We start from the raw sequence: 56,885 nt of genomic DNA on the forward strand, positions 1-56,885 counted from the left end.
GGGCAGGGGGTGGACGGCGGCCAGCGCACGCATCAGCGTGTCGTGTGTGATGCCTTCGGGGCACTCGTCGGCCTGGAGCGCGGTCATGACCTGGTCGGCCGCCATCCGCAGGGGGATGTGGGCCTGGCGGGCGGCGTCGAACAGGATCTGGCCGGCCTCGTCCTCGTCGACGCGCCGTGCCACGACGACGACGCTCTTGGCGCGTTCGATCATCGCCTCGCCGGCGACGGCCGAGGACGCCGTCCCGTCGTCCACGCGGGCGTCCTGGGGCTGATCAACCAATGACATAGGAACCTCCCAGATCCGGTGTGGACCGGGAGCCGCTTCATGACTCCGAACCTCTCAGTGTAGAGCAGTTCGGATGATTCAGACAGACCCGGCACCATGCCTGGCCGGTCCGTCGGACGAGCTCAGGCGTTCCACGCCTCGGTGAACTCGGCGAGGTCGATGCGGCCGTCCTGGTCGTGGTCGGCCTTGCCGAAGATCTGCTCGAGGTCCAGATCCGTGGTCTCCTCGCCGCGGGTGGCCATGGCCTGACGGAACTCGTCGGCGGTGATGCGGCCGTCGCCGTCACCGTCGAACTCGGCGAAGGTGCGGGTGAGCTCGTCGTTGGCAGTCATGGGCAGTACCTCCGCTATGTCGGAAACAAGTCGGGGAGTATGCAACCACAGATCGGTCTCGTGGCGGCGTCCCGCGCGCCGGCTCTTGTCCGATACCGTGCGGCGTGCCACTCGCCGACATCCGGCCACTCGCCGACACCCGGAGGACCAGACCATGAGGTTGTACGCGGCAGCACCCGCCCGGTGCGCCCGCCAGGTGCTCGGCGACCTGATCCTGCTCGCCTGGATCGCGGGCTGGGCGTGGGCCGGGCGCGAGGTGCACGACGCGACCCTGACGCTGGGGCAGCCGGGCCGGGCGACGGCGTCCGCGGCCGACGAGATGGCGGGCCGCTTCCATGACGTCGAGGGGCGGATCGGCGGCATCCCGGGCGTCGGCGACGACCTGGCCGCACCGTTCCGCGGCGCGGCGGACGCCGCGGAGAGCCTGGCCGCAGCCGGCCGGTCCCAGGCCGAGACGGTGGCGGACATCGCGCTGCTCGTCGGGATCGCCGTGTTCCTGATCCCGGTGCTGCTGGTGGCCGTGGTGTACGTGCCGCTGCGGATCCGGTTCGTGCGGAAGGCGAGCGCGGGACGCCGTCTGCTGAACGCCGATCCCGCACTGCTGGCGCTGCGCGCCCTGGCGAACCAGCCGCTCCGCACCCTCACCAAGATCTCGGACGACCCGGTCAGGGCCTGGCGGAACAACGACCCGGTGGTGGTCCGGAGCCTGGCCGACCTGGAGCTCCGCGCGTTGGGCCTCAAACGCTGAGCGTCCGATCTTGGTTGTGGGCGTGATCGTTGCTACTACCTGCCCGTTTTAGGCGCAACGATCACGCCCACAACCAAGATCACGCACTCAACGGGTTGCGGCGGCCAGCAGGCGGGCCAGGCCGGCCGGTGCCGTGAACATCGGCCAGTGCCCCGAGTCCAGGTCGACCAGGTCGACGTGTTTGGCGCGCGCGAGATCGGGCACGTCGCCGGCGTCGATCCACTGCTGCGCCTGGGCCGCCGTGAACTCCGGGCACACGACCGTGACGGGTACGTCGAACCGGCGCTCGTCGGTCAGGTGCACCACGCCCCGGGCGACACCCTCGGGCACGGGGACGGCTCGGGCCGCCAGAGCATCCTTCGTGGCCTCGGAGAGGTCGGCGGAGTCCGGTCCCTCGAACGGCCCCCACCCGGGGAACGGCATGACGCCCTCGGTGATCTCGAACAGGTCGGCGTAGAGCTTGCCCTCGTCCCACGGGAAGCCGCCGACCAGCACGACTCCCGCCACCCGCTCCGGACGGGCGTCGGCAGCGAGCCAGGCCAGCGTGCAGGCGGCCGAGTGCCCCACGACCAGCGGCCTGCCGGACGCCGCGTCGACCGCGGCGAGCACCGCCGCAACCTGGTCGTCGAGGGTCGCCGACGTCGACCCGTCGCCCTGGCCGGGGAGGAGGATCGGCACCGGGTGGTGGCCGAGCGCTTCAAGCTCGGGCACGACGTCGTCCCAGGCGGACCCGTCGAGCCAGAGGCCTCCGATGAGCAGGATGTCCATGATTTCTCTCCCGTGGTGAGTGCGGCCGGATGCCGGTGACACCCACGCTAGGACCAGTTCCGGACGTTCTACTTCCGGATCCGTTTTGCAGGACGCTTCCGATGAGTTTTCCGGGACACTCTCGTCTGTTCCCGTAGAGCGCCGCACGGCGCGGCCCACCGCCCAACGAACCAAGGAGACCCGCATGAGCACCATCGTCGCCACGCACTTCGTCTCGCTCGACGGCAAGGTCGACCCGACCGGCGGCGACCCCAAGCTGCACGAGACGGCGTGGACCTTCAAGACCGTCGAACCCGCGCCCGAGATGTACGAGCTCAAGGCGCGCGAGCAGGAGGAGGCGGGCGCCCTGCTGCTCGGCCGGACCAGCTACCAGATGTTCGCGCCTGTCTGGCCCGACATGGACGAGTTCACGCGGTACAACACGCTGCCCAAGTACGTCGTCTCGACAACTCTCACCGAGGGCGACCTGGCCGACAACTGGGGCGAGACCACGATCCTGCGCTCGCTGGACGACGTCGCCAAGCTCAAGGACTCCGACGTCGGCGAGATCCAGGTGCACGGCAGCGTGTCCCTCACCCGGGCGCTGGAGGAAGCGGGCCTCATCGACGCCTACCACCTGCTCGTGTTCCCGGTGCTCCTGGGCCAGGGCAAGCCGCTGTTCAGCAACGCCGACAAGGCCGCGCAGAAGCTCAAGCTGGTCGAGCACACGGCGTACAAGAACGGCGTCCAGAAGCAGCTCTTCGAGGTGCTGCGCTGAACTGGCCGCACCGCGGGACTTCCGGCGACGTCGCGCGGCGCGCGGCCCGCGCGACATCGCCGGGGACGTCAGCTCACGTCGCCGCGCCAGGCACCGGTCTCGGTGCCGCGTGACTCGATGAACTCCTTGAACCGGTCGAGGTCGCCCTGGACGCGGCGGTCGTCGAAGTTCAGGGCGCTGCCCACCTTCTCGGCGGCGTCGCTGGGCGTCCACTCCAGCTGCACCGTGACCCTCGTCTGATCGTCCTGGAGCCGGTGGAACGTGACGACGCCGGCCTGCTCCGGCCCGGTCCTGCTCGCCCACGCCACGCGCTCGTCCGGGTGCTGCTCGGTGATCTCGGCGTCGAACTCGCGCTCGACCCCGCCCACCTTCGTCTTCCAGTGCGTGTGCGTCGGGTCGAGCTGGCGGATCTCCTCGACGCCCTCCATGAACCTGGGGAACTCCTCGAACTGCGTCCACTGGTTGTAGGCGGTGCGGATGGGGACTTCCACGTCGATGGACTTCGTGATGCTGGCCATGATCTCTCCTTTCTCCGGGTCACCTCACCGTGACCTGGGGCCCGCCCACTCGCACCCCCGTCGGGCATCGGCCGTAACCTGCTCGTGTGCCGTCCGAGATCAGCCCCACCGCCCGCGCCCTGCGCACCTTGGAGGTCCTGCAGACCCGCCCCGGCACGACGGCGAACGAGCTCGCCGACCGCCTCGGCGTCACGGAGCGGGCGGCTCGGCGGTACGTCGAGATCCTGCGCGAGGCCGGCATCCCCGTCTCGTCGGCCCGCGGCCCGCACGGCGGCTACCGGCTCGGCCGCGGGACGCGGCTGCCCCCGGTCAGCTTCACGCAGACCGAGGCGCTCGGCCTGGTCATGGCGGTGCTCGACGGCCACCCCGACGCCGAAGGTGACGACCTCGTCGACACCGCGCTCGGCAAGGTGATCCGGGCGCTGCCCGAGGACGTCGGCCGGCAGGCGGCGGCGCTGCGCGAGCACGCGTCCGCCGCGCCGGACCGGTTCGCGGCCCGCCCGGACACCGCCATCACCAGTGACCTGGTCGCGGCGATCGCCGCCCGACGGCGTGTGCTGGTCACCTACCGGGGCGAGTCCGGCAGCGAGTGGGTCGCCGAGGTGGACCCCTGGGCAGTCGTGGTGCGGTACGGGCGCTGGTACCTCCTGTGCCACTCGCACCGTGCCGGCGCGGTCCGGACCTACCGCGTCGACCGGATGCTCGCGGTCGAGCAGAGCGACCGCAGGTTCGAGCCGCCCGACGGCCTCGACCCGGTGACGGCGCTCGAGGAGCACCTGGGTACCGGCTGGCAGTTCACCACCCGCGTCGTCTTCGACGCCCCGCTGGCCGACGTCGCCCCCTGGGTCGGCGCGCAGATGGGGCGCCTCGAGGAGGCGGGCGACCGGTGCGTGCTCGTCGGCAGCACCCGGAACCCGCAGATGTACGCGCAGGAGTGGCTGGCGAGCGTGCCGTTCGGGTTCCGGGTCGAGGGCGGGCCCGAGCTCCGGGCGGCGGTCGGGGTTCTCGCCGAGCGGCTGGCGGCTGCGGTGGCCGAGCCCTGACCAGCGGGCCCGCCGTCCCGAGCGGCCTCCGGTCGAGTGCTTTCCGCCGTTGTGGAAGCCTGATGTCATGACGGCACGCGTCGGTATCATTTGGAACCCGTCCAAGACGACCAGGCAGGACCTCGAGTCCGGGCTGGACGAGGCGACCGCCTCCGCGGCGGCGCCGGAGGTCCACTGGTTCGAGACGAGCGAGGACGACGCCGGCCAGGGCGCAGCCGCGCGGGCGATCGAGGCCGGCGCCGACGTGCTGGTCGTGGCGGGCGGTGACGGGACCGTCCGGGCGGTCGTCGAGCATCTCGCGGGCACGGAAGGCGGCGTCGAGCTGGGGATCGTCCCGCTCGGCACCGGGAATCTTCTGGCCCGGAACCTCGGCGTGCCGCTGGACGACGTTCCTGCCGCTCTGACCCGGGCGCTCACCGGGGAGGCACAGGCCATCGACGTGGGGTGGCTGGAGATCGACCTCGGCGGCGCGACCGAACGCCATGCGTTCGCGGTCATGGCCGGGTTCGGGCTCGACGCGCACATGATCACGGAGACCGACGACGACCTCAAGGACAAGGTCGGCTGGCTCGCCTACGTGGAGTCCATGGGCCGCGCCCTGACCGCCAGCGACACCCTCGAGGTCCGGATCACCGCCGACGACCAGCCGCTGAACCAGTCGAGCGTGCACACGCTCCTGGTCGGCAACTGCGGCACCCTCCAGGGCGGCTTCGACCTCCTGCCCGACGCGGACCCCGGCGACGGCGAGCTGGACCTGCTCGTCCTGAGCGCGAACGACGCGGCCGGCTGGGCCGACACGCTGCGGAACATGGTCTGGGACAACGGCATCAAGCGCCTCGCCACTGGCGGCGACGCCGCCGAGAGCAGCGAGAGCGCGACGCACCTGCGCCTGCGCGGCTTGCGGGTCGAGCTGCTGGAGCCGCGCGTGTTCGAGATCGACGGCGAGGACCTGGGGGAGACGACGAGGGTCGAGATCGCCGTCCAGCCTGGCGCGCTACGGGTCCGCTGAGCGGTGGACGACGGTTGCCCGGGCCACGAGGCGGCGGATGGCCCAAGATGGTCGCAGGGGGCTGACACCGAGAGCGCTGGAGGCGCCGAGATGACACGCAAGAAGCACACCGCCCACGCCGGGAAGTCGAAGCACGGCAGCTCGAAGCACGAGGGTTCGAAGCGCGGCGGCGGTGGCCTGAAGAAGCTGATCACGCTCGTCACGCTCGCCCTGACGGCCGCGGCGGTCGTGAAGGAGCTGCGCACGCCCGAGGCAGAGCGCACGTGGCACGGCAAGATCGCCTCGGTCGTCCCGTACGAGTTCCGCATCCCGACCCTGCAGCGCGTCCGCGAACGGCTGTGGGACCCCGAGGCGGAGCACGTCGTCGGGCCGCGAGTGTTCGGCGTGGGGTGGACCGTGAACATGGGCAAGGTCGTGGCGATGGTGCGCGAGAAGGCCGGCGTCTGACCCGTCAGGCCGTTCAGCGCGGCTGAGCTACCCGCTCCTGGTCGTCGTGCGCGCCGACCAGGAACGGCCGCAGCAGGCCGGGGACGGCGGCGTCGGCCAGGGCGAGGCCGTCCGCCTCGGCCGCGTCGCGGACGGCGTAGGCGCCCGGGCCCGCGGCCGTCGTCGCCATGACCGTGACCAGCCCGGCCCGGCGCTGCAGCAGCGACTGTCGCACCGTCCAGCCGACGATGCCGCGCCGCTGGAGCGCCACCGTCGCGCGCCGGACCGTGCCGCTGCGCGCGACGAGGTAGGCGCCGGCGATCGTGTGCCCGAGCGCACGGTAGGCGTCCAGCGCCAGCAGCACGGCGACCGGGACGAGGACCAGCATGCTGATCCAGGCCGCGTGCAGCAGCACGGGCGTGAGCAGCGCGCCGAGCAGCACCAGGACCGCCTCGCCGCCGAGCACCGTGCCGAGCGCCCAGCGCAACCGGCGTCCACGTGCTGCCGGAGGATGCGGGGTGAGCGGAGCCGCCGTCGGCGGGGCGCCGGGCTCGCGGAGCACGTCTGCGGCGACCCGGTCGGCCAGCTCCTTGGGTGCGGTGGGCAGGAGGGTCCGGCTCTCGGTCTTGTCCTCCTCACCCGTGGCGAGCCCGGTGGCGACGGCGTCCACGCGGGCTCCGCCCGCGAGCCGGGCGCCGAGCGGCTCGACGACCTCCACCCCGCGGAGCCGGGACTCCTCGAGGGAGATGGACCGGGTGGTGAGCAGGCCGCGGCGCACGTGCAGCGTGCCGTCCGCCTGGCGGTCCAGGGTGTGGTTCCACCAGGACTCGACCCAGAGCGCGAGCGTCGCAACGCCGCCGACCATTAACAGCCCCACGACCAGCGCGAGGCCTACGAGCAGCGCCGGCGCGAGGCCGAACCATGACCCGACGGTGTTGATCACGCGCTCCTGCATGCCGAACCATTCGGCCACCTGGAGCGTGCCGCCGCCCGCCGCGGCGGCGAGCGTCGGGGTGAGGAAGGACAGCGGGGCGAACCGGATCCACCGGCGGTCGAACCGGGCCAGCGCGCCGTCGTCCGCGTCGGGGTCGTCGACGCCGTCGGGCCGCGCGGCGTGTGCGAGCAGGGTGGCGCGGAGCGCGTCCGCGGACGCGCGGGGCACCGGCCAGAGGGTGACGGTGCCCTCGGCCCCGGCATGCTCGCCGGTGCCCACCCGCACCGTCGCCGTGCCGAGCACGCGCAGCACCGGGTCGGCGGTGAGGTCCACCGAACGGATGCGCTCCCGGCGCAGGGCGAGGCGCTTGCGGAACACGACGCCGGTGTGCACGTGGAGCCGTTCCGCGTCGACGCGGTAGCGGGTGACGCGCCACATCCACTCGCCGGACGCGCCACCTGCGACGACGGCGACCACGAACGCCGGCAGCACCCAGGCCAGCGCCGTCCCGAGCGAGCTGCCCACGGCCAGCCAGTAGCCGGTGATGACCGCCGCACCCGCGGCGGGGATCGCGGTGTAGGTCGCGCCGGCCAGGAAGGCCTTGCGGTCCAGCCGCTCCCACGCCGGGCCGTCGGCGCTTACGTCGCTGGTGCTCACGTCGTCGGTGCTCAGGTCGCGTCCTCGGGGGTGGCCTGTGTGGCGAGGGTCAGGTCGGCGGCGAGGTCCGCGGCCGTCTCGGCGTCGAGCCCCTCGATCTTCACGGCCCCCTTGGCGGACGCCGTCGTCACCGTGAGCGTCGCCAGCCCGAAGCGCTGCTCCAGCGGTCCCCGGACCGTGTCGACGGTCTGGATCCGGGACAGTGGCGCGACCCGCCACTCCTGGAAGAACCATCCGGTGCGCGTGTAGACGGCCTCGTCGGTGACCTCCCAGCGGTGGTGACGGAACCACAGCCGCGGCAGGGCGACGGCGGCGAGCGCCCCGAGGGCCGCCAGGATCCCGGCGGGCGCGAACAGCCACAGGCGGGCGGGTGCGATGAGCAGGCCCAGCACACCCAGGATCACCACGGGAACCGCGGCCAGGAGCACGAGCTGGAGCGACCACCAGCCGACGGCGCGCGGGTCCACGGCATGCCGTGGCGGGCGCAGGCGCAGGGGAGGGCTCGGACTGTCGTCGATCGTCGGCGCGGTCACCGCACCATGGTCCCAAGTGGCGAGGCGGGCAGCAACGCGTTTCGGGCCGTGCGAAAGTACCCCCATGTTGTGAGCGCGATCGTTGCGACGAGGCGCCCGATCTAGGCGCAACGATCGCGCCCACAACAAAGAGATGAGTTTGCGGGTGGCGGGTGGTCTGTTCTGCATGGACATGATCGAAGGCTCAGCGGTGTCAGGGCTCGACGTGCGGCACCCGGGCGACGCCGGGTTCGACGAGGCACGCACGGTATGGAACGCGATGGTGGACCACCGCCCGGCCGTGGTGGTGCGCTGCCGGACGGCGGCCGACGTCGTTGCGGCGCTGGCGCTCGCCCGGCGCGACGGCCTGGAGGTCGGCGTCCGGTGCGGCGGCCACAGTGTGGTCGGGCACGGCGTCCCCGAGGGCGGCCTGATGATCGACCTGACGCCGATGGGCGCTGTCCGCGTCGATCCCGAGCGGAAGCGGGCGTGGGTGCAGGGTGGCGCCCTGCTCGGCGCGCTCGACGCGGCCACGCAGCCCCACGGCCTGGCCACGACGGCGGGCAACGTCTCGCACACCGGCGTCGGCGGCCTCACCCTGGGCGGCGGCATGGGCTGGCTGGCCCGCCAGTACGGCCTGGCCTGCGACAACGTCGTCTCCTACGAGGTGGTGACCGCGGCCGGCGACGTGATCCGTGCGTCGGCCGACGAGCGGCCCGAGCTGTACTGGGCGCTGCGGGGCGGGGGCGGGAACTTCGGTGTGGTGACCGAGTTCGAGCTCCGGCTGCACGACGCCGGTACCCGCGCGCTCAGCGTCGAGCTCGACTTCCCCGTCGGTGTCGCCACGCAGGCCCTCGTCCGGTGGCGGGACCTCAGCGCCCGGGCGCCCAGGGCGGCGACCTACACCGCTGGTGTGCACGACGGCGTCGCGACCCTGGGCTTCGTGTGGGTCGGCGACCCGGGGGAGGGGCGGGCGCACGCGCGGGAGCTGGAGGCGCTGGGCACACCGGCCGACCGCCGGATCGAGGAGCTGTCCTACCTGGATCTCCAGACCCGCGAGGACACCGAGCGCGGCCACGCCGTGCGCCGCTACTGGAAGGGGCACTACTTCCGCGAGCTGTCGCTCGCCGCGATCGAGGCGCTGCTCGCCACCGAGCCCGGCACCAGGGCCGGCCTCCAGGCCTACGGCGGCGCCATCGCGGACGTGCCGGACGAGGACGCGGCGTTCAGCCAGCGCGACACGCGCTTCGAGTACGTGGTGGCCACCGGCTGGACGGACCCGGACGAGGACGTCGACCGGATGGTGGCGGCGCGCACGAGTGCGGCCCTGCTGGAGCCCTTCGCGAGCGGCGTCTACGTCAACGTGCTGGGCGACGACGGCGCGGCCGGGGTGCGGCGGGCCTACCCGCCCGACAAGCTGGCCCGGCTGGCCGCGGTCAAGGCCGCCTACGACCCGGACAACGTCTTCCACCTGAACCAGAACATCCGGCCCGCGGCGGCGCCTGCGCCGTGACGCCCGCCGCGACGTGTCAGACGCTCACGTCACCCGAGTGACCTGAGCGTCTGACACGTCGTCCCGCCGTTTGCGAGCTCCGGGGACCCTGGTCATGGTGAGGAGCATGGCCGCTTCCCCGTCGCCCGCCACCCGCGCCGTCCGGCACCGGACGATCGAGCTGGACGGCTTGCGAGTCTTCTACCGCGAGGCCGGGCCCCGGGACGGGCCGGTCGTGCTCCTCCCGCACGGGTACCCGTGCTCGTCGTACGAGTTCCGGAACCTGATGCCCGCGCTGGCCGACCGCTGGCGCACGGTCGCGCCGGACTTCCCGGGATTCGGATACAGCGACACCCCCGGTCCGGACCGCTTCGAGTACACCTTCGACGGGTACGCGCGCTTCCTGGACCGGTTCACCAGCGAGCTGGGCCTGGACCGGTACGCGCTCTACCTGCACGACTACGGCTCCCAGATCGGCCTACGTCTGGCCATCACCGCGCCCGAGCGGGTGACCGCGCTGATCATCCAGAACGGCGACATCTACGAGGACGAGCTCGGGCCGAAGTACGCGGGCCTCCAGGAGTACTGGGGCGAGCCCACGCCGGAGGGGCGTGCCGCGCTGGAGAACGCGGTGACCGAGGAGGGGTTCCGCGAGGAGTTCCTCAACGACGTGCGTGGCGACGTCGCCGAGCGGATCTCGCCCGAGCTGTGGACCCTGGCGTGGGCGCAGCTCGGGACCCCCGAGCGCCGCCGCGTCATGGTGGGCCTGATGGAAGGGCTGCGCGAGAACCTCGAGTGGTTCCCCCGGTACCAGGCCTACCTCCGGGAGCACAGTCCGCCCACGCTCATCGTCTGGGGGCCGCAGGACGGCTACATGCCCGAGGGGTCGGCGGGGGCCTACCTGCGCGACCTGCCGGGCGCCGAGCTCCACCTGCTGGACGGCGGCCACTGGGCGCTGGAGACCAACCTCGAGGAGGTGGCCGTGCTGTCGCGGCAGTTCCTCGCGCGGGTGCTCCCCACCTTCTGACGGCGCGTGCGGGCGCGAGAAGCGCTTCTCGTGCGAGTGCGTCGGCCCGGGCACACCATGACCTCAGACCGGCCCGTCGCGTGACGCCGGTGGCTCGCACCCAGGAGGACCGCCATGCTCGTGCCGCGCCAGCACCCCTCGTACTCGTCCCGCGTGACCGGCAGGTTCGCTGCCGGACTGCTGCTCGTGGCGCTCGGGACGACCGGCTGCGCCACCGGGATCGGCGCGGAGGACGGGGCCGGGGCGGACGTCGACTTCGGAGCGTCCCCGTCGCCCGGCGGCACGCTCGACGTGATGGGCTTCGGCACGGGTGACGAGATCGGCGAGGTGCGGCACGAGCGGGCGGCCGAGGCGCTCGGGATCGACGTCAAGCTGTCCGAGGGCGCGCTCGACCCGCAGGCGTTCCTGTCCGCCGCGGCGGCGGGCAACCCGCCCGACCTCGTCTACGCCGAGCGCGACCAGATCGGCACGTTCGCGTCGCGCGGCGCCGTCCTGCCGCTGTCGGCCTGCGTCGAGGAGCAGGGGATCGACACCGACGCGTTCGTCGACACGGCTCTCGACGAGGTGACCTTCGGCGATGAGCTGTACGGCATCCCGGAGTTCAACATGGTGCAGGTCACCATGGCCAACGCGGACCTGCTCGCCGAGGCCGGCCTGACCCTCGCCGACGTCGACGGGTCCGACCCGGAGGCGATCCTGGCCGCGACCGAGGCCATGACCCGTCGTGAGGGCGGCAAGCTGTCCGTCATCGGCGTCGACTCCAAGCTGCCGGAGTTCCTGCCGCTGTGGGCCAAGGGCCGGGGCGCCGACCTCCTGTCCGACGACGGCCGCACCGCGCAGCTCGACGACCCCGCGGTGGTGGAGGCGCTCGAGCAGGCCGTCGCCGTCTACGACGCGCAGGGCGGCTTCCCCGCGGTGAAGACGTACCGCGACTCGGCTGACTTCTTCGGCGCCGGCAACCAGTTCGCCACCGGCCAGCTCGGCGCCATGGCGATGGAGCAGTGGTACGTCAACGTCCTGAACGAGAGCTCCCCGGACGCGCCGCTGGTGTTCGGCCCGGTCAAGGGGCCCGACGGCGAGGTGCACGCCTTCGCGACCGGGTCGGCCTGGGCGATCCCCGTCGGAGCCGGCGACCCGGCCGCCGCCTGCGCGTACGCCGCCCGCATGACCGAGACGGACGCCTGGACGGATGCCGCGCAGGCCCGGGCCGACGCCCGCGAGGCCGACGGCCTGGTCTTCACCGGCGTCCTGACCGGCAACGAGGAGGCGGACGCCGCGATCCGCGACACGCTCGTGCCCACCGACGCGCCCGAGCCGTGGGGCGGTGCCATCGACGCCATGTACGAGGGCAACGACCACACCTTCGCGATGCCCGCCAACCCCGCCGGCGCCGAGTTCGAGACCGCGTGGCAGGACGCCGTCAACCGGGTGCTCAACGGCCAGCAGGAGCCGGCCGAGGCGATGGCGCAGGCGCAGGAGGAGGCGCAGTCCGCCCTCGACGAGGCGTGGGCGACATGGGACGAGAAGCAGTGACCACGGTACGTCCCAGCGCCCGCGCCCGGCGCGAGCGCACTGCCGGCCTGGCCTTCATCAGCCCGTGGATCGTCGGTTTCCTGGTCTTCACGGCCTGGCCGATCTTCTACAGCGGATACCTCTCCCTGACCGACTACGACGTGCTCACCGACCCGTCGTTCGTCGGCCTGGAGAACTACGAGCGCATGGCCGCCGACCCGCAAGTGCGCCTCGCGCTCTGGAACACGCTGCAGTACACGGTGCTCCAGGTGCCGCTGTACGTGGTGGTCGCGCTCGCGCTCGCCCTGCTGCTGCACCAGGCGGGCCGGGCCTCCGGCTTCTTCCGCACCGCGTTCTTCGTGCCCAAGATGACGCCGCCGGTCGCCGTCGGCGTGCTGCTGCTCCTGCTGTTCAACGGCGAGTACGGCCTGGTGAACGAGGCGCTCGGGGCCATTGGCATCAACGGGCCGAGCTGGACCACCGACCCGGACTGGGTCAAGCCCGGCCTCGCGCTGGTGAGTCTCTGGTCGGTGGGCGCCGCCGTCGTGATCCTCCTGGCTGCGCTGCAGGACGTGCCCGTCGAGCTGTACGACGCCGCTCGCGTCGACGGCGCCGGCTGGTGGCGCCGCACGCGCACCGTGACGCTGCCGATGATCAGCGGCGCCCTGTTCTTCGTCACCGTCGTCAACACCATCGCCGCGTTCCAGATGTTCACCGAGGCCTACTCGGCCTACTTCGGCGCGGGCAACTCGACCTACGCGAACGACGCGGCCCTGTTCTACGTGATCTACCTGTTCCGTGAGGGCTTCGCCGAGCTGCACATGGGGTACGCCTCCGCGCTGGCGTGGCTCCTGTTCGTCGTGATCATGCTGGTCACCGCGGTGCAGCTGCTCGTCTCACGGCGACTGGTCTACTACGAGGGGGAGCAGCGATGACAGCGGTGGACGCGGTCCCCGCGGACGCCGCCCCGGCCGGCGGGACCGGTGGGGCGGGCGAGCCACGGCCGCCCGCCGACCGCCGCCAGGCGTACCGGCGGCGGCGCTGGGTACGCGTGCTCGTGGTGACGGCGCTGACCGTTCTCGCCCTCGTGTTCGTCTACCCGCTGATCTGGCTGGTGTCCGCGTCGTTCAAGCCCCGGGCCGAGATCTTCGACAACCGTCTCGTGCCCCAGCACCCGACGCTCGAGAACTACCTCACCGTGTGGGACTCCGCGCCGCTCGCGCTGTGGCTGGGCAACACGCTCGTCGTCACGGCGCTCGCGGCCACCACCGTGACGGTGTCCAGTGCGCTGGTCGCGTGGGGCTTCGCCCACTACCGGTTCCGTGGCCGCGGACCGCTGTTCGGGGTGGTGCTCGCGACGATGATGCTGCCGGGCGCCGTCACGCTCATCCCGACCTACCTGATCTGGCACCGACTCGGGTTCGTGGGCACGAACGTGCCGCTGTGGGCGGGCAACCTGTTCGCGAGCGCGTTCTACGTGTTCCTGCTGCGGCAGTTCTTCCTGAGCCTGCCCCGCGAGCCGTTCGAGGCGGCCCGGCTCGACGGCGCGAGCGAGTGGACGCTGTTCTGGCGCATCGCCGTGCCCCTGTGCCGGCCGGCGCTGGTGATCACGTTCCTCTTCGAGGCGCAGGCCTCCTGGACGGACCTGATGCGCCCGCTGGTCTACCTCCAGGACACCGCGACGTTCACCGTGCCGCGCGGTCTCAAGGCGGTGATCGACCAGTTCGGTCCGGGTGGCGAGTCGCAGTGGGAGGTCGTGGTGACGGCGTCGGTCATCACCACCGTGCCGATGATCCTGCTGTTCTTCGCCGGGCAGCGGTACTTCGTGCAGGGCATCGCGACCACGGGCTCGAAGGGCTGAGTGCCTCTTGCGCAAGACTTGACACGTTTGCACAACTTGCCGCAAGGTGTGGTTCGTCGTCGTCGCCAACCGAAGGACGGACCACCGTGGCTCCCACCCTCACCGAGGTCGCGCAGCGCGCCGGAGTGTCGCTGTCGACAGCGTCGCGCGCGTTCAGCGAACCCGACCGCATCGCGCAGGACACCCTGGACCGGGTGGTGCGCGCCGCGGCCGAGATCGGCTACGTGGCGTCGTCGCCCCGCCGCCAGCGCTCCGGTGCCCGGCCCACCCGGGCGACGACCGTCGCGATGGTCGTCCCCGACCTCGCCAACCCGGTCATCGCCAGCTTCGTCAAGGCGGCCCAGGCGCACGGCTGGTACCGGCGGCAGATCCTCGTCCTGACCGACGCCGACAACAGCCCCGACCGGGAGCGGGAGATCCTCGGTGAGCTGCACGGCCGCGTCGACGGCTTCATCGCCTGCTCCCCGCGGCTGCCCGCCCACGACATCGTCGAGCTGTGCGGCGACGCGCCCCTCGTGCTCGTCAACCGCGACTCCGACGAGGTGCCCAGCGTGCTCGCCGACGCGGAGCACGGCCTGAGCCAGGCGGTGGAGTACCTGCGCGTGCTGGGCCACGAGCGCATCGCGTACGTGCAGGGCAACCGCCTGTCCTGGTCGAACGAGCACCGAGTGGCCGCCGTGCGCCGGCTGGCGCAGGAGAACGACGTCGACCTGGAGGTGCTCGGCTGGCACGCCGAGACGATCGCCGGCGGGAACGCCGCCGCGGCGAGCGTCGTCGCGACCGGGGCCACCGCCGTGATCGCGCACAACGACCTGGTCGCCATGGGGATCATCGAGGGCGCCGCCCAGCTCGGGCTCGCCGTGCCCGACGACCTCAGCGTCGTCGGCATCGACGACACCACGATGGCGCAGGTCGCCAAGCCGCAGCTCACCAGCATCCAGGTGCCGATGTCCCGGGCCGGCGTGATCAGCGTCGACCTGCTGCACGGCCTGCTCGCCGCGGAGCCCGCCGACGCCGAGGCGCCGCGCACCGTGCACCTGCCCACCCAGCTCGTCGTCCGGCAGTCGACGGCGCCCGCCTCCGGCTGGAACCCGCGCGAGGCACGGCGATGACCGGCCCGCTGAACGTCGTCGTCACCGACGCGAACCTGCTCCCGCTGCGCTCCGAGCTCGCGGCCCGGCTGCCGCACGGCACCCGCCTGTCGTGGGCGGTCGGCGCGTCCGGCGCCGGGCTCGACGCCGCGCTGGCCGACGCGCACGTGCTCGTCGGCTCCGTGCTGACGCCCGCGATGGCCCAGGCGGCGCCGCACCTGCGGCTCGTCCAGGTCGCCGGGGCCGGCACCGACCGGGTCGACCTCGACGCGTTGCGCCCCGGCGCCGTTGTCGCCAACACCTTCCACCACGAGCGCTCCATCGCCGAGTACGTGGTCTGGGCCGCCATCGACCTGCGCCGCGAGCTGCACCGGGCCGACGCCGCCCTCCGGGACGGGCGTTGGCGGTCCTCCGTGCACGACCGCACCCTGCCGCAGACCGAGACCCTCGAGGCGGCCCGGATCGGGTTCGTCGGGTTCGGCCACATCGGCCTCGCGGCCTGGCGGATGCTGTCCGCCTTCGGCGCGACCGGGTGCGCCGTCACCGGCAGCGGCCGCCTCGACGCCGACTCCGCGGGACTCGCCTGGGCTGGGGGCAGCGCCGACCTGCCTCGGCTCCTGGCGGAGTCCGACGTCGTCGTGGTGTGCGTACCGCTGAGCGAGGCGACGCGCGGCCTCATCGGTGCGCCCGAGCTCGCGCTGCTCGGCGCCGACGGCGTGCTGGTCAACGTCGCCCGCGGACCCGTGGTCCAGGAGCAGGCCCTGTACGAGGCGCTCGCGGAGGGCCGGATCCGCGGCGCCGCGCTGGACGTCTGGTACTCCTACCCGGGCCCGGACGGCACCGCCCGTCCCTCCGCCCACCCGTTCGAGACGCTCGACAACGTGCTCATGACGCCGCACCTGTCCGGCGTCACCCGGCAGACGTTCCTGGGCCGGCTGGCCGACGTCGCCGACAACGTCACCGCGCTGGCCGAGGGGCGCCCGCTGGAGCGGGTCGTCGCTCCCCGCGGCGCGGAGACCGCCGGATGAGCGACCGCATAGTCGCCGCCGACGTCGTCATCACCAGCCCGGGCCGCAACTACGTCACCCTCAAGGTCACCACCGCGGACGGCGTCGTGGGCTACGGCGACGCGACCCTCAACGGCCGCGAGCTCGCCGTCGCGTCCTACCTGCGCGACCACCTCGCCCCGCTGCTCGTGGGCCGCGACCCCGCGCGGATCGAGGACACGTGGCAGCTCCTGTACCGCGGGGCCTACTGGCGCCGCGGCCCGGTCACCATGGCCGCGATCGGCGCCGTCGACGTCGCCCTGTGGGACGTCAAGGGCAAGACGCTCGGCCAGCCCGTCTACCAGCTGCTCGGCGGGGCGGTGCGCGCCCGGGTCCTGACCTACACCCACGCCTCGGCGTGGGAGGTCCCGGCGCTGCTCGACGCCGTCGACGCGCGCCTCGCGCAGGGCTTCCGCGCCGTGCGGGCGCAGTCCGGCGTGCCCGGCCTGGCGACCGTGTACGGCTTGCACCGCGACGTCGCGTCCTACGAGCCCGCGGCGCGCGGCTCCGGGCTGGTCGAGGAGAGGTGGGACACGAGCGCCTACCTGCGGCACGCGCCGGACGTGCTCGCCGCCGTCCGCGAGCACGTCGGCCCAGGCGTCCACCTGCTGCACGACGCCCACCACCGGCTCACGCCGCAGCAGGCCGCGCGGCTCGGCAAGGCGCTCGAACCCGTCGACCTGTTCTGGCTCGAGGACGTCACCCCCGCTGAGAACCAGGACGTGCTGCGGCTCGTGCGGCAGCACACGACGACGCCGCTGGCCATCGGCGAGGTGTTCACCACCGTCTTCGACGTGCACCACCTGATCACCGAGCAGCTCGTCGACTTCGTGCGCTGCGCCGTCGTGCACGCCGGGGGGATCAGCCACCTGCGCAAGATCCTCGCCCTGGCCGAGGTCTACCAGGTGCGCGGGGCGCCGCACGGGCCGTCGGACGTCTCGCCCGTGTCGTTCGGCGCGAGCGTCCACGTCGGCCTCGCGACCCACAACTTCGCGATCCAGGAGTACATGGGCTACCCCGAGCCGGTGCACGACGTCTTCCCGCACTCGTGGAGCTACGCCGACGGGTACCTGCACCCCGGCGACGCGCCCGGCATCGGGGTCGAGCTCGACGAGAAGCTCGCCGCGAAGTTCCCCTACGAGCCCGCCTACCTCCCCGTCGCGCGCACGCTCGACGGCACCCTCACGGACTGGTGACGCCCATGACCCCTGTGCCGACCTCCGTTCCTGCCCCTACGCCCATCTCCGGTACGGGCGTCCCCGCGGGGACCACGCTCAGCCGCAGCGCGCCTGTCGCAGGCCTCCTGGTCACCCCCGAGGCACCCGGCGGCACCGGCATCGTGCACCTCGGGCTCGGCAACTTCCACCGCGCGCACCAGGCCGTCTACACGGCGCTCGCGCAGAGCGCGGAGCCGGGGGACTGGGGAATCCTGGGCGTCGCGAGCCGCTCGCGCCGCGTCGTCGACGCGCTCCGGGCGCAGGACCACCTGTACTCGGTCCTGCGGATCGCGCCCGAGGGCAGCGGCGTCTCCGTGCCGGGCGTGCACACCGGCACCCTCGTCGCGGGCGAGGACCCGGCCGCCGTCGTCGCGGCGCTCGCCGAGCCTGCCACCAGGGTCGTCACCCTCACGGTCACCGAGCACGGGTACCGCATCTCCCGGCGCACGGGGCGCCTGGACCTCGACGCCGACGACATCGCGCACGACCTGAGCGCTCGCGGCGCGCGGGCCCCGGTCACCACGATCGGCCAGGTCGCCCGGGCGCTCGAACGGCGCGCGCTCGGGCACGGCGCCCCGGTGACGGTCCTGTCCTGCGACAACCTGCAGTCCAACGGCACGACGACGCGCGACCTGGTGCTCGAGTTCCTCGCCGCCTCGGGGGCGGGGCAGGACGTGCTCGACTGGGCCTCGACGTCGGTGACGTTCCCGAACTCGATGGTGGACCGCATAGTGCCGGCCACCACCGGCCGGTACGCCGACGAGGTGCGCCGGACGACCGGCCTGGTCGACGCCGCACCCGTGGCCGCGGAGCCGTTCAGCATGTGGGTGCTGGAGGACCGGTTCGCGGCCGGCCGGCCCGCCTGGCAGCACGGGGGAGCGGTGTTCTCCGCCGAGGTCGAGGCGTACGAGCTGGTCAAGCTGCGCCTGCTCAACGGCACGCACTCGCTCATCGCGTACCTGGGCGCCCTCGACGGCCGGGCAACGATTCCCGAGGCCCGCGCGCAGGGGTTCGTCGAGCGGGCCGCCCGTTCCGTGATCGCCGACGAGTACCTGCCGAGCATCGCGCTCCCGCGCGGGTTCGACGCCGAGGCGTACGTCGAGCAGCTCTTCGGACGCTGGTCGAACTCGGCGCTCGGGCACCGGACCAGCCAGGTCGGGTCCGACGGCTCGATGAAGCTGCCCCAGCGGGTCCCCGCGCCCGCGCTGCGCATGCTGGCGGACGGCGAGATGCCGCACCACCTGGCGCTGACCGTCGCCGCGTGGCTGTGCTGCGTCGCGCCCGTCGACGGTTTCGACCCGGGGCCGCACGCGGCGGCCATGACGGACCCGGCGCGCGAGCGCCTCGCCGAGCTCGCCCGTACCGCACCGGGGATCGAGGCGTTCGTGACCGCCGTCCTGGCGCACGACCGGCTGCTCGGCGACGAGCTCGCCGCGCACTCCGAGTTCGCCGCCCGGGTTGCGGACCTGGCCCGCACCCTGACGACCCACGGCCCGGCCACCGCCACAAGGGAGGTCGAACGCTGTGGGCGTGATCGTTGCGCCTAAAACCGGCACGTAGTCGCAACGATCCCGCTCACAACCAATCTGCAGACACAACGACGTGCTGCTCCCGCCGGGAGCGACGACCGGAGGTACCAACGATGGACCACACCACCGCGGCGACGCCGCCGCATGATCTGCCCGCGACCGGCGAGGCCACCCACCGCGCGACCCCGCCCGCCGAGGTGCGCCGGGCCGCCATGGCCGGCCTCGTCGGCACGGCCCTGGAGAACTACGACTTCGTGCTCTACGGCACGGCGTCGGCGCTCGTGTTCAGCACCCTGTTCTTCCCGAACGTCTCGCCGGCCGCCGGCATCCTCGCGAGCTTCGGCGCCTACGCCGTCGGCTTCTGCGCCCGGCCGCTGGGCGGGCTGTTCTTCTCGCGCTACGGCGACCGGCTCGGCCGCAAGTGGGTGCTCGTCTCCACGCTGCTGCTCATGGGGCTGTCCACGCTGGCCATCGGCCTGCTGCCGACCTACGACCAGGCCGGGATCGTCGCGCCGGCCCTGCTCGTGCTGTGCCGGTTCGGCCAGGGCTTCGGCGCGGGTGCCGAGCAGTCCGGCGGCGCGACACTGCTCACCGAGGCGGCTCCGCGCGGCAAGCGCGGGCGGCTCGCCTCCCTGGTCATGGTCGGCGCGGCCGCCGGCACGGTGCTCGGCGCCGGGGCGTGGGCGCTCGTGCAGCTCCTGCCGGAGGACCAGCTCATGAGCTGGGGCTGGCGCGCCGTCTTCATGTCCAGCATCCTCGTGACGCTCGCGGCCTACTTCTTCCGGCGCAAGCTCTCCGAGACCACGGTGTTCACCGAGGCCAAGGAGAAGAAGGCCACGGCCTCGGCCCCGGTGCGCGAGGTCTTCCGCAACGGCAAGCGCCTGCTGGCGATCGTCACGTTCATGACCGTCGGGCTCAGCGTCCAGTCGTACACCTACCAGGTCTTCATGGCGTCCTACCTCAAGGACACCGTGCGGATCGACGCCGGCACCGTGCCGCAGATCCTGCTCGTGGGCGCCGTCTTCGGCGGTATAGCCGCCTGGCTGCTGGGCGCCCTGTCGGACCGGTTCGGACGCCGGAGCGTGTTCCTCGTCGTCGCCGGGATCCTGCTCGTGCTGCCGTACCCGACCTTCCTGGCGCTGAACACGGGCAGCCTCGGCTGGATCTACGTGGCGATGATCGTGGGCTTCATGCTCGCCTGCCAGGGCGGCGTGGCGATCACCATGAGCTACTTCCCCGAGCTGTTCGGCAGCCGCTACCGCTACGCGGGCGTCACACTCGGCCGCGAGTTCGCGGCGGTGCTCGGCGGCGGGTTCGCCCCGCTGATCGCGGCGTCGCTCATCACCGCGTTCTCGGGCTCGTGGGTCCCGGTCGCCGTGTACATGTCCTTTGCGATGCTGCTGGCCTTCATCGCGGCACTGCTGGCGCCCGAGACCCGCAACCGTGAGCTCACCGTTCCCGAGAACGCCACCCACCGCCTGCTCGGTCGCCCGGTCGTGGTGTCCGCCCGAGGAGACCGATGAGCAGCCTGCCGGACGCCGTCACCGCCGTCGTCGCACACGGCGCGGGAGACCTGCGTGTCGAGACGCAGCCCGCGCCGCAACCCGCGCCCGACGAGGCGCTGGTGCGCATCGCCTACGGCGGGATCTGCGGGTCCGACCTGCACTACTGGCGACACGGGGCGGCGGGCGAGTCGGTGCTGCGCGCGCCGATGCGTCTCGGGCACGAGGTCTCCGGCACGGTCGTCGTGCCCTCGGCCGACGGCGGCGGGCCCGCGGCCGGCATCGATGTAGCGGTGCACCCCGCGACCCGGGGCACCGCGCCGGGACGTTATCCACCTGAGCGGCCGAGCATCTCGCCCGGCGCCTCCTACCTGGGCAGCGCCGCCCATGTGCCGCACACCGACGGCGCGTTCGCGTCCCACGTCGCGATCCCCACCCGCCTGCTCCGGCCGCTGCCCCCGGGCCTCGGCCTGCGGACCGGGGCCCTGGCCGAACCGGCGAGCGTCGCCTGGCACGCCGTCGAGCGGGCCGGCGACGTCACGGGCCGGACGGCGCTCGTGATCGGCTCCGGGCCGATCGGGGCGCTCGCTGTCGCGGTGCTCAAGCACCACGGCGCCCGCCGGGTGGTCGCGATCGACCTCCACGAGCACGCCCGCGCCACGGCGCGCGCCCTCGGCGCGGACGAGACGCTGGCCGCCACGGACGCCGAGGCCATCGCGGCCGTCGAGGCGGACGTGGTGCTGGAGTGCTCGGGATCGTCGCCGGGGCTGGAGTCGGCGGTCCGCGGGGCGGTGCGCGGCGGCGTCGTGGTGCTCGTCGGGCTGATGCCGAGCGGCCCGCAGCCCGCGCTGCTGTCCCTCGTCGTCACGCGGGAGCTGAGCCTGGTCGGCTCGTTCCGCTTCAACGACGAGATCGACGCCGTGCTGGCCGCCATGGCCGACGGGTCGCTGGACGTCGGGGCCGTCGTGAGTCATGAGTACCCCGTCGGCCGCACGCTGGAGGCGTTCGAGGCGGCCGCCGACGCGTCGTCCTCGGCGAAGGTGCTGCTGACGTTCGGCTGACGGGGTGGGCTCTGGAACCGCTGGCACGTGCGGACTGGTCGCCGGGCACGGCACCCGATCAGATGCTGGAGTCGTCTCCAGGCGAGGGCTCGCTCATGACCAGGGTACGCAGGATGGTTTCGGCCACTTCGCGTTGCGACACGTTGCGGTTACGGGAGGCGGACTCGAGGATTCGTCTCGCCTCGAGAGCGGTGCAGTCGTTGGCGTGCATGATGGCTCCGACCGCACGCTCGGTCGCGCTCAGGTCGGACATCTGGTGGTACAGGCCCGCCGTAGCGTCCTCGAAGTCAGCGAGCTTCAGGTGCAGCTTCACCATCGAGGCCGCGAGCTGCGCGTAGCCGTCAGCCGCTGTGACGAGCTCGTTGGTCCACGGGTCCGGCGTACGGGAGTACAGGTTGATGGCGACGGCGATGTCCGCGTTGACGGAGGCAGGGACCGCCAGCGCGGAGACGAAGCCCTCACGGAGCGACTGTTCGCGCCAGGCTTCCCACCCTGCGGTCTCGGCGATCACCGGCACGACCTGGACCGTTCGTTTTTCGATGGCGTCGACGCACGGTCCATCGTCGGCGAGGGACTCGGCGCGGTCGCAGCGTCCGGCGGCGTCTGTGCTGCTGCCCGCGCGCACCGCGAACCCGCGCTCGCCCAGGATGATGCTGGCCTCGAGCCTGGTGCCCAGCACTGTGGCGGCGCGGTGGGCCAGCTCGTGCGGGAAGGCCGAGATGTGCATGGCGTCGTTCCGATCTGGTGAACTCCGGTGCTCCTGTGCTCCGGAACGCTGCAGGGCCGCCGGTTTCCCGGGCCGACAGCCGTACGACTGCTTGACTTTTCAGACTACGCCGGGACCGGGCGATGCGTTGGGTGGCTCAGGGTCGGCGGGTGCGGTTCACCCGCAGGATCTCCTCCTGGTAGGGCGCGACGACGTCGGCCGAGACCCGGCAGTCGAGCAGCAGGAACCGCCGTTCGGCGACAGGCTCGGCGGTCCAGGCCGCCACCCGGTCCAGGTCGGCGAGCGAGCGCACGACCACGCCCTCGGCCCCGACCGCCGTGGCGAGCGCGGCGAAGTTCGCCTCCGGGATGAGCATCGGCTCCTCGGCGATGCCCTGCCGCCCGTACACGTGGACCTCTGCGCCGTAGGCGGCGTCGTTCCACACGACGGCCATGCCGCGCCCAGCGGCTGTGCGGACGGCGGTCTCGAGGTCGGCCAGCGCCATCAGCCCGCCGCCGTCGCCGGTGGTGAGCACGACGGCGTCGTCAGGGCGGGCCGCGGCGGCCCCGGCCACGCTCGGGAAGCCGAGCCCGATCGACTGGAACGCGGTGCCGACCATCACCATCCGGTCGGGCTCGGCGACGGGCCAGTACATGTTCGCCCAGCCGATGAAGTGCCCGCCGTCGGACACGACCACGCGGTCGGCGGGCAGGAGGCCGGCCAGCCGGTGGGCGACGCTGCGGGGGTCGAGGCGCCCGTCCGGGGCGATCCCGTCCGCCGGGCCCGTCTCGTAGCGGCGGGCCGCGGCGACGTCCACGGTCTCGCGCCACCCGGACGGTTTCGCGTTGAGGGTGTGCAGCTCGTCCACGAGGGCGCGGGCCACGAGCGCGGCGTCGCCCCGGACGAAGCCGCCGACGTGCCGGTGCGTCGCGGCGGGCGCGATGTCCACCTGGACGACGCGGGTACGGGGCGCGAACAGGTCGCCGAAGCGCATCGTGAACTGGTTGAGCGACGCGCCCAGCACGACCGCGACGTCGGCCTCGCGCACCAGGTCCATCGCGCCCGCGGCGCCGAAGCCGCCGGCGACGCCGAGGTCGTACCGGCCGTCGGGGAAGACTCCGCGGCCCAGCGCCGTCGTCGTGGTCAGGGCGCCGGTCGCCTCGGCGAGCTCGCCGAGCGCGGCGCCCGCGCCGGCGAGCCACGCGCCGCGGCCGGCGAGCAGCAGCGGCCGCTCGGCGTCGGCGAGGTGCTGGGCGAGGTCGGTGATCGCCGCGGCGTCGAACGGGCCCGACGGTGCCAGCGGCCCCGGCAGCGCGGGCTGCGGGGCGTCCGGAATCGGCCCGGCCTCCAGCGCGGCGACGTCGTAGGGGATCGCCAGCACCACGGGCACGCGATACGTCAGGGAGTGCTCGATCGCGATGACGCTGGTGGCCGCGGCGTCCGCGCGGCCGACGGTATAGGTGCGCGCGCCGACGGCGGCCGCCAGCGCGATCTGGTCCACGTCCCATGGCCGCGGGCCCGACGTCGGCTCGTCGCCCGCCAGGAGCACCAGCGGCACGCGGGCCTGCGCGGCCTCGGCGAGCGCGGTGAGCGCGTTGGTGAAGCCGGCGCCGTAGGTGGCGGTGGCCGCGGCGATCCGGCCCGAAGCGCGGAAGTAGGCGTCGGCGGCGACCACGCCGCCGGCCTCGTGCCGGACGGCGGTGAACCGCGCGGCCGTCGCGCGCGTGAGGTCGTCGAGGAACCAGGCGTTGCCGTTGCCCATGACCCCGAAGACGTGGTCGATGTGGCGGGCGACGGTACGGGCGACGTGTGCGGAAACTGTGGGCACGGAGCCTCCAGGGGAACAGTGACGGATGAGTGCTGCGGTCCGTATGTGTCCCGTGCGGGCCCTGGTCGGGCCCGTCGCGCGCCCCTTTTTCGAGCGCAGGCGGTGTTCTTGATGCTGTCCGCCTTGACGCTCTGAAGTATATCCGCGCGGGCGACACGTTCCGGGTTCCGCCACGACTGCGACGTCTCCCGATGACAGCCCCCGATGATGTTCCCGCTGTGACATCGACGGTGCGCTGAGCGACAAGCCGCGACCGCTCTTGCCGCCGAACAATGTCGGGAGCAGCGGTCGGGTGAGCGCGGCCCTGCACGACTGCTGAGGGAGACACTGATGTCCGAACCTGTCCAGATGCTCGACGAGGGCGCGCTGCTCGATCGCGTCCAGGCGCCCGACGGGCGCGAGATTCTCGATGCTGCCACTCGCGAGGTGATCGGTCGCGCTCCGGTGCACACGGTGGCGGACCTCGACGCGGCGGTGGACCGCGCCTCGGCCGCCCAGCCCGGGTGGGCGGCACTCGGGCACGAGCGTCGCAGCGAGCTGTTGCTCGCGGCCGCCGACGCGGTCGAGGCGCACGCGGAGCCGTTGGCGCGCCTCCTGTCGCGGGAGCAGGGCAAGCCGCTGAACGGCCCGAACGCCCGGTTCGAGCTGGGTGCGTGCGCGGCGTGGCTGCGGGCCACGGCCGGCACGGTGCTGGACCCGGAGGTGCTGGTCGATGACGAGTCCGGGCACGCGGAGCTGGTCTACAAGCCGGTCGGTGTCGTCGGGGCGATCGGGCCGTGGAACTGGCCGTTGATGATCGGCGTCTGGCAGATCGCGCCGTCCCTGCGGATGGGCAACACCGTGGTGGTCAAGCCGAGCGAGTACACGCCGCTGAGCGTGCTGGCGATGGTCTCGGTGCTGAACGATGTGCTGCCGGACGGCGTCCTGGCCGCCGTGTCGGGGGACCGTGAGGTCGGGGCTCGCCTTGCCGCGCACCCGGGCGTCGGCAAGGTCATGTTCACCGGGTCCACGGCGACCGGGCGCAAGGTCATCGAGGCCTCGGCCGGCAATCTTGCGCGCCTCACGCTGGAGCTGGGTGGCAACGACGCGGGGATCGTGCTGCCGGACGCGGACCCGACGGTGATCGCGCAGGACCTGTTCTGGGGTGCGTTCGTCAACACGGGCCAGACCTGTGCCGCGCTGAAGCGGTTGTACGTGCACGACTCGATCTACGAGGACGTGGTCGCCGAGCTCGCGGCCGTCGCGGAGCAGACGCCGATGGGTCCGGGCCTGGACGAGGGCAACGTGCTGGGTCCGGTGCAGAATCCGCAGCAGCTCGCGATCGTGACCCGCCTGGTGGACGACGCCCGGGCGCGCGGCGCCCGCATCGTGACTGGTGGCGGGCCGGCGCCGGAGCTGGGTGAGCTGTTCTACCGGGCCACGATCGTCGCGGACGTCGCGGACGGGGTGCCGCTGGTCGACGAGGAGCAGTTCGGGCCCGTGCTGCCCGTGATCGGGTACCACGACGTCGAGGACGCGATCGGGAGCGCGAACCGGCTCGACGTCGGTCTCGGCGCCTCGGTGTGGTCGGGCGACCGGGACCGGGCGCGCGCTGTCGCCGACCGCCTCCAGGCGGGCACGGTGTGGATCAACTCCCATGGCGGCCTGCACCCGATGGCGCCGTTCGGCGGGATCAAGGGCTCCGGCTATGGCCTCGAGTTCGGCGTCGAAGGGCTCAAGTCCGTCGCAGTCCCCCAGGTCATCCACGGCTAAGGCGACGGGCCGCCACCGGAACATGGAAGAAGGCGGGACCACCTGGCTGGTGGTCCCGCCCTCTGTACTGCGACTACTGCCGTCCGGGCAGCTGCCCGGCGGTGTGGATCACTGCCCCGAGAGCGGTGGCGTGATCTGGATCAGGGCGGACTGGTTGCCCTTGAACGCCTTCTTGAGGTGGATCACGGTGCCGTACCCGACGCCGTCGTCCGCCGGGTTTCCGGTGCCGGTGATGGCACCGATGCCGAAGTCCTCGCCGAACAGCTCCGGCACGTACTCGCCCTGCTCGTCGACCATCCGCACCGTGTAGGGCGAGTTGTCGACGGACGGCACGACGGTCGACGCGTCGCTGTCGCGGTAGAACAGGCCGCCGTTGTTGAGCTCGATCCCGGGGTACCAGCCGGTGTCGTCGGTGAACGTGCGCACCGGCGCCTGTGCCTCGAAGTCCGTGCAGAACTCCACGGTGGTGTCCTCGCCCGTGATGCACTCGGTGAACGGGTACGTCGGCCGGAGGCCGAACGCCACGTTCGAGGACTGCGGGCGGGACGGAAGGTTCTTCAGCGCCGACGTGTCCGGCGTGGCCGAGTCGTCGCGCCGCAGCGGGTCGAAGTGGCTGTCCACCAGCAGCAGGCCACCCTTCGCCCCGGTACTCGGCAGGTCGGAGAGGTTGTTCAGGACATGGTTCTGGTCGCCGTAGGTCGTGTCCCGGTACCAGACGAGCATGCCTGGCGCGTTGTAGGCGATCTTCTCCACCTTCCACGCGTCGGTCTGCGGAGCCGCGTACGTCGAGTCGTACGCGTACCGCAGACCCTCGTCGAACCCGTCCAGGTTGCGCCACTCGACCAGGTAGAAGTGCTCCTGGACGGACGAGCCGGAGAAGATGTGCCAGCCGTTGCCCGTGGTCTCCGTGAAGGTCGAGACCTCGGGGGTCCAGCCCGCCTCGCCCGACTCCACGTCGTCGCTCCACACGACCTCGCTACCGCTGGTGAGCTCGAAGTCGTCGGAGAACCAGCCGCGGTCCTCGAACGCCTCGTCGGTGGCATAGCGCAGGCGCAGCTGGACGGTCTGCCCGGCGAACGCAGACAGGTCCACGTTCAGGTGAGCCCAGCCCTCGGTGGTGCCGGTGAGGCCGTACTTCTTGCCGCCGTAGTCGGCCATGCGGCCGTTCGGGTCGGCATACCCGTCCGGGGTGGTGACCTCGGCTCCGGCGTCGTCGAAGACCTTCTGCTCCTCCCAGGTGGCGCCACCGTCGGTGGAGATCTCGACGAAGCCGAAGTCCCAGTCGGCCTCGATCGAGTAGTCGGCCCAGAACGAGAACGTGGCGGCCGCGGGGACGTCGAGGGTGCGGCTCAGGCGGACATCGGCCCAGCTCTGGTCCGATCCGGTGTACCACATGGCCTCGCCGCTGTGCGGCTCGCCGAGCTCGATGTGCTTGTCCGGCAGGTTGATCTTGACGCCGTCCTGGGTGCCCTTCAGGGGGCGGGAGGCCTGGCCCACCTTGATCGCGAGCTCGTCGTCACCCGGGTCCACCTCGACCGGGTCCACCCAGCCGAGCACCCACTTGTCCCAGATGCCCATGTGCGTGGGCATCGACTGGAAGATGGGACCGGAGTGCGATCCGGAGCTCATCAGGTCCCAGAAGTCCACGTCGGAGTCGCCGCCGCTGGCCGTGTCGTACAGGTCGGGCAGGCCGAGGTCGTGGCCGTACTCGTGGGCGAACACGCCGACGCCGGAGTCCTCCGGCTGGACGATGTAGTTGGAGAGCCTCAGGTCGGTGCCCGGGATGGGCGCGCCACCGGGGACCGTCGAGGAGTGGGCCCAGATGGCGTACGTGCCCTGCGCGCCGCCGCCACCGGACTTGTCCTCACCCGCGTGGACGAGGACCACGTGGTCGATCACACCGTCCGGCTCGTTGACGTTGCCGTCACCGTCCCGGTCGGCCTGGTCCTCGATGTCGTAGTCCGCCCACGGGAAGTCGGGCTGCATCTCGGCGAGCTTCGCCACGGCGTCGATCGGGAGCTGCCCGGGACCGGCCGGGTTGTCCGGGTGCCCGTTCATGGTCTGGAAGGCGCCGGCCTCCCACTCTCCCTCGTCGTTGAGGAAGCAGCGCTGCGCGCCGTACCAGGCTTCGGAGTGCGGCACCTTCACCCAGGGGGTCGCCGAGCCGCTCACGGTGTACGCGCCGCGCGACATCTCCTCGTACATGTTCTTCATGGTGTAGCCGGAGATGTCGATGCCCGGCCGGCCGTCCGGCCCGGTGAGGTCGGGTCGGACACGCTCGGTGATGCCCTCCTCCGTGAAGAGCATCTTGTCGAAGTGCTCCGGCGAGAAGTCCTCGACCCACATCGTGTTGTTGTCGGGCTGCGAGGCCTCGGCGGGGTTCGGGATGTTGTTGTGCAGCGGGCCGTTCTGGACGTTACCCGGCATGCACTCCGACGAGCCCCAGAAGGTCGGCACCATCTGGTCGGTGAAGTCGTCGTTCGCGTTCTCGTCGAACTCGACCAGGATCGTCAGGAGCCTGGCCTCCTGGGTGCGGGGCGCGCTCTTGTAGCGAGCCTGCTTGATCGCCTGTGGGCTCTTGCCCGTGCGGACGGCCTCACGCTCAAGCTTGGCCAGCTGTTCCGCGGCCGCCGGGTTGCCGCTGGAGAACTTCTTCGCGAGCTCGTCCGAGGCGGCCTGTACCGAGGCGTCGACGCGGACGCCGGTCTCGCCCTCGGCCTTGTGGACGATGCTGCGGCCATCGGCCGTGATCTCGACGTCGTCGCCGACCTCGGGCTGGGCGGCGACGTCGGCGTAGTTGATGTAGTGCTCGGAGCTCTTGATGGCAGACGCACCATTGCCGGTGGCCGACACCGTCGTCGCTCCTCCGGTCGCCGCGAGTCCGGCGACGGTGAGCGCGACGACAGGAATCGCGGCCACCGTGCTCCGTAGCGCACGTCGGGTGGGTGTTCTCATTCTTTCTCCCAGGTCAGGTCGTCAACGTTGACGGCAGAAGGCCGCGGGATGTGGCGGCGGCTTCATGCCTACCGGAACCCGACCCATGGCGAAAGCCGAAATGGACGTTTTCCTCCGTTGCTAGGCGACTTCACCCGCAGACTATGGACATTTCTCCATGTTGACGTCATCATCGTTTTTGCGAGATTTAACCCGACAAATGGCTCGCTGGGCGACGTGGCCCGACCGAGCCTTCATCGAAAGGGAACCGCATGCCTCGAGGAAGACGCACGGCAACCCTCAGACGTCTGATCACCGGCACCGTCGCCGCGGTGTGCATCGCCCTGGTGCCGGCCGTGGTCACGGCCGCGCCGGCCCAGGCCGCAAGCACCTGTGCCAGCGGCGGCAACATCGCGATGGGCAAGTACTACGTGGTCAACAATCTCTGGGGCAGCGGATCCGGCTCCGGATGGCAGTGCGTCTGGGACAACTGGCAGTCCGGCGACACCATCGGCTGGGGCACCAGCTGGGAGTGGAGCGGGCAGTCCAACTCGGTGAAGAGCTACTCCAGCGCCGTCCTCGGCTGGCACTGGGGCTGGCAGCGGCCCGGCACGGAGCTCCCGGTGCGGGTCGGCGACAACCGCAGCGTCCCGACCACCTGGAACTACAGCGTGACCGGGTCGGGCACGATGAACGCCGCCTATGACCTGTGGCTGCACACCCAGTCGAATCCCAGCGGGTCGAACAACCCGAGCGACGAGATCATGATCTGGCCCTACAAGTCGGGCGGGGCGGGGCCGGCCGGCACCTACCAGACCACGGTCAACCTCGGCGGCGGGAGCTGGGACCTGTACCGCGGCTGGATCGACGCGGGCAACGGCGTCGGATGGAACGTGTTCTCGTTCGTCCGCACGTCGAACACCACCTCGGTGAACTTCAACCTGCGCGACTTCACCAACAACCTCGTGAACCGAGGGTGGCTGAGCAACAGCAAGTACCTCACCAGCGTCCAGGCGGGTACCGAGGTCTTCATCGGCAGCGGGCGGCTGGACACCGAGAGCTACTGGGTCGACGTCCAGTAAGCCTGTTCGTCCTGAGCGAGGCAGTGGGCGGTCATCGTGGATGACCGCCCACTGCTTTCTCGTTCGCTGCGTCTCGTCTTCAGGATGGTCGTTGAACGACTCGATCCCGGTGTTGCCGGCCCGCCTCGGGACTGTCGCTCACGCCCCTGCGGTCGGTGCTGCGGGAGCGTGCGCGTTGAACCGTTCGAGGTCGTCGTCCAGGGCGCGGTAGGTCTCCGGCCGGTTCCTCCTCAGGTAGGCGCCGTACCCGATCCCGCAGGCGAGGGCGAGCGCGAGCAGGAGTGGCATGAGCCGGATGACCAGGGCGTCCGAGCCCGCGACGATGTCGAAGTTCACGACGGCCATGACGACGATCGCGAGCAGCCCCAGGAACCCGATGCCCGGCGCCACGAGCGTGCTCCACAGGCGCCGGTCGTGGCTGCGGCGGAAGTGCACGACGATCGACAGCGCGGCCAGCCCCTGCAGGACGAGCACGCTGAGCGTGCCGAAGCCCAGCATGGCGGGCACGAGCGTTCCGATCGGGTCGGCGCCCGCGACCACGAACAATCCGGCGACGACGGCGGAGAACCCCGCCTGCACGAGTCCGGCGACCTGTGGCGCCCCGCCCGGTCGCGTCCGAGCGAGGGCTCGCGGCAGCACCCTGGCACGACCGAGGGAGTAGAGGTACCGCGTCGCGGAGTTGTGGAACGCGAGCATCGCCGCGAAGAGGCTCACCAGCAGCAGGACCATCATCACCACGGTGAGGGTTCCGCCGAGGTAGGTCTGGGCGAGGGCGAAGATCAGGTCGCCGGACTCCAGGTGGTCGAGCGCGGTCTGTTGTGCCTGTGCGACGCCGGCCGCGCTCACCACGGCCCACGTCGTGACGCCGAGGATCACGCCGATCGCCGTGATCGCGGTGTACGTGGCGCGGGGGATGGTCCGCAGGGGGTCACGAGCCTCCTCGCTGAACAGCGAGGTGGCCTCGAACCCGAGGAAGCCGGTCGCGGCGAGCAGCAGGCCGATCGGCAGCGACCCGGACAGCACGGACTCGGCGCTGAACGCGCCGGCGTCGTACCCGGTCTGCACGAGGACCGAGATGTCGAACACCACGAGGATCAGCACCTCGAGCACCAGCGCTACGCCGAGCACCTTCGAGCTGAAGTCGATGCCGGCGCGGGCCAGCACGAAGCAGACGACGATCGACGCCAGCCCCCAGACGTACCAGTGCAGGTCGAACCCGGTGAGGTCGGCGATGATCATCTGCATGAAGAAGCCGCTGGTGCCGATCGTGCCGACGACGAAGAAGTTGTAGCCGAGGGTCGCGATGAATCCTGCGACGAGGCCGCCGGTGCGGCCGAGTCCTCTGACCACGAAGGCGTAGAAGCCGCCGGTGTTGACGAGCTGCTTCGACATCTGGGCATAGCCGATCGCGAACAGCAGCAGAACGACGGCGACGAGGAAGAACGACACCGGCGTTCCTCCGCCGTTGCCGAGCGCGATCGCCAGCGACGCCACGACGACGATGCCGGTCAGCGGCGCTACTGCGGCGAGCACCAGGAACACGATGCCGGCCACGCCGAGGGCGTTGTGCCGGAGGGCGGTGGACTCTGCGCTGGACTCTGTGGGGGACTGAGCGGCGGTGCTCACGTCGGCTCCTTTGCCTGTGATGGGAATGCCTGTGGCCGAACGACTGCTCTGCGTCGGATTCTGCGCGGCACGTCCGGAGCAGTGCTTGCCGAACAGTGCACAGTGCTGTTGCGCGCGTGCAGACCACGGCCGGAGCGGTACCGACCGGGTGGTGCTGCTCGCAGGATGGTCGTGCGGCGGCGGCACCATGCCGACCGCCGCCGACGAACGAGGGGACGAGCAGATGGACGTCGGGCTGGACGGTCGCGTCGCACTGGTCACAGGGGCAGCCGGCGGTATCGGCCGTGCGGCCGCCGTACGGCTCGCCGCCGAGGGGTGCCGGCTCGCGCTGGTGGATCGGCACCTGCCGGACGCCGCCGGGTTCGAGCCCGACCGGGTTGTTGCGGCGTCCGCGGACGTGACCGACGAGACCGCTCTCGCCCGGACCGTCGCGGAGGTCGAGCGCCGGTTCGGCGGCCTGGACGTCGTGGTCGGCTGTGCCGGGGTCTCGGGCCCGGTGGGCACCCCTCTCGACGAGGTGACGCCCCGGCAGTGGCGCGAGGTGATGGACGTCAACGTGACCGGGAGCTTCCTGCTCCTGCGTGCGACAGCGCCCCTGCTGCGCCGGTCACCGCACCCGGTGGCCGTGCTCGTCGCCAGCGACTCGGCCCTGGTCGTGTCGCCCGGGATGGCTCCGTACTGCGCGTCCAAGGCGGCGGTACTCCAGCTCGCGCGCGCCGCGTCCGTCGATCTGGCGCCGATCCGCGTGACGGCGGTGTGCCCGTCGATCGTCGACACCCCGATGAGCAGGGCGGACCTCGGCATCGAGCTCGGCCTCGCCGGCGGGTTCGACGACATGCCGTACCCGGTGCAGACCCCCGACGAGGTGGCGGCGAGCATCGCGTTCCTGTGCTCGCCCTGGGCCAGGGCGATCAGCGGTACCGGGCTCGTCAGCGACTTCGGGTACAGCGCGAGGTCGGGTTTCCCGGCCTGAGGCGTCGGCGGCTGCCGGCACACGACAGAGGGAGCAAGGATGGGATTCGCAGGAGCGGACATCGACGGGAAGGTCGTCGTCGTCACCGGCGGCGGCACGGGGATCGGCGCGGCGGTCGCCGAGCGGTTCGCCGCGGAGGGCGCGCACGTCGCCGTGCTCGGTCGCCGCCGCGAGCCCTTGCAGCAGGTCGCGGACGCGACAGGCGCCCTCCCGGTCGTGGCCGACGCGGCCGACACGGCGTCGGCGCGGGCCGCCGTGGGAACGGTGCTGGAGCGGTTCGGCCGGATCGACGTGCTGGTCGCCAATGCCGGCGGGCACGGGTACTCGTCGGTGCTCGACACGGACGACGTTGCCTGGGAGGCTGCGCTGCGCGCCAACCTCACGACCGCGTTCACCACGGCCCGTGAGTGCCTGCCCGCGCTCGTCGAGGCCCGGGGGAGCATCGTGATCGTCTCGTCGCTCGCGGGTCTGTTCGCGGGACCGGGTGTCGCCGGCTACACCGTCGGCAAGCACGCCCTCGTCGGGCTCACCCGCACCCTGGCTCGCGACTACGGGGCACAGGGTGTGCGCGTCAACGCCGTCTGCCCCGGCTGGGTACGGACCCCGATGGCGGACGCCGAGATGGACGAGCTCGCGGACCGGGCCGGGCTCGCGTCGCGGGCAGAGGGATACGCGAAGGTGACGTGCGACGTGCCGTTGGGGCGGCCCGCCGAGCCTGCCGAGATCGCTTCGGTCGTCCGGTTCCTGGGGTCGGGGGAGTCGTCGTACGTCACCGGCGCCGTGCTCGTCGTCGACGGCGGGGCGCACGTCGTCGACGTCCCCACCATCGCGTTCCAGGAGGGGAGCGCGTAGTCACGGTCAGCGGTCCATGCGGCGGTCCGCACGGGCAGTGCCGGGCGCACGGGCAGTTCCGGGTGCATGGACCGTGCCGGGTGCGCAGAGCGTCAAGCGGACGGCGCCCAGACGCAAGACGCGACGGGGGCCGTGCTTCGAGGATCGCAGTGCACGTACCGGTGGTGCCCCTCGCGACGGAGCGAGCCGACGGCACCGCGGTCTCCGACGTGACACGGGAGAAGACCGATGACCGAACGACAGAAGAACGTTCCCCGCCGGCAGTTCCTCCAGGGTGCGGGAGCAGGCGTCGCTCTGGGCGTGCTGGGCGCCGACAGCGCCGCTGCGGCCCCGGGGCACGGCCCCGGGCGCGGGTACCGGAAGGCCGACCTGCTCCTCTACAACGGGAGCATCCTGACGCTGGACGGGACGTCCAGGCCTCCGGCGGAGGCCATCGCCATCAGGAACGGCGTGGTCCAGGCGGTCGGCTGGGGGCGCGACCTGCGCCGGCTGGTCAACGCACGCACGGAGGTCGTCGACCTCGCCGGCCGCACCGTGATCCCCGGCGTCAACGACGCCCACCTGCACGCGATGGGCTTCGGGACGAGCCAGCCGCCCCTCACGCTCGACGTCGGCAGGGACGCCGTCGACTCGATCGCGGCCATCCGAGACGTCGTCGCTGAAGCGGTGGCCGCCAAGGAGCCCGGTCAGTGGGTTCGCGGGCGCGGGTGGGACCAGGGCTACCTGGCCGAGGGGCGCTACCCGACCCGCCACGACATCGACGAGGTCTCGCCCGACCACCCGGTCCACCTCACGGAGTGGTCGCACCACGCCGTGTGGGTGAACTCGAAGGCGCTCGAGCTCGCGGGGATCACCCGGGACACCGCCGCGCCACCCGGCGGCGAGATCGTCAAGGACGGAGCGGGAGAGCCGACCGGGCTCCTGCTGGAGGGGGCGGCAGGGCTCGTCGGGGAGGTGCTTCCCGACTTCACCGAGGACGAGAAGCGGCAGGGCCTGCGGTTGGCCGTGGACCTGATGCACCGGTACGGGATCACGTCGTGCACCGAGCCCGGTACCGATCTGGGCTCGGTCGCGCTCTACCGCGACATGCTTCGCTCAGGGGAGATCCGCCAGCGGTTCACGGTCATGCTCGCGGCATCCGCGGCCGGGAACCTGCGGGAGACCCTGGCGAGAGCGCGCCGGCTCAGGACGGACAAGGCCTGGCTGAACGTCAGCCAGGTGAAGATCTACGCCGACGGCGTGCCGACCCAGGCTCGCACCGCATGGGTCTCCGAGCCCTACGTCGGGGGCGGCACCGGAGGCCTGACACTCCCCGGCGGCTCGCAGGAGGAGCAGCTCGCCGTCCTCGGCGAGTGGGTGCGCACGGCGCACGAGATGGGCTTCCAGGTGGGCACCCACGCGACCGGGGACCGGACGATCGAGGCCGCGGTCGATGCCTACCAGGCAGCAGTCGCGGAGCTCGGTGACACCGGGCTGCGGCACTACGTGATCCACGGCGATCTTCCCCACGAGACCGTCCTGCGCCGGATGGCGGCGTCGGGCTTCGGGCTGAGCTTCAACCCGCAGATCAAGCGTTCGCTGTCGCACCAGCTCGTCGACGTCATCGGCCGCGAGCGTACGGACTACCAGTGGCCGTACCGCACAGCGCTCGACCTGGGGGTCCACGTCGGCAGCGCCTCCGACGCCCCGGTGGTCGGGTTCCCGGACTTCCGTGAGGGGGTCACGGCGATGCTCACGCGCCGGAGCCTGGCGACCGGGGAGGTCTTCGGCGCCGCCGAACGCATCGGCCTGGACGAAGCCGTCGCGACGTACACGACCGCGGGCGCCTGGCAGGACCACGCCGAGCGCTGGAAGGGCAAGCTCACCGAGGGCATGGCGGCAGATCTCGTGGTCCTCGACGGGAACCTCGTGGAGACGACGCCCGAGGAGATCGTCGACCTGCCGATCGGCATGACGTTCGTCGGCGGCGAGCTCGTGCACGACGCGAGCTCCGGGACGTCGTCCGATGCGGCGGCCACGTCGTCCACCGGGGCGACGGTGGGCCTGGCCGGGTACATGTCGCGCGGCTGCTGTCACACGTAACCGCTGAGGCTCCCCGCACCTGCGGGAGTGACCTTGGTTGTGGGCGCGATCCTTGCGACTTCACGTCCGTTTTAGGCGCAACGATCACGCCCACAACCACGATGTGGCGCGGTTCAGGGCGCGCCTGTGGTGTCCAGGATCTCGGCTCGTGCGCCGACCGGGAAGTTCACCGTCGACGTGGTGTCGAAGCCGTTGTTGCCGAAGATCTTGCCGTCGGTCCGCATCGCCGTCAGGTCGACCAGGAGGAGCCCGAGGGTGGGCACGATCTTCTCCCGCCAGACGAACAGCGTGAGCCCGTCCCGCAGACCGACGTGGTGGCACCGGTCGGTATCCGCCAGCCCTTGTTCGACGCCGCGCAGGCAGTGCCACGTGTAGAGGTCGGGCGTGAGGTAGATGTGCTCGTACTCCTCGTTCGGCGAGTACGTGTACCGGTTGCGGAACCCGACAAGCTCCGTGGTCGGGGCGTGCGGCGGCGCCGTCGTCCCGGCGACCCGACCGTGCCGGATCCGCGCCGTGACGCCGGTCGGGTCGTCGCCCCGCTGGACGCGCGTGTAGGCGGACTCGGCGCGGACCACGTCCGTCGGGAGCTCGCCCTCGACGAGGGTCACGAGCCCGGCGTCGGCGTCGAGCACGAAGGTCGTCGAGGTCGCGCCGGCGATGCCGTCCACGAGGTAGAGGCCGCTGCGGAGCGACGTCACGCGGACCGGCGCCTCGGCGTCCTCGCCCCACCGGGCGACGCCGTCGGCGAGGGTGAGTGTCAGGCGCTCCCCGAGGTCGAGCTCGAACGACGCGCCGTCGAGGTCGGAGACCGGTTCGAGGGTGTTCGCGTCGGGCGCGAACCCGTCACCGAGGGCGCCGACGGGGATGAAGGATTCGGACATGGAGTGCTCACCTTGCTCTCGGAGGGATGGTTCAGTGCCGGGCTGGTGCCGGGCTGGTGCCGGGCTGGTGCCGGGCTGGATCAGTGCTGGCAGCGGCAGTTGTCCCCGCCGCCGCAGCATCCGTTGTCAGACGTCGCCGCGGTCGCGGGCGTCGTCGCGGGGGAGCAGTGGCCGGGCGCGCCGTCGGGCAGGTCCAACGCCGGGTTGCGGTCCAGGAAGCCGTACGGCTTGAGGACGAAGCCGGAGTAGTCGACGGGCATGACCGGCCAGTCCTCGGGCCGCGGGACGTGGGTGGGACCGAAGACGTGCCACAGCACGAGGTCCGTCCCGTCGAGGTCGCGGTCCGCGCTCGTCCAGGCGGGCAGCCCCGCGCCCCCGGCGTGCGCGTTCGGGTACGGGCCGGCGGGGAACCGCTCGTCGGCGTCGAACACGGTGGCCCACAGGTGCTTGGTCGCGAACGTCGCCCGGTCGTGCACCGTGGCCTCCGGCTGGGCCATCAGCACCGGGCCGCCCTGCGGCACCAGGTGGTACGCGGTCGGCCGGCCGACGTGGTTGCGGCGGTGCGCGCTGGCGACCTCCCACACCCGCCCGGACGCCGGGTCGGCCAGGCGGGCCGCCTCCGACTCCCGGGCGAGCTGCCGGCTGCGCCACGTGAACGCGTTGCCGTACGGGTTGTCCTCCCCCGTGGGGATCCCGACGACGTCCACCTCGTGCAGGGTGTTGTCCTCGCCGTCGACGGCGAGGTCTAGGCGCGCGCAGAACAGGTGCTGGTGGACGGGCGCGAAGATGCCCGGCGCGATCTCCGGGGCGTGCGGGTTCGCACTGCCGGGAACCCCCGCGCCGGCGAACACGATGCCGGTCGCCTTGGCCTCGACCTGGATCGTGCCGTCGAGGTAGAAGTACCAGAAGAACCCGTAGTCGTAGTTGCCGATGGTCGCGAAGTAGCTGATGACGAGGCGCCGGCCACGCCGGACCTCCGGATTGCCGGCCAGGTCGGTGTGCTTCCAGAGGATGCCGTGGTCCTCCTCGTGCAGGCACACGACCTGCGGGATCCGCACCGGGTTGCCGCGGTCGTCGGCGACGAACCCGTCGAAGTAGTGGATGACGCCGAGGCAGTCACAGCCGAGCGCGAGCGAGTTGGCGTTCTTGCCCAGCAGATACTCGCCTGCGTCGAAGTAGCTGATCCAGTGCCGGGTGCTCGACGTGTCGCCGTAGGGCACCACCATCTCGGGGACGCTCCCGCGATGGAGCACCGAGCGCTGCTCGGCCTCCTCGCCGGTACCGTCGCGGAACGTCACGGTGTTGAGCACCAGCCCTTCGCGGGCGTTGAACCCGACCCGGAAGCGCCAGTTCTCCCAGCGCACCTCGGAACCCTCGACGGAGAAGCTCGGCCCTTCCGGCTGGGTGATCTCGATGGGTTTGAGGGTCTCGCGCGCGGGTCCGTGCGCCGCGAGCGAGTAGTCGCCCGACGCCATCGGCACGGGCGTGTCGCCGTCGTCCTCGACCCGGATCGCGCGGCCCTCCGTGAGGTCGATGTGCACGACGAGGCCCTCGACCGGGTGCGCCCACGGGCTGTCGTCGGGATGGGTGCGCAGGAACGTCAGCGACCGGATCACCCGGCGTCCCACCTCGTCCGCGCGCCCGAAGAACCCGGGCGCGAGCGGTGCGCAGAACGCGTCCTCGATGTACTCCTCGAGGCCACGCCGGCGCATCGCCTCCTGCCACTCGGGTGTGGCCCGCGCGATCTCCGCCGCCGCGTCGTACTCCTCGAACAGGTACTGCGGCTGCCCGTAGGGCGGGCGGTCGTTCTCGAGGACCGTGTGCGCCTCGACACGCCGGTGTGTCACCGACACCACCGCCTCGCTCGCCCGGCCGGTGCCGCGGTCCAGAAGCGTGACCACGACGCGTCGGTCGATCGGCGCGCCGGGACGCCACGCCGTGACCTCCTCCTTGGCCGGCTCGACCGGGAGCAGCTGCGGGACGCGCGTGTCCGCGCCGAGCAGCCCTTCGGCGACGAGCACGTCGCGCGCCGTGGCGATCTCGCCGTCCGTGAGGGGGTCGAGCGGGTGGACGACGCGCGACGGCATCGTCACGCGTGAGCCGTGCGTGTGCGTGATGTCGGGGAGGTGCGTCATCGAGGTCCTCGGTCGAGCGGGCGGTCCGCCCAGTATCGGGACCCCGCAGACCGCCGGTCATGACGATGGGCGCTCGAGGGTTGACGCAGGGAGAACAGCGTCAGCGCGCGGTCCGGTACTCCCGCGGGGGCACGCCGAACTCCGTCTTGAACGCCCGGCTGAAGTGCGCGGCGTCGACGAATCCCCAGCGGGCCGCGATCGCGGAGACGGGGGCGTCGGCGAGCTGGGGAGCGACGAGATCGCGCCGGCAGTGTTCGAGCCGGCGCTGCCGGACCCACGCGGCGACGGTCGTCCCCGTCTCGTGGAACAGCGCGTGCAGGTGCCGGGTCGAGATGAAGTGCGCCGCGGCGATCGACGTCGGCGTGAGATCGGCGGACCCGAGCCGCTGCTCGATGTACGTCCGGATGCGGTCGAGGAGCTCTTCGTGGGGGTCGCGGGACGGCGAGCGCCCGAGCTCGGCGGCGAACAGCGTCGAGACGAGGTCCAGCGTGCTGTGGGCCAGCCGGAGCCCGGGTGCCTGCTCGAGCTGTTCGATGTGGTCGCACAGGTGGGTGAGGAACGGGGCGACGATCGCCCCCACGCCGGTACTCCCGCCGAGCCGGACGGCGGTGAGCTGCCCGACCAGGCCGGCGGGCAGCTCGATGCGGTTGTGGGGGAACATCACCACGAGCGAGCGGAAGTCGCGGTCGAACTCGAGCGTGTACGGCCGCTGCGTGTCGTACACGGCGAGGTCACCGGGGCGCAGCACCGTTTCCCGGCCGTCCTGGACGAGCAGGCCGGTACCGGTCAGCATGAGGCTCACCTTGAACGAGGCGAGGTTGTCGCGCGCCGCGTGCTGCGACGTCCGCTCGACGACGTGCTGGCCGCCGTGGAGGTCGCTGACGTGCACGTCATCGACCGTCACTGCCCGCACGACCCCCCGGAAGGAGTCCGGCGCGCCGCTCGACAGGTGCAGCGGCAGGAAGACGTCCCCGACCACGGCCCGGTAGGCCTCGAAGCTCGGCGTGACGTGGGTGGCGAGCCTGCCGGTCATCGGCGTCTCCCCTCTCTGGAGCGACTTCGTTGTCGGCGTCCGCGCAGTTGACGGTAGTCTCCCGGCCGGCGCCTTTCAAGGATGACGAACTGCCGGCCGCCGTCAGGCCGGGGTGAGCGTGTACTTGGTCTGGAGGTACTCGTGGATGCCCTCGGTGCCGCCCTCGCGGCCGAGGCCGGACATCTTCCAGCCGCCGAACGGCGCCGCGGCGTTGGACACGACGCCGACGTTGAGGCCCATCATCCCGGTCTCCAGCCGCTCGATCATGCGCTGGCCGCGGGACAGGCTCTCGGTGTAGACGTACGACACGAGCCCGTACTCGGTGCTGTTGGCCAGCGCCACCGCCTCGTCCTCGGTGTCGAACGTGGTGATCGCGAGCACCGGGCCGAAGATCTCCTCGCGCAGGATGTCGCTGCCGGGCGCGACGCCGGTGAGCACCGTCGGCTCGAAGAAGGTGCCCGGCCGGTCGACGCGGGAGCCGCCGGTGGTGAGCTCGGCGCCGCGGGCCACGGCGTCCTTGACCAGGGCCTCGGCCTTGGCGACGGCGTTGCCGTCCACGAGCGGGCCGATGGTCGCGCCGGACTCGGTGCCGCGGCCGATCACGAAGTCGTTCACCGCGGCGGTGACCCGGCGGGCGAACTCGTCGGCGACCGAGGAGTGCACGATGAAGCGGTTCGCCGCCGTGCACGCCTGCCCGATGTTGCGGAACTTCGCGGCGAGGGCGCCGGTGATCGCCTGGTCCAGGTCGGCGTCCTCGAAGACCACGAAGGGCGCGTTGCCGCCCAGCTCCATCGAGGTGCGCAGGACGCCGTCCGCCGCCTGGACCAGGAGCTTGCGGCCCACCGGCGTCGACCCCGTGAAGGACAGCTTGCGCAGCCGCGGGTCGGCGATGATCGGGCCCGAGACGGCGCCCGAGCTGGACGTCGTGATCACGTTGACCACGCCGTCGGGCAGGCCGGCGTCCTGCAGCAGCTTCGCGAGGTACAGGGTGGTCAGCGGCGTCAGTGCTGCGGGCTTGATGACCACCGTGCAGCCTGCCGCGAGGGCGGGAGCGATCTTGCGCGTGGCCATGGCCAGGGGGAAGTTCCACGGGGTGATGAGGTAGCAGGGTCCCACGGGGTGCTGGCTGACGATCATGCGCCCGGTGCCCTCGGGGTTGGGCCCGTAGCGGCCGGTCACCCGCACGGCCTCCTCGGAGAACCAGCGCAGGAACTCGCCGCCGTACGCCACCTCGCCGCGCGCCTCCGCGAGCGGCTTGCCCATCTCGAGCGTCATCAGGAGGGCGAAGTCCTCCTTGCGGTCCTGCAGGAGGTCGAACGCGCGGCGCAGGATCTCGCCGCGGGTCCGGGCGGGCGTGGCCGCCCAGTCGGCCGCCGCGGCGGCCGCGGCGTCGAGCGCGGCCATGCCGTCGTCCGCGTCGGCGTCGGCGATGGTCCGGATGGTCTCGCCCGTCGACGGGTCCTCGACCGTGAGGGTGGCGCTCGCGGCGGCGGGCCGCCACCGGCCGCCGATGAGCAGGCCGTCGGGGACGGTGGCGAGCAGGTCGGCCTCGCGGGTGCTGGTCATGCGTTCTCCTGGGTAGTCGTGGTGTGCTGCGGGAGCAGTGCCCCGGCGAAGAAGGAGCTGAGCTCGTCCCGCGCGCTCAGCGGCAGGACGGCGGCCACGTACTGGTCGGGCCGCACGACGACGACGGCACCGCCGCGGCTGATACCGCGCCGCTCGAAGATGTCCTGGGCCGGGTCGGTGGCGTACACCTTCTCGTAGTCGATCAGCCCGAACGGGCCCACCCGGGGCTTGAAGACCTCGGGCACGTCGGCGAACTCCACACCGAAGTGGTCCTGCTGGTAGACGACCTTGACGTCGAGCACGGAGTCCGGGTCGGTCCCGGCCGGGGTAGACCGCAGCAGCGGTGAGTCGGGCGCGCTGCCCAGCCACTCGGCCCAGTCCCGCAGGGCCGAGGGCTCGCCCGGGGCGGCGGCGTCGGCGAACGCGTAGATCCGCCACCGCCCGTCGGCGCGGGCGTGGTGGCCCAGGTGGGCGGGATTGCCCTCGGCCACGCGCTCGACGGGGGCGGACTTGAACCGCTTGCCGACCGGGAAGCCCGTGGCGAGCTCCTGATGGACCGGCTCGGCCACGATCATGGACGGTTGGTACTGGGTCATGAACCCGCACGGGAACTCCTGGGTCTTGACGTAGAAATCCTCCAGGTACGTCGGGTCGGGCAGGTCCTCGGGGGGCGTGGCCATGAGGCGCGACCACTCGCGGTCGAAGTCGATGAGGTTCTGCGCGACGACCTGCCGTTCCGCCGAGTAGGTGGCCAGCAGGGCCTCCGGCGCCCGGCCCGTCAGCACGTGCGCCAGCTTCCAGGCGATGTTCCAGCCGTCCTGCATCGACACGTTCATGCCCTGTCCGGCCTTCGCGCTGTGCGTGTGGCAGGCGTCGCCGGTGAGGAACACCCGCGGCGTGCGGACGCCGGTGAGCTCGGCGGGTACGTCGTCGAACCCGTCGGTGACGCGGTGGCCGACCTCGTAGACGCTGTGCCACGGCACGTCCTTCACGTCCAGCGTGTACGGGTGCAGGATCCGGTTCGCCCGGGCGATGACCTCGTCGAGGCTCGTCGCGCGGATCCGGGCGCCCTCGCCCGGCGGCACCTCGCCGAGGTCGACGTACCAGCGGGCCAGGTAGCCGCCCTCGCGCGGGATGAGGAGGATGGACCCGCCGTCGTGCGACTGGATGGCGCACTTGGTGCGCACGTCCGGGAAGTCGGACACGGCCAGCACGTCCATCACGCCCCAGGCGTGGTTGGCCTTGTCGCCCACCGGTTTGCGCCCGATCGCCTCCCGGACGGCGCTGTGCGCCCCGTCCGAGCCGATGACGTAGCGGGCGCGCACCGTGCGCTGCGTGCCCTCGCGCGGCCCGGCGGTGTGCCGGAGCGTCACGGTGACCGGGTGCGCGCGGCCCTCGTCCGGGCCGTCCGCCGCCTCTGCCGCGTCCGCCACCGTGAGTCCCACGACCTCCAGGCCGTAGTCCGGGGTCACCCGCGCAGGCGCCCGGGCCGCCACCTCGGCGAAGTAGTCGAGCACCCGCGCCTGGTTGACGATCAGGTGCGGGAACTCGCTGATCCCCGTGGCGTCGTCCGGCGGGACGGCGCCACGGACGATGTGGGTCGGCCGCTCCGGGTCGGGCTTCCAGAACGCCATCTCGGTGATCCGGTAGGCCTCGGCGGTGATCCGCTCGGCGAACCCGAACGCCTGGAACGTCTCGACGCTGCGCGCCTGGATGCCGTCGGCCTGGCCCATCTCGAGGCGCCCGGCCCGCCGCTCGACGATGTGCGTACGGATGCCGGGGAACTGCGCGAGCTGGGCGGCGGCGATCATGCCCGCCGGGCCGCTGCCGACGATGAGCACGTCGACCTCGTCCGGCAGCTCGGCGGGCCGCTCGAGACCGTAGCCCGCCGCGGGCTGCACCCGCGGGTTGCCGGATACGTAGCCGTGATGGTGGAACTGCATCGTTCTTCCGTTCTGTTCGTGGGCCTGCTCGTGGGGCGTGGCCGCTTCAGGCCCGGGCGAGGCCGTAGATCGGGCTGGCGGCCTGCTGCTCCTCGTGGTCCGGGCCGAGCGGGATACCCGTGCGGTCCCGCAGGAGCAGCGTCGCGGCGAGCCCGATCACCGTCATGCCGGCGAGATACAGCGTCACCGACGTCGTCGTGCCCGTCGACTGCACCAGCGCCGTCGCGATGGTGGGGGCGAACGCCCCGCCCAGGATCGACCCGATCGCGTACGAGATCGAGACGCCGGAGAACCGGATCGACGCCGGGAACAGCTCGGCGTAGAGCGCCGCCTGCGGGCCGTAGGTGACGCCGAGACCGACCGAGAGAAAGGCCAGGGCGAGCACCAGCGAGCCGAACGTTGCGCTGTTGACCAAGGGGAACAGAGCCAGTACTCCGGCGAGCTGCAGCGTGAAGCCGATGACGTAGGTGGTGCGGCGCCCGAGACGGTCGGACACGGCGCCCCCCAGCCACGTCGCCACGAGCCAGACGACGGCGGAGATCGTCACGGCCCACAGGACCGGCCCCTGGCCCATCCCGACGGGCCCCTCCGGATCGGACGCGTAACGCTGGATGTATCCGCCGGTGGTCATGTAGCCGACGGCGTTGTTACCCGCGAAGACCAGCGCGGCCACGATCACCAGCGGTGTGTGCCTGCGGAAGAGGCGCAGCAGCGGCTGCCGGGTCGTCTCCGCGCGCTGCGCGATCTCGACGAACACCGGGCTCTCCTCGACGCTGCGCCGCACCCAGTACCCGATCCCGATCAGCACGACGCTCAGCAGGAACGGGACGCGCCAGCCCCAGGCGAGGAAGGCGTCGCCCGGGGCGACGGCGGTCATGATCCCCAGCACGGCCGACGCGAGCAGCAGGCCGAGCGGGACGCCGATCTGCGGCGAGGCGCCGAACAGGCCGCGCCGCTTGACCGGCGCGTGCTCGCACGACATGAGCACCGCCCCGCCCCACTCGCCGCCCGCCGAGATGCCCTGGAGGATCCGGAGCAGCACCAGCAGGACGGGAGCCGTGACGCCGATCTGCGCGTACGTCGGCAGGAGGCCGATGAGCGCGGTCGCCACGCCCATGAGCACCAGGGTGACCACGAGCACCAGCCGCCGCCCGTACTTGTCACCGAGATGCCCGGCGATGAACGCCCCGAGCGGGCGGAACAGGAAGCTCACGCCCACCGACCCGAAGGCCAGCAGGGTGCCGAGGCTCGACCCCGCCGGCTCGAAGAACAGCTGGCCGAAGACGAGTCCGGCCGCCGAGGCGTAGATGAAGAAGTCGTACCACTCGACGGTCGTGCCGACGACGGTCGCCAGGACGACACGACGGCGCTCGCGGGCCGAGGGGGAGCGGGCCGCGGTGGGTCCGTCCGGGGCTAGGCGTGACATCGCATGACTCCTTTGTCATCCGGGCCCGCCGTCGTCGGCGGGCCCGTCGTAGAGGGCTCGGCCGGAGGGCGGCCTTGCCGGGTTCCCGTCGACCATATACGATCTGTGATACGAAGCGCCAGGGGTCGTGGAAGACCGGCGGCCGAATGACCGGCAGATGACGGGCAAGGGAGCTCATGGGTACCGAAGCGCAGGCCTCCGTGACGGGGGCGCCACCGGCGGGCGGGCCGCTCGCGGAGCGGCCGGGCAAGATCGTCGCCGTCCACATCGCGTACGCCTCGCGCGCCGCACAGCGCGGACGGCGGCCCGAGGCGCCGTCGTACTTCCTCAAGCCGGCCAGCTCGCTGGCCGCGACGGGCGGCGTGGTCGAGCGGCCGGCCGGCACGGAGCTGCTCGCGTTCGAGGGCGAGGTGGCGCTCGTCATCGGCGAGCCGGCTCGGCACGTCCCCGTCGAGAAGGCATGGGCGCACGTCGCTGCCGTGACGGCCGCGAACGACCTGGGCGTCTATGACCTGAGGTGGGCTGACAAGGGCTCGAACGTGCGCTCCAAGGGCCGCGACGGCTACACGCCGATCGGCCCCGTGCTGCTGGACGCCCGCGTGGTCGACCCGGCCGGGCTGCGGGTGCGCACCTGGGTCAATGGTGAGCTCGCGCAGGAGGACACCACCGGCGACGACGCGCTGCTGTTCCCGTTCGCGCAGATCGTGGCCGACCTTTCCCAGCACCTCACGCTGGAGCGGGGCGACGTCATCCTGACGGGCACGCCCGCCGGGTCGAGCGTGGTGGTGCCCGGCGACGTCGTCGAGGTCGAGGTCGACGCCCCGACGGCGCCCGGCGCGCCGACGTCGGGCCGCCTGGTGACCACCGTGGTGCAGGGCGAGGCGCCCTTCGGCGACGTCGGCGCGGGGCCGCGGATCGACGACACGCAGCGTGCCGAGGCGTGGGGGAGCCGCGAGGCCGCGGGCCTGGCGCCCGAGAAGTCCCGGCCCGAACCGTTCGAGCTCACCGAGGAGCTCGCCGGCAAGCTGCGCCGCGCACCCGTCGCGGGGCTCTCGGCGCAGCTGCGCAAGCGTGGCCTGAACAACGTGATCATCGAGGGCGTGCGGCCGAACACGCCGGGTGCGACGCTCGTGGGGCGGGCGCGGACACTGCGCTTCGTGCCGAACCGCGAGGACCTGTTCGCCGCGCACGGTGGCGGCTACAACGCGCAGAAGCGCACGTTCGACGCCGTCGGCGCCGGCGAGGTGATAGTCATCGAGGCGCGGGGCGAGACGGGCTCGGCCACCCTGGGCGACGTCCTCGCGCTGCGCGCCAAGGTCCGCGGGGCCGCGGGCGTCGTCACCGACGGCGGCGTGCGCGACTTCGACGCCGTGGCCGCGACCGGCCTGCCGGTCTTCTCGGGTGGGCCACACCCCGCGGTGCTCGGCCGCCGGCACGTGCCGTGGGACACCGACGTCGCGGTCGCCTGCGGCGGCGCGACGGTGCTGCCCGGCGACGTCGTCGTGGGGGACGGGGACGGCGTGGTCGTCGTCCCGCCGCACCTGGCCGAAGAGGTCGCCGACGCGACCCTCGCCCAGGAGGAGCAGGACGCCTGGGTGGCGCAACAGGTGGCCGCCGGCCAGCCCGTCGACGGGCTGTTCCCGCCGAACGCCGAGTGGCGGGCCCGGTACGAGACGTGGAAGTCCCAGGCGCGGACCGGCCAGGCACACGGGGAGTCGCGATGACGGCCGAGGACGTGACGACGTCGGCCGTTGAGACCGCGTTCGCCGGCGCGCTGAGCAAGTCCCAGCTCGCGTACGACTACCTGCGTGACCGGATAGCGCGCCACGAGCTGAGCCCGGGCTACCGTCTCGTGCTGCAGAACATCGCCGACGAGCTCGCGATGAGCGTGGTGCCCGTGCGTGAGGCGATCCGGCGGCTCGAGGCCGAGGGCCTGGTGACCTACGAGCGCAACGTCGGTGCGCGGGTGGCGATGATCGACGAGCGCGGCTACGTCGACGCCATGCAGGCGCTGGGCGTCGTCGAGGGGGCGGCGACCGGCCTGTCCGCGCCCGCCATCTCAGCGGCGGACCTCCGGCGGGCGACCGAGGTGAACGAGCACCTGCGCTCGCTGCTCGACCACTTCGACGCGCACGCGTTCACCGCGCTGAACCGGCAGTTCCACTCGGTGCTGTTCGAGTCGTGCCCCAACAAGCTGCTGCTCGACATGGTCCACCGCGGCTGGTCCCAGCTGTCCGGGCTGCGCGACTCCACGTTCGCGTTCGTGCCCGGCCGGGCCCACGACTCCGTGGCCGAGCACGCCCACATCCTCGACCTGATCGCCCGCCGTGCCGACCCGCTCGAGATCGAGATCGCCGCGCGCGACCACCGGTGGGCGACCATGCAGGCCTTCCTGGACACCCGCGCCGCGACTGCCGCGGGGTCCCGTCCGACCCGACCTACGGAGACACTGTGACCGACCAGATGACCGACCAGGCGGCCGACCGGCCGAACCCTCATGTGCCCGCCGACCTGCCCGGCCGGATCCAGCACTACATCGGCGGCACGTTCGTCGACTCGGCCGACGGCGACACGTTCGGCGTGCTCGACCCCGTGACCAACCAGGTCTACGCGCAGGCCGCCGCGGGCAAGAGCGCCGACGTCGACCGCGCCGTCGCCGCGGCGCGCGACGCGTTCGTGAAGGGGCCGTGGCCCCGCCTGCTGCCGCGCGAGCGGTCCCGGGTGCTGCACCGGATCGCGGACATCGTCGAGTCCCGCGACGCGCGGCTCGCCGAGCTGGAGAGCTTCGACTCCGGCCTGCCGATCACGCAGGCGCTGGGCCAGGCGCGCCGGGCCGCGGAGAACTTCCGGTTCTTCGCCGACCTGGTCGTGGCGCAGTCGGACGACACCTACAAGGTCCCCGGCCGCCAGATCAACTACGTCAACCGCAAGCCGATCGGCGTCGCCGGCCTCATCACGCCCTGGAACACGCCGTTCATGCTCGAGTCCTGGAAGCTCGGCCCCGCGCTGGCGACCGGCAACACGGTGGTGCTCAAGCCCGCCGAGTTCACGCCGCTCTCGGCGTCGCTGTGGGCCGGGATCTTCGAGGAGGCCGGGCTGCCCGAGGGCGTGTTCAACCTCGTCAACGGGCTCGGCGAACAAGCGGGGGACGCGCTGGTCAAGCACCCGGACGTCCCGCTCATCTCGTTCACGGGGGAGAGCAGCACCGGACAGCTCATCTTCGCCAACGCCGCCCCGCACCTCAAGGGCCTCTCCATGGAGCTGGGCGGCAAGTCCCCGGCGATCGTCTTCGCCGACGCAGACCTGGACGCCGCCATCGACGCGACGATCTTTGGCGTCTTCTCGCTCAACGGCGAGCGGTGCACCGCGGGCAGCCGCATCCTCGTCGAGCGCGCCGTCTACGACGAGTTCGTCGAGCGGTACGCCGCACAGGCGAAGCGTGTGGTCGTCGGCGACCCGCACGACCCGGCGACCGAGGTCGGGGCGCTCGTGCACCCCGAGCACTACGAGAAGGTCGTCTCCTACATCGAGCTCGGCAAGAGCGAGGGTCGGCTCGTCGCCGGCGGCGGGCGGCCGGACGGCCTGCCGACCGGGAACTACGTCGCGCCGACGGTCTTCGCGGACGTGCCGCCGTCGGCCCGGATCTTCCAGGAGGAGATCTTCGGCCCGGTCGTCGCGATCACCCCGTTCGACACGGACGCGGAGGCGCTGGCCCTGGCCAACGGGGTCCGGTACGGGCTGGCCGCCTACGTGTGGACCAACGACCTCAAGCGCGCGCACAACTTCTCGCAGGCGATCGAGGCGGGCATGGTCTGGCTCAACTCGAACAACGTGCGCGACCTGCGGACGCCCTTCGGCGGGGTCAAGGCATCCGGCCTGGGGCACGAGGGCGGCTACCGCTCGATCGACTTCTACACCGACCAGCAGGCCGTGCACATCACGCTCGGCAAGGTGCACAACCCCACTTTTGGCAAGGGAGCCTGAAGATGACCGACACCACCGGGCGCGTCGTGACCAGCGACGCACCGATCGTCGCGAGCGACCCGATCCCCACGCCCCTGGCGCCGCCGCCGGACATCCTGCGGTGCGCGTACATGGAGCTGGTCGTGACCGACCTGGCCGCCTCGCGGAACTTCTACGTCGACGTGCTGGGCCTCGTGGTCACCGAGGAGGACGACCAGACGGTCTACCTGCGCAGCCTCGAGGAGTTCATCCACCACAACCTCGTACTGCGCAAGGGGCCGGTGGCCGCCGCCGCCGCGTTCTCCTACCGGGTGCGCAGCCCGCAGGAGCTCGACCGGGCCGTCGAGTTCTACACCGAGCTCGGCTGCCGCGTGGAGCGTCGCAAGGAGGGCTTCACCCGGGGCATCGGCGACTCGGTGCGGGTGACCGACCCGCTCGGCTTCCCGTACGAGTTCTTCTACGACGTCGAGCACGTCGAGCGCCTGGCGTGGCGCTACGACCTGCACAGCCCCGGCGCACTGGTGCGCCTGGACCACTTCAACCAGGTCACCCCCGACGTGCCGCGCGCCGTGAAGTTCATGGAGGACCTCGGCTTCCGCGTCACCGAAGACATCCAGGACGACGAAGGCACCACTTACGCCGCGTGGATGCGGCGCAAGCCGACCGTGCACGACACGGCGATGACGGGCGGCGACGGACCGCGCATGCACCACGTCGCGTTCGCCACGCACGAGAAGCACAACATCATCGCCATCTGCGACAAGCTCGGGGCGCTGCGCCTGTCGGACCGCATCGAGCGCGGCCCGGGCCGGCACGGCGTCTCCAACGCCTTCTACCTGTACCTGCGCGACCCGGACGGGCACCGGGTGGAGATCTACACGCAGGACTACTGGACGGGCGACCCGGACAACCCCGTGGTGACCTGGGACGTGCACGACAACCAGCGGCGCGACTGGTGGGGCAACCCGGTGGTCCCGTCCTGGTACACCGAGGCCTCGCTCGTCCTGGACCTGGACGGCAACCCGCAGCCCGTCGTCGCCCGCACGGACACGTCGGAGATGGCGGTGACCATCGGGGCGGACGGCTTCTCCTACACCCGCCCGGAGGACGAAGCCGAGGCGCTGCCGTCGTGGAAGCAGGGCGAGTACAAGCTCGGGCACCAGCTCTGATGGGAGCACGCATGCTGGACGACGCGACGATCACCACCATCGCCGACGATCTGGCCCGCGCCGAGGCGGAGCACACCACGGTGCCGCTCCTGACCGCGCGTTACCCGGACATGACGGTCGAGGACTCGTATGCCGTGCAGAACACGTGGCGCCGCCGCGGCATCGCGGCCGGACGGCGTCCGGTGGGCCGCAAGATCGGGCTCACCTCGAAGGTCATGCAGGCCGCGACGGGCATCACCGAGCCGGACTACGGCGCGATCTTCGCGGACATGGTCTTCGACAACGGTTCGGTGATCGAGCACGGGCGGTTCTCGAACGTGCGGATCGAGGTTGAGCTGGCCTTCGTGCTGCGCGAGGCCCTCAAGGGCCCGGACGTCACGGTGTTCGACGTGCTGCGCGCCACCGACTACGTCGTGCCGGCCCTGGAGATCCTCTCGTCGCGCATCGAGATGGCCGGGCGCACCATCGTCGACACGATCAGCGACAACGCGGCCATGGGCGGCATGGTCTACGGCGGCAACCCGGTGCGGGTCGGCGAGACCGACCTGCGCTGGGTCTCGGCGCTCCTGTACCGCAACGAGACCATCGAGGAGTCCGGCGTCGCCGCCGCCGTGCTCAACCACCCTGCCACAGGCGTCGCCTGGCTCGCGAACAAGCTCGCTCAGCACGGCGACACGCTGGAACCCGGCGAGATCATCCTGGCGGGTTCCTTCACTCGGCCCGTGTGGGTGGAGCCCGGCGACACCGTGCTGGCCGACTACCGAGAGCTGGGGACCGTCTCGTGCCGATTCGTCTGACCCTCCCGCCCACGTTCCGCGACCGCATCGCTGGTTCGGACCGGCCGCAGGTCGGCATGTGGGTGTGCAGCGGCAGCCCGCTCGTCGCGGAGATCTGTGCGGGCGCCGGCCTGGACTGGCTGCTGATCGACGGCGAGCACTCGCCGATCGGCCTGGAGACCATCTCGGCACTGCTGCAGGCCGTGGCGCCGTACCCGGTCACCCCGGTGGTGCGGGCGCCGTCGGGCGACGCCGTGGTGCTCAAGCAGCTGCTCGACCTGGGCGCGCAGAACGTGCTGGTGCCCATGATCGACACGGCCGAGCAGGCGCACGCCGTCGTCCGGGCGGTGCGCTACCCGCCGCGCGGCATACGCGGGGTGGGCAGCGCGCTGTCCCGCGGTGCGCGCTGGAACCGTGTCGAGAGCTACATGCCCGACGCCGACCGGCACGTCTCGCTGTTCGTGCAGGTCGAGTCCGCGACCGGCGTCGAGAACGCGGGGGCCATCGCGGCGGTCGACGGGGTCGACGGCGTGTTCGTCGGCCCGTCCGACCTCGCGGCCTCCATGGGCGTGCTCGGGCAGCAGACGCACTCCGACGTCGTCGCCGCGGTGCATACCGCCTTCAAAGCCGTGCGCGCCGCCGGCAAACCCGTCGGTGTCAACGCCTTCGACCCGGCGGCAGCCCAGGCCTACCTCGACGCCGGGGCGTCGTTCGTGCTGGTCGGGGCCGACGTCGCGATGCTCGCCCGGGGTTCGGAGGCCCTGGCCGACCGATGGATCGGCGAGGACGGAGCGGCGGGAGACACCGCGCCGTGAGCCAGCCGGGCGGACGGCCACTCCGGAGGTCCGGAGCAGCCGCCCGCGTCGGGCCCGTTACGCCGAGCGCGTCCATTGCTGGGTCGTGGCCACCGCGTCACACGTCGCGAGCAGGAGTCCCCAGGAGTCCGCCGGGGTCGACAGGCACAGGGTCGGGTCGGCGACGCTGCTGATCGTCGCGTCGGCATTGAGCTCCCACTGCTGCTCTGGCGTGCCCGTGCAGTCGGCGATGGCGAGCGTGCCACCGACGGTGAGTGCGCCGCTCGGCGCGACGCACATGTCGCCGTAGACCGTGAGCTGCCGGTCCGCGGTCCAGTTGAACGACTGGTTGCCACCCCCGTTGCAGTGCCACAGGCCGAGCTGCGTGCCGGCCGTCGTCGAGAAGCCCGGCACGTCGACGCACACGTTGTGCTGGACGCTGACGATCGGCGCACCTGGCGGCGCGGGGGGCAGGTCGTTCAGGGCCTCGCGCTTGAGCAGTCCCCAGCCCCACTGGATCTGGGCCAGCCCCGAGGCATTGGTGACCTCGAGGTCGCCGTCGCCGACGACCTCGGTCAGCGTGTAGGCGTCGCCAGTGCGCAGGCCGGGCCAGTAGACGAGCCCGATGCCCTGCGCCCTCGCGACCTCCGTCAGGGCGCCGAGGTACGAGGTGTAGACGTCGCCCTCGTGGTTGCCGTAGTTCAGGCCCGTGGTCATCGGCGAGCCCGCCTCGCTGACGACCGTGCGCCAGCCGTACTCGCCGAGGCGCGGGAGCAGGTTCGCCTTCCACTCGTCCTCGGTCGTGTGGTTGGCCCAGAATCCGTAGAAGTGCAGCGAGAGCAGCGTCCCCTTGAGCTCCTCGGCCGCGCCGACGCCCGTGACGTCGTCGTTGTAGCCGGTCCCGGAGATGATTACGCGACCGCGCGGCACGTCGTCGTGGTCGTCGAGCCATCCGGCGGTCAGGTCGACCCACGAGTCGAGGGAGTAGCCGAACGGCTCGTTCATGGGCTCGAAGTACACCTTCGGGTTCCGCCCGTACTCCGCCACGACCGTGTCCCACATCGCGTCGAAGGCGGCGGGGTCGTCGGCCCGGCCGTCCTTGGCGTTGTCCGCCTCCCAGTAGCTGAGGATGACCTTGAACCCGTGGTCCGTGGCGGCGTCGATGGCACCCTGGTACGAGTCCCACCACTCGGTGCCGACGCTCGAGGTGTTGATCGGCAGCCGCACGGTGTTGGCGCGCACCTCGTGTCGGAACTCGAGGATGATGTCGGTCGCCTTGGCGTACGTCGTGGGGTAGTCGTCCTCCGTGCTCAGACCGGAGGGCACGACCTCGTCGTCCGCGTAGTTGTCGCGCGGGTCTGCCCAGTTGACCCCGCGGAACTCGGTGGTGCCGGCCGGCCCGACCGACGGGGCGGCGACGGCGGGACCGGGGACCACGGCCACCGCCGCTGCGAGGATTCCGACGGCCGCGAGGGCGCCGCCGGCCCGGATTGTTCGTGTCATGGGGACTCCGATCTAGGGGCGCGTCGCTGCGCCGCCGTCCGAGGCGTCACTGCGCTCGGTGCCGGCCTGATGCCGATGGTGGCGTAAACATTGCACGCCGATGCCGGGTTGCACAAGTGTCTCCGCGTCCTCGTCGACGGGTGACTTCCTTCGACCCGGTGAGCCGTCGAGGTCGTCCAGGCCGCATGAGGCCGGCGTCGCCCCGGGTTCAGGCGCGCCCGGTCGTATCGGCTCTCTTGGGCGCACGGTGCCGTCCGCCGGGGTTGCCGTCCGCGGCGAGACGCCGTCCGAGACCCCGCAGCGCCCAGGACACCTCACGGACGTCGATGAACACGCGGGTGCAGGGGCCGCACCGGTCCAGGTGGGCCCCGACGCGGCGCTGCCGGCTCGGTACGAGGCGGCCCTTGATGTAGTCATGCATGGCGGCGCGGGTGGCGCGGCACTCGGGCTGGTGCACGGTTCGGGGGTGCGCGACGGCGTCGTCGGTCAGGGTGGAGAGCACGGAGCGGAGGGCGGCGACGTCGGCCCCGCGCGCGGTGTCCGTGTCGGCGCGGCGGTCGTGGACGCGGACGCCGCCGGCGCGCGGAAGGTCCGTCGTGCTCACGCGAACCTGCCCCTTTCTACGGACGGTGCCTCGACTCGCGGGGCAACAGTGGCACTGCGAGCCAGGAGTCGTGGAATGCGCATGTGATACGCGACGGGGTCCGTGGCGCGGGGCAATGATATGTCCGGGCGCCGGCGCCCGGATGCGGCTGGACAGCCCCACGCCCACGCTGGAAGGGCCCGACGACGTCGAAGCACCGAGGGGATCAGGTGGAGGCCGAGGACAACCGCGTCACCGTCGTGATCGCGAGCCGGAACCGGCGCAACGACCTGCTCGCCTCCCTGCCCCGCCATCGCGCGCCGGTGATCCTGGTCGACAACGGCTCCACTGACGGCAGCGCCGACGCCGTCGCGTCGGCCCACCCCGAGGTGTCGGTGATCCGGCTGCCGCGGAACGTCGGCGCGGTGGCCCGGACGATCGGGGTGCGGGCCGCGACCACACCGTTCGCTGCCTTCGCCGACGACGACTCGTGGTGGGCGCCGGGCTCGCTGACCAGGGCGGCGGACATGTTCGCCGACCACTCCTCGCTCGGCCTCGTGTGCGCCAAGATCCTCGTGGGGCCCGAGCAGCGCATCGACTCGGTGAGCGAGCTGATGGCGGCGTCACCCCTCCCGCGCGACGTGTCGGCTCCCGGGGTGCCGCTGCTCGGTTTCGTGGCGTGCGCCACGATGGTCCGCCGGAGTGCTTTCCTCGCTGCGGGTGGATTCGACACCGTGGTGCGGTTCCCCGGCGAGGAGGAACGGCTGGCGCTCGACCTCGCGACCGGCGGCTGGGCGATGTCCTACGTCAAGGACGTCGTGGTGCATCATCACCCCTCACCGAGCCGGCAGTCGCCGAGCAGGCGCCAGTACGGCATCGCCCGCGCCGCGACGCTCACGGCACTGATGCGCCTGCCGTGGCGCGATGCCGTCGGCGAGCTGCGTTGGGTGGCGGCGCAGAGCCCGAGCCACCGGTCCGGCGTCGCCCGCGGACTGCTGGAAGCGCCGGCGGCCTTCCGGCGCCGCCGCCCACTCCCGGACGAGGTGCTGGCCCTGCGAAGGCTCCTGTCGCGATGGTGAACCCCACCCACCCCAATCGTTGAGTGCTGGGCATTCGCCCTCCTGAGCCGAGCAAGGGGGAATAGCCAGCACTCAACGAGGCGGGTGGTTAGAGCGAGCCACCCGCTACCCGCGGGGCGGCGGCGGACTCGCCGGCGTCGCCGATCGTCTCGCGCGCTACGTAGTTCTCCAGGTCGAACAGGTTGTTGCCGGCGCGCTTGGCGACCGTGACGAGCGTGGTGGCGGCGGCGACCTCCTCGACCTGCTCCTCCAGGAACCACATGAGGAACTGCTCGCCCAGCGCGTCGCCCTCGTCACGCGCCGCGCGGAAGATCGCCTCGATCTGCGCCGTGACCTGCTGCTCCTGGTCGAGCGCGAGCTGCAGCGGCTCCAGCACGTTCTCGAAGTCGTTGCGCACGTCGGGGGTGCCGGGGATCCGCACAGGCAGCGACCGGTCCAGGTGGTACTGGACGATCATCAGGCCGTGGTTGCGCTCCTCGAGCGCCTGCCGGTAGAAGTGCGCCGCCAGCTGCGGGAGGTCGTGGCTGTCGAACCACACAGCGATCGCCACGTACTGCAGGTGCGCCGCGAACTCATGGCCCACCTGCTCGCCCAGCAGCCGCAGGTACAGCGAGTTCTCGGAGGTCGTCGTCATGCGGCCAACGCTACCGGGGTCAGATGCGCGTCGGCTCGCCCAGCAGCACCATCCCGGCCGGGAACCGCCCGTCGGTCACCTCCTGGACGCGGCGCCGCGCCTCGGCGGCGCTGCTGGCGTGGACGTGCAGCTCCCGCGTCGTCGGGCCTGGGTCGGGGCGGCCGGCGTCGTCCTCCGAGTCCAGGCCGGGCTCTGCGACGATGCCGGCCTGCAGGCCGGCTGTGCGCAAGGCGTCCACGAGCGGCCCGGCGCCATTCTTGGCCGTGTCCAGGTCGGGGAACGTCACGGGGATGAGGTAGTTCGCCACGGGTTCCTGCGCCATCTCCCCAGCGAATTCCCGCCCGGCACCGCTCGCAACCGGACGTTCTGCCCCGGCCGCTAGGGTGTCGGGGCACACGCCGGCCGACCTGCGAAGGGAACCTCCGAGTGAGCATCCTCACCACGGCGAAGAACACGACGAGCAAGGCGAAGCAGACGCTGTCCCGCTACGAGTCCGACAACCCGCACACCGCGGGGCAGATCCGCCGTGCGGTCGGGGGCGTCCTCATCGCCGACGGTTTCGTCGGCCTGGAGAACCCGTTCGACGGCAAAAAGACCCGGCCGGGCATCGTCGGCGCCATGGTCAGCGTGGTGCTCGGCCTGGTCTTCGTCGCCGTCGCCTACTTCATGACCACGCTCGGCCCCGACACCGACACCGAGACCACCGGCCAGGTGGTCGCGGTGAACGGCAGCGAGACGTGCTCGATGCGCGCCGAGTTCGTCGTGGACGGGACCACCTACACCGCGCGCTCCACCGGGCAGTCGTCGACGAACTGCGACCACGCCCCCGGGGACACGGTCACCGTGCTGTACGACTCCGCGAATCCGGCTCGCAGCACCACCGAGGAGCCGATGCTGAACGTCTTCGCGTGGGTGTTCGGGGGCGTCGGGGTGCTGGTCGCGGTCGGTGGCCTGGTCACGACGGCCATCCGGGCCGCGTCGATCGTCTTCGGCGTCACGCTGTGGCGGTCCGGCTCGAAGATGATCCGGGAGAACCCCAGGACGGCGGACGACGCCGGCCTGGTCGAGCAGGCCCGCCAGGCGATCACCCGGCTGCTGACCGCCAAGGGCGCGCTGACCCAGGAGATCCTCGGTGCCGCTCAGGGCGGGGCAGGGCAGCGGGCGCCGGGGGAGCAGCCGACGCCGGGGGAGCGGTGGGAGCCCGCACCGCACGGAGGGCCGCGGCAGCCCCAGCCGTACGGCCAGTCGCCGCAGCCCCAGCCGTACGGGCAACCGCAGCAGCAGCCCGGACCCGTCGTCGCGCCGTCCGAGCCCACGATCGCCGGGTGGTACCTGACCGAGGACCAGCGCCACTACCGCTGGCACGACGGCGCGAACTGGACGCCGCATACCCGCCCGGTCCAGGCGCCGTCCGCCCCGAACTGAACCCGGCCCTCGTCGCACTCGCGGCGGGGGCCGTGCTTTCGCTTGACACATTCCCATATGGGTATATGTTTGAACCATGGCACGAGCAGCGACCACCACCGACGCGTTCAACGCGGTGGCCGAGCCGCGCCGCCGCGAGATCCTCGACGCTCTGGCCGGCGGCGAGCTCGCGGTGGGCGATCTGACGGAGCTGCTCGGGCTCGCCCAGCCGCAGGTGTCCAAGCACCTGCGGGTCCTGCGAGAGGTGGGGCTGGTGGACGTGCGCGACGACGGACGGCGCCGCCTGTACCGGGTGAACGCCGCGCCGCTGCGTGAGGTCCACGCCTGGGTCGGCCGGTACGAGCGGCTCTGGAACGAGCGGTTCGACCTGATGGACGACGTGCTCGACGAGCTCACCGAAACCGAAGCGGAAACCGAAACCAGAGGAGGAGATTGACATGGTCACCACGACCAAGGGCAGTGCCGTCCTGGCGCTGCCGAGCGATACCGAGATCCTGGTCACCCGGGACTTCAACGCACCGCGCCACCTGGTGTGGAAGGTGCTCACCGAACCCGACCTGATCAAGCGCTGGTGGGCCGGGCAGCGCGGGACCGTGACGGACGTGACCGTCGACCTTCGCGTCGGCGGGACGTGGCGGTACGTCATGACGGCGGACGGCGGGTTCGAGGTCGGGTTCCACGGCGAGTACCGCGAGCTCGACGCCCCCGCGGGCATGGTGCAGACCGAGGTCTTCGAGGGGATGCCCGACGGCGACTCCGAGCCGAGCCTGAACGACTACACGCTCGCGGAGCGGGACGGTCGGACCACGC

51 protein-coding genes (1 of these 51 running past the window's edge) are annotated in these 56,885 nt (G+C 72.0%); 31 read left to right on the forward strand and 20 right to left on the reverse strand.

Annotated features, from left to right (window positions below):
• The coding region (locus tag EW117_RS12730) for an ANTAR domain-containing protein (protein ID WP_165362673.1) at positions 1-288 on the reverse strand (288 nt) is incomplete at its 3' end.
• A gap of 122 nt (positions 289-410) precedes the next feature.
• A complete protein-coding gene (locus EW117_RS29415) occupies positions 411-620 on the reverse strand; it encodes an EF-hand domain-containing protein (protein ID WP_165362674.1) in 210 nt (69 codons plus the stop codon).
• Between the two features lie 154 nt (positions 621-774).
• On the opposite strand from EW117_RS29415, the gene EW117_RS12740 reads away from it, so the two are divergent.
• Positions 775-1,368 (forward strand): hypothetical protein, encoded by a 594-nt coding sequence (locus tag EW117_RS12740; RefSeq protein WP_129787100.1) that lies wholly within the window; start codon positions 775-777, stop codon positions 1,366-1,368.
• Positions 1,369-1,455: 87 nt separating this feature from the next.
• On the opposite strand, the gene EW117_RS12745 is transcribed toward EW117_RS12740, so the two are convergent.
• Positions 1,456-2,136, reverse strand: a complete 681-nt coding sequence (locus EW117_RS12745; RefSeq protein WP_129787101.1) for an alpha/beta fold hydrolase — start codon at positions 2,134-2,136, stop codon at positions 1,456-1,458.
• Between the two features lie 184 nt (positions 2,137-2,320).
• Between EW117_RS12745 and EW117_RS12750 the strand changes: the two genes are divergently transcribed.
• A complete protein-coding gene (locus EW117_RS12750; protein WP_129787102.1) occupies positions 2,321-2,893 on the forward strand; it encodes a dihydrofolate reductase family protein in 573 nt (190 codons plus the stop codon).
• Between the two features lie 68 nt (positions 2,894-2,961).
• Here the strand turns inward: EW117_RS12750 and EW117_RS12755 are convergent, their stop codons facing one another.
• Complete coding sequence (locus EW117_RS12755) at positions 2,962-3,411, reverse strand: SRPBCC family protein (protein WP_207211854.1); 450 nt, start codon at positions 3,409-3,411, stop codon at positions 2,962-2,964.
• 86 nt (positions 3,412-3,497) lie between these two features.
• Here EW117_RS12755 and EW117_RS12760 point away from each other — a divergent pair, with 86 nt between their 5' ends.
• The 3 genes from EW117_RS12760 (at position 3,498) to EW117_RS12770 (ending at position 5,910) form a co-directional block, all read left to right on the forward strand.
• A complete protein-coding gene (locus EW117_RS12760) occupies positions 3,498-4,454 on the forward strand; it encodes a helix-turn-helix transcriptional regulator (protein WP_129787104.1) in 957 nt (318 codons plus the stop codon).
• Between the two features lie 67 nt (positions 4,455-4,521).
• Positions 4,522-5,463: a diacylglycerol/lipid kinase family protein gene (locus EW117_RS12765; RefSeq protein WP_129787105.1), complete on the forward strand. Its 942-nt coding sequence runs from the start codon at positions 4,522-4,524 to the stop codon at positions 5,461-5,463.
• A gap of 90 nt (positions 5,464-5,553) precedes the next feature.
• On the forward strand, positions 5,554-5,910 hold the full coding sequence (locus EW117_RS12770; protein WP_242504264.1) for a DUF5808 domain-containing protein: 357 nt from the start codon (positions 5,554-5,556) through the stop codon (positions 5,908-5,910).
• Between the two features lie 13 nt (positions 5,911-5,923).
• On the opposite strand, the gene EW117_RS12775 is transcribed toward EW117_RS12770, so the two are convergent.
• Both EW117_RS12775 and EW117_RS12780 read right to left on the reverse strand, forming a co-directional pair.
• The gene (locus tag EW117_RS12775) at positions 5,924-7,480 is read right to left on the reverse strand and encodes a PH domain-containing protein (protein ID WP_207211855.1); all 1,557 of its coding nucleotides are present in this window, start codon (positions 7,478-7,480) and stop codon (positions 5,924-5,926) included.
• Between the two features lie 11 nt (positions 7,481-7,491).
• Positions 7,492-8,013, reverse strand: a complete 522-nt coding sequence (locus EW117_RS12780) for a PH domain-containing protein (protein ID WP_242504265.1) — start codon at positions 8,011-8,013, stop codon at positions 7,492-7,494.
• A gap of 166 nt (positions 8,014-8,179) precedes the next feature.
• Here EW117_RS12780 and EW117_RS12785 point away from each other — a divergent pair, with 166 nt between their 5' ends.
• The 11 genes from EW117_RS12785 to EW117_RS12835 all read left to right on the forward strand — a co-directional run bounded on the left by EW117_RS12785 (position 8,180) and on the right by EW117_RS12835 (position 21,330).
• Positions 8,180-9,505, forward strand: a complete 1,326-nt coding sequence (locus tag EW117_RS12785; RefSeq protein WP_129787107.1) for an FAD-binding oxidoreductase — start codon at positions 8,180-8,182, stop codon at positions 9,503-9,505.
• Between the two features lie 106 nt (positions 9,506-9,611).
• On the forward strand, positions 9,612-10,511 hold the full coding sequence (locus tag EW117_RS12790; RefSeq protein WP_129787108.1) for an alpha/beta fold hydrolase: 900 nt from the start codon (positions 9,612-9,614) through the stop codon (positions 10,509-10,511).
• Between the two features lie 114 nt (positions 10,512-10,625).
• Positions 10,626-12,044: an ABC transporter substrate-binding protein gene (locus tag EW117_RS12795; protein WP_129787109.1), complete on the forward strand. Its 1,419-nt coding sequence runs from the start codon at positions 10,626-10,628 to the stop codon at positions 12,042-12,044.
• A complete protein-coding gene (locus EW117_RS12800; RefSeq protein WP_129787110.1) occupies positions 12,026-12,958 on the forward strand; it encodes a carbohydrate ABC transporter permease in 933 nt (310 codons plus the stop codon). Before EW117_RS12795 ends, EW117_RS12800 begins: the two co-directional genes overlap by 19 nt.
• Positions 12,955-13,884 (forward strand): carbohydrate ABC transporter permease, encoded by a 930-nt coding sequence (locus EW117_RS12805; RefSeq protein ID WP_129787111.1) that lies wholly within the window; start codon positions 12,955-12,957, stop codon positions 13,882-13,884. The genes EW117_RS12800 and EW117_RS12805 overlap by 4 nt, the downstream gene beginning before the upstream one ends.
• 86 nt (positions 13,885-13,970) lie before the next feature.
• Positions 13,971-14,996: a LacI family DNA-binding transcriptional regulator gene (locus tag EW117_RS12810; protein ID WP_129787112.1), complete on the forward strand. Its 1,026-nt coding sequence runs from the start codon at positions 13,971-13,973 to the stop codon at positions 14,994-14,996.
• Positions 14,993-16,003: a 2-hydroxyacid dehydrogenase gene (locus tag EW117_RS12815; RefSeq protein ID WP_242504267.1), complete on the forward strand. Its 1,011-nt coding sequence runs from the start codon at positions 14,993-14,995 to the stop codon at positions 16,001-16,003. Before EW117_RS12810 ends, EW117_RS12815 begins: the two co-directional genes overlap by 4 nt.
• On the forward strand, positions 16,000-17,217 hold the full coding sequence (manD, locus tag EW117_RS12820) for a D-mannonate dehydratase ManD (RefSeq protein WP_129787113.1): 1,218 nt from the start codon (positions 16,000-16,002) through the stop codon (positions 17,215-17,217). Before EW117_RS12815 ends, manD begins: the two co-directional genes overlap by 4 nt.
• 5 nt (positions 17,218-17,222) lie before the next feature.
• A complete protein-coding gene (locus EW117_RS12825) occupies positions 17,223-18,785 on the forward strand; it encodes a mannitol dehydrogenase family protein (RefSeq protein WP_129787114.1) in 1,563 nt (520 codons plus the stop codon).
• Positions 18,786-18,880: 95 nt separating this feature from the next.
• On the forward strand, positions 18,881-20,290 hold the full coding sequence (locus tag EW117_RS12830) for an MFS transporter (RefSeq protein ID WP_129787115.1): 1,410 nt from the start codon (positions 18,881-18,883) through the stop codon (positions 20,288-20,290).
• Positions 20,287-21,330: a zinc-binding dehydrogenase gene (locus EW117_RS12835; protein ID WP_129787116.1), complete on the forward strand. Its 1,044-nt coding sequence runs from the start codon at positions 20,287-20,289 to the stop codon at positions 21,328-21,330. The genes EW117_RS12830 and EW117_RS12835 overlap by 4 nt, the downstream gene beginning before the upstream one ends.
• 58 nt (positions 21,331-21,388) lie before the next feature.
• Here the strand turns inward: EW117_RS12835 and EW117_RS12840 are convergent, their stop codons facing one another.
• Together EW117_RS12840 and EW117_RS12845 are read right to left on the reverse strand one after the other, a co-directional pair.
• Positions 21,389-22,057, reverse strand: coding sequence for an ANTAR domain-containing protein (locus EW117_RS12840; RefSeq protein ID WP_129787117.1), 669 nt, complete (start codon positions 22,055-22,057; stop codon positions 21,389-21,391).
• 136 nt (positions 22,058-22,193) lie between these two features.
• Complete coding sequence (locus EW117_RS12845; RefSeq protein WP_129787118.1) at positions 22,194-23,864, reverse strand: thiamine pyrophosphate-binding protein; 1,671 nt, start codon at positions 23,862-23,864, stop codon at positions 22,194-22,196.
• Between the two features lie 330 nt (positions 23,865-24,194).
• On the opposite strand from EW117_RS12845, the gene EW117_RS12850 reads away from it, so the two are divergent.
• Positions 24,195-25,616: an aldehyde dehydrogenase family protein gene (locus EW117_RS12850; protein ID WP_422890800.1), complete on the forward strand. Its 1,422-nt coding sequence runs from the start codon at positions 24,195-24,197 to the stop codon at positions 25,614-25,616.
• A gap of 108 nt (positions 25,617-25,724) precedes the next feature.
• On the opposite strand, the gene EW117_RS12855 is transcribed toward EW117_RS12850, so the two are convergent.
• Positions 25,725-28,571, reverse strand: coding sequence for an immune inhibitor A domain-containing protein (locus EW117_RS12855; RefSeq protein WP_129787119.1), 2,847 nt, complete (start codon positions 28,569-28,571; stop codon positions 25,725-25,727).
• A gap of 251 nt (positions 28,572-28,822) precedes the next feature.
• Between EW117_RS12855 and EW117_RS12860 the strand changes: the two genes are divergently transcribed.
• Positions 28,823-29,632, forward strand: a complete 810-nt coding sequence (locus EW117_RS12860; RefSeq protein WP_129787120.1) for a GH12 family glycosyl hydrolase domain-containing protein — start codon at positions 28,823-28,825, stop codon at positions 29,630-29,632.
• Positions 29,633-29,770: 138 nt separating this feature from the next.
• On the opposite strand, the gene EW117_RS12865 is transcribed toward EW117_RS12860, so the two are convergent.
• A complete protein-coding gene (locus EW117_RS12865) occupies positions 29,771-31,258 on the reverse strand; it encodes an APC family permease (protein ID WP_129787121.1) in 1,488 nt (495 codons plus the stop codon).
• Positions 31,259-31,409: 151 nt separating this feature from the next.
• Between EW117_RS12865 and EW117_RS12870 the strand changes: the two genes are divergently transcribed.
• The 3 genes from EW117_RS12870 (at position 31,410) to EW117_RS12880 (ending at position 35,165) form a co-directional block, all read left to right on the forward strand.
• Positions 31,410-32,231 carry an SDR family NAD(P)-dependent oxidoreductase gene (locus tag EW117_RS12870; RefSeq protein WP_242504268.1) on the forward strand — a complete coding sequence of 274 codons (822 nt, stop codon included), beginning with the start codon at positions 31,410-31,412 and terminating at the stop codon, positions 32,229-32,231.
• Between the two features lie 39 nt (positions 32,232-32,270).
• Positions 32,271-33,083 carry an SDR family NAD(P)-dependent oxidoreductase gene (locus tag EW117_RS12875; protein WP_129787122.1) on the forward strand — a complete coding sequence of 271 codons (813 nt, stop codon included), beginning with the start codon at positions 32,271-32,273 and terminating at the stop codon, positions 33,081-33,083.
• A gap of 228 nt (positions 33,084-33,311) precedes the next feature.
• Entirely contained in the window at positions 33,312-35,165 is a 1,854-nt protein-coding gene (locus EW117_RS12880) for an amidohydrolase (RefSeq protein ID WP_129787123.1), read from the forward strand.
• Between the two features lie 113 nt (positions 35,166-35,278).
• On the opposite strand, the gene EW117_RS12885 is transcribed toward EW117_RS12880, so the two are convergent.
• The 6 genes from EW117_RS12885 to EW117_RS12910 all read right to left on the reverse strand — a co-directional run bounded on the left by EW117_RS12885 (position 35,279) and on the right by EW117_RS12910 (position 44,149).
• Positions 35,279-36,046, reverse strand: coding sequence for a MoaF C-terminal domain-containing protein (locus EW117_RS12885; protein WP_129787124.1), 768 nt, complete (start codon positions 36,044-36,046; stop codon positions 35,279-35,281).
• An 80-nt stretch (positions 36,047-36,126) separates the two neighbouring features.
• Positions 36,127-38,181, reverse strand: coding sequence for a primary-amine oxidase (locus EW117_RS12890; RefSeq protein WP_207211856.1), 2,055 nt, complete (start codon positions 38,179-38,181; stop codon positions 36,127-36,129).
• Positions 38,182-38,281: 100 nt separating this feature from the next.
• The gene (locus EW117_RS12895) at positions 38,282-39,214 is read right to left on the reverse strand and encodes an AraC-like ligand-binding domain-containing protein (RefSeq protein WP_129787125.1); all 933 of its coding nucleotides are present in this window, start codon (positions 39,212-39,214) and stop codon (positions 38,282-38,284) included.
• A 102-nt stretch (positions 39,215-39,316) separates the two neighbouring features.
• Positions 39,317-40,780: an NAD-dependent succinate-semialdehyde dehydrogenase gene (locus tag EW117_RS12900; RefSeq protein ID WP_129787126.1), complete on the reverse strand. Its 1,464-nt coding sequence runs from the start codon at positions 40,778-40,780 to the stop codon at positions 39,317-39,319.
• Positions 40,777-42,723 (reverse strand): FAD-binding monooxygenase, encoded by a 1,947-nt coding sequence (locus EW117_RS12905; protein ID WP_129787127.1) that lies wholly within the window; start codon positions 42,721-42,723, stop codon positions 40,777-40,779. The genes EW117_RS12900 and EW117_RS12905 overlap by 4 nt, the downstream gene beginning before the upstream one ends.
• Positions 42,724-42,769: 46 nt before the next feature.
• Positions 42,770-44,149 (reverse strand): MFS transporter, encoded by a 1,380-nt coding sequence (locus tag EW117_RS12910; protein WP_129787128.1) that lies wholly within the window; start codon positions 44,147-44,149, stop codon positions 42,770-42,772.
• 176 nt (positions 44,150-44,325) lie between these two features.
• Here EW117_RS12910 and EW117_RS12915 point away from each other — a divergent pair, with 176 nt between their 5' ends.
• Genes EW117_RS12915 through EW117_RS12940 form a run of 6 tightly spaced genes read left to right on the forward strand, consistent with a single transcriptional unit; the run spans position 44,326 to position 50,872 of the window.
• Positions 44,326-45,873: a fumarylacetoacetate hydrolase family protein gene (locus EW117_RS12915; RefSeq protein ID WP_129787129.1), complete on the forward strand. Its 1,548-nt coding sequence runs from the start codon at positions 44,326-44,328 to the stop codon at positions 45,871-45,873.
• Entirely contained in the window at positions 45,870-46,604 is a 735-nt protein-coding gene (locus EW117_RS12920; RefSeq protein WP_129787130.1) for a GntR family transcriptional regulator, read from the forward strand. The genes EW117_RS12915 and EW117_RS12920 overlap by 4 nt, the downstream gene beginning before the upstream one ends.
• 8 nt (positions 46,605-46,612) lie before the next feature.
• The gene (gene hpaE / locus EW117_RS12925) at positions 46,613-48,133 is read left to right on the forward strand and encodes a 5-carboxymethyl-2-hydroxymuconate semialdehyde dehydrogenase (protein WP_129787299.1); all 1,521 of its coding nucleotides are present in this window, start codon (positions 46,613-46,615) and stop codon (positions 48,131-48,133) included.
• Between the two features lie 2 nt (positions 48,134-48,135).
• Positions 48,136-49,281 (forward strand): 3,4-dihydroxyphenylacetate 2,3-dioxygenase, encoded by a 1,146-nt coding sequence (gene hpaD / locus EW117_RS12930; protein WP_129787131.1) that lies wholly within the window; start codon positions 48,136-48,138, stop codon positions 49,279-49,281.
• Positions 49,282-49,292: 11 nt separating this feature from the next.
• Positions 49,293-50,078 (forward strand): 2-oxo-hept-4-ene-1,7-dioate hydratase, encoded by a 786-nt coding sequence (gene hpaH / locus EW117_RS12935; protein ID WP_129787132.1) that lies wholly within the window; start codon positions 49,293-49,295, stop codon positions 50,076-50,078.
• Positions 50,063-50,872 (forward strand): HpcH/HpaI aldolase family protein, encoded by an 810-nt coding sequence (locus EW117_RS12940; protein WP_207211857.1) that lies wholly within the window; start codon positions 50,063-50,065, stop codon positions 50,870-50,872. Before hpaH ends, EW117_RS12940 begins: the two co-directional genes overlap by 16 nt.
• Positions 50,873-50,929: 57 nt before the next feature.
• On the opposite strand, the gene EW117_RS12945 is transcribed toward EW117_RS12940, so the two are convergent.
• Both EW117_RS12945 and EW117_RS12950 read right to left on the reverse strand, forming a co-directional pair.
• Complete coding sequence (locus EW117_RS12945; RefSeq protein WP_129787133.1) at positions 50,930-52,354, reverse strand: ricin-type beta-trefoil lectin domain protein; 1,425 nt, start codon at positions 52,352-52,354, stop codon at positions 50,930-50,932.
• A 208-nt stretch (positions 52,355-52,562) separates the two neighbouring features.
• The gene (locus EW117_RS12950) at positions 52,563-52,958 is read right to left on the reverse strand and encodes a zf-HC2 domain-containing protein (RefSeq protein ID WP_129787134.1); all 396 of its coding nucleotides are present in this window, start codon (positions 52,956-52,958) and stop codon (positions 52,563-52,565) included.
• A gap of 209 nt (positions 52,959-53,167) precedes the next feature.
• Between EW117_RS12950 and EW117_RS12955 the strand changes: the two genes are divergently transcribed.
• Positions 53,168-54,016, forward strand: coding sequence for a glycosyltransferase family 2 protein (locus EW117_RS12955; protein WP_129787135.1), 849 nt, complete (start codon positions 53,168-53,170; stop codon positions 54,014-54,016).
• An 88-nt stretch (positions 54,017-54,104) separates the two neighbouring features.
• Here the strand turns inward: EW117_RS12955 and EW117_RS12960 are convergent, their stop codons facing one another.
• On the reverse strand, positions 54,105-54,650 hold the full coding sequence (locus EW117_RS12960) for a ferritin (protein ID WP_129787136.1): 546 nt from the start codon (positions 54,648-54,650) through the stop codon (positions 54,105-54,107).
• 19 nt (positions 54,651-54,669) lie between these two features.
• Positions 54,670-54,972, reverse strand: coding sequence for a hypothetical protein (locus EW117_RS12965; protein WP_129787137.1), 303 nt, complete (start codon positions 54,970-54,972; stop codon positions 54,670-54,672).
• A gap of 104 nt (positions 54,973-55,076) precedes the next feature.
• Between EW117_RS12965 and EW117_RS12970 the strand changes: the two genes are divergently transcribed.
• From EW117_RS12970 to EW117_RS12980, 3 genes are all read left to right on the forward strand, one after another.
• A complete protein-coding gene (locus tag EW117_RS12970) occupies positions 55,077-56,075 on the forward strand; it encodes a DUF3592 domain-containing protein (protein ID WP_129787138.1) in 999 nt (332 codons plus the stop codon).
• Between the two features lie 76 nt (positions 56,076-56,151).
• Entirely contained in the window at positions 56,152-56,511 is a 360-nt protein-coding gene (locus EW117_RS12975) for an ArsR/SmtB family transcription factor (protein WP_129787139.1), read from the forward strand.
• A 1-nt stretch (position 56,512) separates the two neighbouring features.
• Positions 56,513-56,885, forward strand: the 5' portion of a protein-coding gene (locus EW117_RS12980) for an SRPBCC family protein (RefSeq protein ID WP_129787140.1). The gene runs 131 nt beyond the window's last position; only the first 373 of its 504 coding nucleotides appear in the window; the start codon lies at positions 56,513-56,515; its stop codon lies beyond the right edge, outside the window.

Origin of the sequence: Promicromonospora panici (assembly GCF_900608595.1) — a bacterium.
Lineage (GTDB): Bacteria > Actinomycetota > Actinomycetes > Actinomycetales > Cellulomonadaceae > Promicromonospora > Promicromonospora panici.

Coding starts and splice junctions, on each gene's coding strand:
- EW117_RS29415 (WP_165362674.1), bottom strand. CDS start 620: ATGACTGCCAACGACGAGCTCACCCGCACCTTCGCCGAGTTCGACGGT.
- EW117_RS12740 (WP_129787100.1), top strand. CDS start 775: ATGAGGTTGTACGCGGCAGCACCCGCCCGGTGCGCCCGCCAGGTGCTC.
- EW117_RS12745 (WP_129787101.1), bottom strand. CDS start 2,136: ATGGACATCCTGCTCATCGGAGGCCTCTGGCTCGACGGGTCCGCCTGG.
- EW117_RS12750 (WP_129787102.1), top strand. CDS start 2,321: ATGAGCACCATCGTCGCCACGCACTTCGTCTCGCTCGACGGCAAGGTC.
- EW117_RS12755 (WP_207211854.1), bottom strand. CDS start 3,411: ATGGCCAGCATCACGAAGTCCATCGACGTGGAAGTCCCCATCCGCACC.
- EW117_RS12765 (WP_129787105.1), top strand. CDS start 4,522: ATGACGGCACGCGTCGGTATCATTTGGAACCCGTCCAAGACGACCAGG.
- EW117_RS12770 (WP_242504264.1), top strand. CDS start 5,554: ATGACACGCAAGAAGCACACCGCCCACGCCGGGAAGTCGAAGCACGGC.
- EW117_RS12785 (WP_129787107.1), top strand. CDS start 8,180: ATGGACATGATCGAAGGCTCAGCGGTGTCAGGGCTCGACGTGCGGCAC.
- EW117_RS12790 (WP_129787108.1), top strand. CDS start 9,612: ATGGCCGCTTCCCCGTCGCCCGCCACCCGCGCCGTCCGGCACCGGACG.
- EW117_RS12795 (WP_129787109.1), top strand. CDS start 10,626: ATGCTCGTGCCGCGCCAGCACCCCTCGTACTCGTCCCGCGTGACCGGC.
- EW117_RS12800 (WP_129787110.1), top strand. CDS start 12,026: ATGGGACGAGAAGCAGTGACCACGGTACGTCCCAGCGCCCGCGCCCGG.
- EW117_RS12805 (WP_129787111.1), top strand. CDS start 12,955: ATGACAGCGGTGGACGCGGTCCCCGCGGACGCCGCCCCGGCCGGCGGG.
- EW117_RS12815 (WP_242504267.1), top strand. CDS start 14,993: ATGACCGGCCCGCTGAACGTCGTCGTCACCGACGCGAACCTGCTCCCG.
- manD (WP_129787113.1), top strand. CDS start 16,000: ATGAGCGACCGCATAGTCGCCGCCGACGTCGTCATCACCAGCCCGGGC.
- EW117_RS12825 (WP_129787114.1), top strand. CDS start 17,223: ATGACCCCTGTGCCGACCTCCGTTCCTGCCCCTACGCCCATCTCCGGT.
- EW117_RS12830 (WP_129787115.1), top strand. CDS start 18,881: ATGGACCACACCACCGCGGCGACGCCGCCGCATGATCTGCCCGCGACC.
- EW117_RS12835 (WP_129787116.1), top strand. CDS start 20,287: ATGAGCAGCCTGCCGGACGCCGTCACCGCCGTCGTCGCACACGGCGCG.
- EW117_RS12840 (WP_129787117.1), bottom strand. CDS start 22,057: ATGCACATCTCGGCCTTCCCGCACGAGCTGGCCCACCGCGCCGCCACA.
- EW117_RS12850 (WP_422890800.1), top strand. CDS start 24,195: ATGTCCGAACCTGTCCAGATGCTCGACGAGGGCGCGCTGCTCGATCGC.
- EW117_RS12855 (WP_129787119.1), bottom strand. CDS start 28,571: ATGAGAACACCCACCCGACGTGCGCTACGGAGCACGGTGGCCGCGATT.
- EW117_RS12860 (WP_129787120.1), top strand. CDS start 28,823: ATGCCTCGAGGAAGACGCACGGCAACCCTCAGACGTCTGATCACCGGC.
- EW117_RS12875 (WP_129787122.1), top strand. CDS start 32,271: ATGGGATTCGCAGGAGCGGACATCGACGGGAAGGTCGTCGTCGTCACC.
- EW117_RS12880 (WP_129787123.1), top strand. CDS start 33,312: ATGACCGAACGACAGAAGAACGTTCCCCGCCGGCAGTTCCTCCAGGGT.
- EW117_RS12885 (WP_129787124.1), bottom strand. CDS start 36,046: ATGTCCGAATCCTTCATCCCCGTCGGCGCCCTCGGTGACGGGTTCGCG.
- EW117_RS12890 (WP_207211856.1), bottom strand. CDS start 38,181: ATGACGCACCTCCCCGACATCACGCACACGCACGGCTCACGCGTGACG.
- EW117_RS12895 (WP_129787125.1), bottom strand. CDS start 39,214: ATGACCGGCAGGCTCGCCACCCACGTCACGCCGAGCTTCGAGGCCTAC.
- EW117_RS12900 (WP_129787126.1), bottom strand. CDS start 40,780: ATGACCAGCACCCGCGAGGCCGACCTGCTCGCCACCGTCCCCGACGGC.
- EW117_RS12905 (WP_129787127.1), bottom strand. CDS start 42,723: ATGCAGTTCCACCATCACGGCTACGTATCCGGCAACCCGCGGGTGCAG.
- EW117_RS12910 (WP_129787128.1), bottom strand. CDS start 44,149: ATGTCACGCCTAGCCCCGGACGGACCCACCGCGGCCCGCTCCCCCTCG.
- EW117_RS12915 (WP_129787129.1), top strand. CDS start 44,326: ATGGGTACCGAAGCGCAGGCCTCCGTGACGGGGGCGCCACCGGCGGGC.
- EW117_RS12920 (WP_129787130.1), top strand. CDS start 45,870: ATGACGGCCGAGGACGTGACGACGTCGGCCGTTGAGACCGCGTTCGCC.
- hpaE (WP_129787299.1), top strand. CDS start 46,613: ATGACCGACCAGGCGGCCGACCGGCCGAACCCTCATGTGCCCGCCGAC.
- hpaD (WP_129787131.1), top strand. CDS start 48,136: ATGACCGACACCACCGGGCGCGTCGTGACCAGCGACGCACCGATCGTC.
- hpaH (WP_129787132.1), top strand. CDS start 49,293: ATGCTGGACGACGCGACGATCACCACCATCGCCGACGATCTGGCCCGC.
- EW117_RS12945 (WP_129787133.1), bottom strand. CDS start 52,354: ATGACACGAACAATCCGGGCCGGCGGCGCCCTCGCGGCCGTCGGAATC.
- EW117_RS12960 (WP_129787136.1), bottom strand. CDS start 54,650: ATGACGACGACCTCCGAGAACTCGCTGTACCTGCGGCTGCTGGGCGAG.
- EW117_RS12965 (WP_129787137.1), bottom strand. CDS start 54,972: ATGGCGCAGGAACCCGTGGCGAACTACCTCATCCCCGTGACGTTCCCC.
- EW117_RS12975 (WP_129787139.1), top strand. CDS start 56,152: ATGGCACGAGCAGCGACCACCACCGACGCGTTCAACGCGGTGGCCGAG.